This window comes from Halopseudomonas sp. L-58 (assembly GCF_056859475.1).
The window spans coordinates 1-55,511 of record NZ_JBSXON010000040.1; the positions used below are offsets into that span (position 1 = coordinate 1).

52 protein-coding genes, 2 pseudogenes and 1 riboswitch (1 of these 55 running past the window's edge) are annotated in these 55,511 nt (G+C 62.9%); of the genes and pseudogenes, 31 read left to right on the forward strand and 23 right to left on the reverse strand.

Annotated elements, in window-relative coordinates; translation table 11 throughout:
• The first annotated feature begins 350 nt into the window (after positions 1-350).
• Positions 351-2,297, forward strand: a complete 1,947-nt coding sequence (locus AC13EY_RS03750) for a methyl-accepting chemotaxis protein (RefSeq protein WP_482877181.1) — start codon at positions 351-353, stop codon at positions 2,295-2,297.
• 2 nt (positions 2,298-2,299) lie between these two features.
• Here the strand turns inward: AC13EY_RS03750 and uvrA are convergent, their stop codons facing one another.
• A complete protein-coding gene (gene uvrA, locus AC13EY_RS03755; protein WP_228246401.1) occupies positions 2,300-5,131 on the reverse strand; it encodes an excinuclease ABC subunit UvrA in 2,832 nt (943 codons plus the stop codon).
• 151 nt (positions 5,132-5,282) lie between these two features.
• On the opposite strand from uvrA, the gene AC13EY_RS03760 reads away from it, so the two are divergent.
• The 4 genes from AC13EY_RS03760 (at position 5,283) to AC13EY_RS03775 (ending at position 8,949) form a co-directional block, all read left to right on the forward strand.
• Positions 5,283-6,653, forward strand: a complete 1,371-nt coding sequence (locus AC13EY_RS03760) for an MFS transporter (protein WP_228246402.1) — start codon at positions 5,283-5,285, stop codon at positions 6,651-6,653.
• Positions 6,654-6,679: 26 nt separating this feature from the next.
• Entirely contained in the window at positions 6,680-7,165 is a 486-nt protein-coding gene (gene ssb / locus AC13EY_RS03765) for a single-stranded DNA-binding protein (protein WP_228246403.1), read from the forward strand.
• A gap of 144 nt (positions 7,166-7,309) precedes the next feature.
• Positions 7,310-7,987, forward strand: a complete 678-nt coding sequence (locus tag AC13EY_RS03770) for a histidine phosphatase family protein (protein ID WP_228246404.1) — start codon at positions 7,310-7,312, stop codon at positions 7,985-7,987.
• Positions 7,988-8,067: 80 nt separating this feature from the next.
• Positions 8,068-8,949 (forward strand): sugar nucleotide-binding protein, encoded by an 882-nt coding sequence (locus AC13EY_RS03775; protein WP_228246405.1) that lies wholly within the window; start codon positions 8,068-8,070, stop codon positions 8,947-8,949.
• 50 nt (positions 8,950-8,999) lie between these two features.
• Here the strand turns inward: AC13EY_RS03775 and AC13EY_RS03780 are convergent, their stop codons facing one another.
• Positions 9,000-9,668, reverse strand: a complete 669-nt coding sequence (locus AC13EY_RS03780) for an OmpW/AlkL family protein (RefSeq protein WP_088277395.1) — start codon at positions 9,666-9,668, stop codon at positions 9,000-9,002.
• A gap of 206 nt (positions 9,669-9,874) precedes the next feature.
• On the opposite strand from AC13EY_RS03780, the gene AC13EY_RS03785 reads away from it, so the two are divergent.
• Genes AC13EY_RS03785 through AC13EY_RS03810 form a run of 6 tightly spaced genes read left to right on the forward strand, consistent with a single transcriptional unit; the run spans position 9,875 to position 14,659 of the window.
• Positions 9,875-10,639: a DUF3450 domain-containing protein gene (locus AC13EY_RS03785; protein WP_228246406.1), complete on the forward strand. Its 765-nt coding sequence runs from the start codon at positions 9,875-9,877 to the stop codon at positions 10,637-10,639.
• The gene (locus AC13EY_RS03790) at positions 10,636-11,976 is read left to right on the forward strand and encodes a MotA/TolQ/ExbB proton channel family protein (RefSeq protein WP_228246407.1); all 1,341 of its coding nucleotides are present in this window, start codon (positions 10,636-10,638) and stop codon (positions 11,974-11,976) included. Before AC13EY_RS03785 ends, AC13EY_RS03790 begins: the two co-directional genes overlap by 4 nt.
• Positions 11,969-12,484: a MotA/TolQ/ExbB proton channel family protein gene (locus AC13EY_RS03795; RefSeq protein ID WP_228246408.1), complete on the forward strand. Its 516-nt coding sequence runs from the start codon at positions 11,969-11,971 to the stop codon at positions 12,482-12,484. The genes AC13EY_RS03790 and AC13EY_RS03795 overlap by 8 nt, the downstream gene beginning before the upstream one ends.
• 11 nt (positions 12,485-12,495) lie before the next feature.
• Positions 12,496-12,906: an ExbD/TolR family protein gene (locus AC13EY_RS03800; RefSeq protein ID WP_088277401.1), complete on the forward strand. Its 411-nt coding sequence runs from the start codon at positions 12,496-12,498 to the stop codon at positions 12,904-12,906.
• Complete coding sequence (locus AC13EY_RS03805; protein ID WP_228246409.1) at positions 12,906-13,592, forward strand: energy transducer TonB; 687 nt, start codon at positions 12,906-12,908, stop codon at positions 13,590-13,592. The genes AC13EY_RS03800 and AC13EY_RS03805 overlap by 1 nt, the downstream gene beginning before the upstream one ends.
• The gene (locus AC13EY_RS03810) at positions 13,592-14,659 is read left to right on the forward strand and encodes a tetratricopeptide repeat protein (RefSeq protein ID WP_228246410.1); all 1,068 of its coding nucleotides are present in this window, start codon (positions 13,592-13,594) and stop codon (positions 14,657-14,659) included. The genes AC13EY_RS03805 and AC13EY_RS03810 overlap by 1 nt, the downstream gene beginning before the upstream one ends.
• Here AC13EY_RS03810 and AC13EY_RS03815 read toward each other — a convergent pair.
• From AC13EY_RS03815 to AC13EY_RS03850, 8 genes are all read right to left on the reverse strand, one after another.
• Positions 14,653-15,156, reverse strand: a complete 504-nt coding sequence (locus AC13EY_RS03815) for a DUF3299 domain-containing protein (RefSeq protein ID WP_228246411.1) — start codon at positions 15,154-15,156, stop codon at positions 14,653-14,655. The genes AC13EY_RS03810 and AC13EY_RS03815 overlap by 7 nt on opposite strands.
• A 17-nt stretch (positions 15,157-15,173) precedes the next feature.
• Positions 15,174-16,436 (reverse strand): ABC transporter permease, encoded by a 1,263-nt coding sequence (locus tag AC13EY_RS03820; RefSeq protein WP_228246412.1) that lies wholly within the window; start codon positions 16,434-16,436, stop codon positions 15,174-15,176.
• Positions 16,436-17,146 carry an ABC transporter ATP-binding protein gene (locus AC13EY_RS03825; RefSeq protein WP_228246413.1) on the reverse strand — a complete coding sequence of 237 codons (711 nt, stop codon included), beginning with the start codon at positions 17,144-17,146 and terminating at the stop codon, positions 16,436-16,438. Before AC13EY_RS03825 ends, AC13EY_RS03820 begins: the two co-directional genes overlap by 1 nt.
• A gap of 7 nt (positions 17,147-17,153) precedes the next feature.
• Positions 17,154-17,756, reverse strand: a complete 603-nt coding sequence (locus tag AC13EY_RS03830; RefSeq protein ID WP_228246414.1) for a DUF2796 domain-containing protein — start codon at positions 17,754-17,756, stop codon at positions 17,154-17,156.
• Positions 17,757-17,869: 113 nt separating this feature from the next.
• Positions 17,870-18,748, reverse strand: coding sequence for a thioredoxin (trxA, locus tag AC13EY_RS03835; protein WP_228246415.1), 879 nt, complete (start codon positions 18,746-18,748; stop codon positions 17,870-17,872).
• 58 nt (positions 18,749-18,806) lie between these two features.
• On the reverse strand, positions 18,807-19,460 hold the full coding sequence (locus AC13EY_RS03840) for a class I SAM-dependent methyltransferase (protein ID WP_228246416.1): 654 nt from the start codon (positions 19,458-19,460) through the stop codon (positions 18,807-18,809).
• A 16-nt stretch (positions 19,461-19,476) separates the two neighbouring features.
• Complete coding sequence (locus tag AC13EY_RS03845) at positions 19,477-20,214, reverse strand: substrate binding domain-containing protein (RefSeq protein WP_482877199.1); 738 nt, start codon at positions 20,212-20,214, stop codon at positions 19,477-19,479.
• 15 nt (positions 20,215-20,229) lie between these two features.
• Positions 20,230-20,424 carry a LysR family transcriptional regulator gene (locus AC13EY_RS03850; RefSeq protein WP_482877186.1) on the reverse strand — a complete coding sequence of 65 codons (195 nt, stop codon included), beginning with the start codon at positions 20,422-20,424 and terminating at the stop codon, positions 20,230-20,232.
• Between the two features lie 103 nt (positions 20,425-20,527).
• Here AC13EY_RS03850 and AC13EY_RS03855 point away from each other — a divergent pair, with 103 nt between their 5' ends.
• The 16 genes from AC13EY_RS03855 to AC13EY_RS03930 all read left to right on the forward strand — a co-directional run bounded on the left by AC13EY_RS03855 (position 20,528) and on the right by AC13EY_RS03930 (position 33,921).
• Positions 20,528-21,517: an NAD(P)H-dependent flavin oxidoreductase gene (locus tag AC13EY_RS03855; RefSeq protein ID WP_228246418.1), complete on the forward strand. Its 990-nt coding sequence runs from the start codon at positions 20,528-20,530 to the stop codon at positions 21,515-21,517.
• Positions 21,514-22,998 (forward strand): AMP-binding protein, encoded by a 1,485-nt coding sequence (locus tag AC13EY_RS03860; protein ID WP_482877188.1) that lies wholly within the window; start codon positions 21,514-21,516, stop codon positions 22,996-22,998. The genes AC13EY_RS03855 and AC13EY_RS03860 overlap by 4 nt, the downstream gene beginning before the upstream one ends.
• A gap of 102 nt (positions 22,999-23,100) precedes the next feature.
• The gene (gene nrdR, locus AC13EY_RS03865) at positions 23,101-23,574 is read left to right on the forward strand and encodes a transcriptional regulator NrdR (protein WP_088277424.1); all 474 of its coding nucleotides are present in this window, start codon (positions 23,101-23,103) and stop codon (positions 23,572-23,574) included.
• Positions 23,567-24,697, forward strand: coding sequence for a bifunctional diaminohydroxyphosphoribosylaminopyrimidine deaminase/5-amino-6-(5-phosphoribosylamino)uracil reductase RibD (gene ribD / locus AC13EY_RS03870; RefSeq protein WP_233048475.1), 1,131 nt, complete (start codon positions 23,567-23,569; stop codon positions 24,695-24,697). The genes nrdR and ribD overlap by 8 nt, the downstream gene beginning before the upstream one ends.
• Before the next feature lie 12 nt (positions 24,698-24,709).
• The gene (nhaD, locus tag AC13EY_RS03875; RefSeq protein ID WP_228246421.1) at positions 24,710-25,966 is read left to right on the forward strand and encodes a sodium:proton antiporter NhaD; all 1,257 of its coding nucleotides are present in this window, start codon (positions 24,710-24,712) and stop codon (positions 25,964-25,966) included.
• A 27-nt stretch (positions 25,967-25,993) separates the two neighbouring features.
• Positions 25,994-26,656: a riboflavin synthase gene (locus AC13EY_RS03880; RefSeq protein WP_228246422.1), complete on the forward strand. Its 663-nt coding sequence runs from the start codon at positions 25,994-25,996 to the stop codon at positions 26,654-26,656.
• Positions 26,657-26,680: 24 nt separating this feature from the next.
• Positions 26,681-27,775, forward strand: coding sequence for a bifunctional 3,4-dihydroxy-2-butanone-4-phosphate synthase/GTP cyclohydrolase II (gene ribBA, locus AC13EY_RS03885; RefSeq protein WP_228246423.1), 1,095 nt, complete (start codon positions 26,681-26,683; stop codon positions 27,773-27,775).
• Positions 27,776-27,999: 224 nt separating this feature from the next.
• Complete coding sequence (gene ribH / locus AC13EY_RS03890) at positions 28,000-28,476, forward strand: 6,7-dimethyl-8-ribityllumazine synthase (RefSeq protein WP_228246424.1); 477 nt, start codon at positions 28,000-28,002, stop codon at positions 28,474-28,476.
• Positions 28,476-28,952 carry a transcription antitermination factor NusB gene (nusB, locus tag AC13EY_RS03895; RefSeq protein WP_088277435.1) on the forward strand — a complete coding sequence of 159 codons (477 nt, stop codon included), beginning with the start codon at positions 28,476-28,478 and terminating at the stop codon, positions 28,950-28,952. The genes ribH and nusB overlap by 1 nt, the downstream gene beginning before the upstream one ends.
• 16 nt (positions 28,953-28,968) lie before the next feature.
• Complete coding sequence (thiL, locus tag AC13EY_RS03900; protein WP_373315118.1) at positions 28,969-29,958, forward strand: thiamine-phosphate kinase; 990 nt, start codon at positions 28,969-28,971, stop codon at positions 29,956-29,958.
• Positions 29,951-30,445 (forward strand): phosphatidylglycerophosphatase A family protein, encoded by a 495-nt coding sequence (locus AC13EY_RS03905; RefSeq protein ID WP_228246426.1) that lies wholly within the window; start codon positions 29,951-29,953, stop codon positions 30,443-30,445. The genes thiL and AC13EY_RS03905 overlap by 8 nt, the downstream gene beginning before the upstream one ends.
• A gap of 33 nt (positions 30,446-30,478) precedes the next feature.
• The gene (locus tag AC13EY_RS03910; RefSeq protein WP_228246427.1) at positions 30,479-31,135 is read left to right on the forward strand and encodes a retropepsin-like aspartic protease family protein; all 657 of its coding nucleotides are present in this window, start codon (positions 30,479-30,481) and stop codon (positions 31,133-31,135) included.
• Between the two features lie 122 nt (positions 31,136-31,257).
• Complete coding sequence (gene ribA / locus AC13EY_RS03915) at positions 31,258-31,887, forward strand: GTP cyclohydrolase II (RefSeq protein ID WP_088277443.1); 630 nt, start codon at positions 31,258-31,260, stop codon at positions 31,885-31,887.
• Positions 31,877-32,305, forward strand: a complete 429-nt coding sequence (locus AC13EY_RS03920; RefSeq protein ID WP_088277445.1) for an MFS transporter — start codon at positions 31,877-31,879, stop codon at positions 32,303-32,305. The genes ribA and AC13EY_RS03920 overlap by 11 nt, the downstream gene beginning before the upstream one ends.
• Positions 32,306-33,118, forward strand: coding sequence for a cobalamin-binding protein (locus AC13EY_RS03925; RefSeq protein WP_228246428.1), 813 nt, complete (start codon positions 32,306-32,308; stop codon positions 33,116-33,118).
• Positions 33,119-33,183: 65 nt separating this feature from the next.
• Positions 33,184-33,921 (forward strand): NYN domain-containing protein, encoded by a 738-nt coding sequence (locus AC13EY_RS03930; RefSeq protein ID WP_228246429.1) that lies wholly within the window; start codon positions 33,184-33,186, stop codon positions 33,919-33,921.
• A 6-nt stretch (positions 33,922-33,927) separates the two neighbouring features.
• On the opposite strand, the gene AC13EY_RS03935 is transcribed toward AC13EY_RS03930, so the two are convergent.
• The 10 genes and pseudogenes from AC13EY_RS03935 to AC13EY_RS03980 form a co-directional block, all read right to left on the reverse strand.
• Complete coding sequence (locus tag AC13EY_RS03935; protein WP_228246430.1) at positions 33,928-34,602, reverse strand: DUF2931 family protein; 675 nt, start codon at positions 34,600-34,602, stop codon at positions 33,928-33,930.
• A complete protein-coding gene (locus AC13EY_RS03940) occupies positions 34,599-36,176 on the reverse strand; it encodes a phospholipase effector Tle1 domain-containing protein (protein WP_482877201.1) in 1,578 nt (525 codons plus the stop codon). Before AC13EY_RS03940 ends, AC13EY_RS03935 begins: the two co-directional genes overlap by 4 nt.
• 210 nt (positions 36,177-36,386) lie before the next feature.
• A pseudogene (locus AC13EY_RS03945) lies at positions 36,387-36,485 on the reverse strand (PAAR domain-containing protein); the annotation flags it as partial.
• A 146-nt stretch (positions 36,486-36,631) separates the two neighbouring features.
• Positions 36,632-40,267, reverse strand: coding sequence for an ATP-binding protein (locus tag AC13EY_RS03950; protein WP_228246432.1), 3,636 nt, complete (start codon positions 40,265-40,267; stop codon positions 36,632-36,634).
• Positions 40,267-40,941, reverse strand: coding sequence for a DUF4194 domain-containing protein (locus AC13EY_RS03955; protein ID WP_217350125.1), 675 nt, complete (start codon positions 40,939-40,941; stop codon positions 40,267-40,269). The genes AC13EY_RS03950 and AC13EY_RS03955 overlap by 1 nt, the downstream gene beginning before the upstream one ends.
• Positions 40,925-42,364 carry a Wadjet anti-phage system protein JetA family protein gene (locus AC13EY_RS03960; protein WP_228246433.1) on the reverse strand — a complete coding sequence of 480 codons (1,440 nt, stop codon included), beginning with the start codon at positions 42,362-42,364 and terminating at the stop codon, positions 40,925-40,927. Before AC13EY_RS03960 ends, AC13EY_RS03955 begins: the two co-directional genes overlap by 17 nt.
• A 233-nt stretch (positions 42,365-42,597) precedes the next feature.
• A complete protein-coding gene (locus tag AC13EY_RS03965; RefSeq protein ID WP_228246434.1) occupies positions 42,598-44,403 on the reverse strand; it encodes a TonB-dependent receptor domain-containing protein in 1,806 nt (601 codons plus the stop codon).
• A gap of 126 nt (positions 44,404-44,529) precedes the next feature.
• Positions 44,530-44,733: riboswitch (cobalamin riboswitch) on the reverse strand.
• Between the two features lie 53 nt (positions 44,734-44,786).
• A complete protein-coding gene (gene dxs / locus AC13EY_RS03970; protein ID WP_228246435.1) occupies positions 44,787-46,667 on the reverse strand; it encodes a 1-deoxy-D-xylulose-5-phosphate synthase in 1,881 nt (626 codons plus the stop codon).
• Between the two features lie 94 nt (positions 46,668-46,761).
• Positions 46,762-47,649 carry a polyprenyl synthetase family protein gene (locus AC13EY_RS03975; RefSeq protein WP_228246436.1) on the reverse strand — a complete coding sequence of 296 codons (888 nt, stop codon included), beginning with the start codon at positions 47,647-47,649 and terminating at the stop codon, positions 46,762-46,764.
• Positions 47,646-47,885 (reverse strand): exodeoxyribonuclease VII small subunit, encoded by a 240-nt coding sequence (locus tag AC13EY_RS03980; RefSeq protein ID WP_228246437.1) that lies wholly within the window; start codon positions 47,883-47,885, stop codon positions 47,646-47,648. Before AC13EY_RS03980 ends, AC13EY_RS03975 begins: the two co-directional genes overlap by 4 nt.
• Positions 47,886-48,086: 201 nt before the next feature.
• On the opposite strand from AC13EY_RS03980, the gene AC13EY_RS03985 reads away from it, so the two are divergent.
• The 3 genes and pseudogenes from AC13EY_RS03985 to AC13EY_RS03995 form a co-directional block, all read left to right on the forward strand.
• Complete coding sequence (locus tag AC13EY_RS03985) at positions 48,087-48,392, forward strand: hypothetical protein (RefSeq protein ID WP_228246438.1); 306 nt, start codon at positions 48,087-48,089, stop codon at positions 48,390-48,392.
• Positions 48,393-48,584: 192 nt separating this feature from the next.
• Complete coding sequence (locus AC13EY_RS03990) at positions 48,585-50,771, forward strand: EAL domain-containing protein (protein ID WP_228246439.1); 2,187 nt, start codon at positions 48,585-48,587, stop codon at positions 50,769-50,771.
• Between the two features lie 27 nt (positions 50,772-50,798).
• A pseudogene (locus AC13EY_RS03995) lies at positions 50,799-52,244 on the forward strand (methyl-accepting chemotaxis protein); the annotation flags it as partial.
• Between the two features lie 138 nt (positions 52,245-52,382).
• Here the strand turns inward: AC13EY_RS03995 and AC13EY_RS04000 are convergent.
• The 3 genes from AC13EY_RS04000 to crp all read right to left on the reverse strand — a co-directional run bounded on the left by AC13EY_RS04000 (position 52,383) and on the right by crp (position 55,231).
• Positions 52,383-53,105 (reverse strand): 16S rRNA (uracil(1498)-N(3))-methyltransferase, encoded by a 723-nt coding sequence (locus AC13EY_RS04000; protein ID WP_228246440.1) that lies wholly within the window; start codon positions 53,103-53,105, stop codon positions 52,383-52,385.
• A 4-nt stretch (positions 53,106-53,109) separates the two neighbouring features.
• Positions 53,110-54,462 (reverse strand): adenosylmethionine--8-amino-7-oxononanoate transaminase, encoded by a 1,353-nt coding sequence (locus AC13EY_RS04005; protein ID WP_228246441.1) that lies wholly within the window; start codon positions 54,460-54,462, stop codon positions 53,110-53,112.
• A gap of 124 nt (positions 54,463-54,586) precedes the next feature.
• Complete coding sequence (crp, locus tag AC13EY_RS04010) at positions 54,587-55,231, reverse strand: cAMP-activated global transcriptional regulator CRP (RefSeq protein ID WP_088277477.1); 645 nt, start codon at positions 55,229-55,231, stop codon at positions 54,587-54,589.
• A 180-nt stretch (positions 55,232-55,411) separates the two neighbouring features.
• On the opposite strand from crp, the gene AC13EY_RS04015 reads away from it, so the two are divergent.
• On the forward strand, positions 55,412-55,511 hold the start of the coding sequence (locus AC13EY_RS04015) for an OsmC family protein (protein WP_228246442.1). It continues 323 nt past the right edge of the window; the window shows 100 of its 423 coding nt (coding positions 1-100); the start codon lies at positions 55,412-55,414; its stop codon lies beyond the right edge, outside the window.

The following is a 55,511-nucleotide window of genomic DNA, read 5'->3' on the forward strand; positions in this document are numbered from 1 at the left end:
TTGGCTACGAAGCCAAAAGTGCAGCTACTCGGAGGGAATTGGGGCCTTCGCAGGCTGAATCAGTCAACACAGGGAAAATCATTGCAAGCGTCCCAGAAAAACGAAACCCCGCGAAAATGCGGGGTTCGTCAGCAGTCTGAACCGGCTCAGGCCGGTTTTTTTGTGCCTGCAGATCAGCCTGCTGCACTATGAGTGGCCTCGAATGCATGGCGCTGGTGCTCTGCGCAGGGCGGGGTCAACCATAGGCGTTTTCTCAGGCTGATGGTCGGCTATGTTTTACGCTGTGTAAATTAAGTTGCACGATTCTTGCTTGCCGTTCCGTGGAATTCATCTATGCGGAGCGGTGCCCCATGTCCTTGCGTTTCAAGTTGGCAATAACCTACCTGCTCGTTGGTCTGGTACCGGTGGCCGTAATGGCCGCTACCGTGTATTCGCAGGCGAGTAACGCGCTGCGAGACCAAACCCTCAACACGCTTCAGGCGGTTGCCAGCATCAAGCAGCGTCAGCTGCAGGATGGATGGGCGCAGCGGCGAAATCAGCTCGATACCCTGAGTCGTACGCTGAGCAACAGCTACCTTGGTCTGGATGCAGTCGCGCTGGTCAGCGCCAGCAGCTATGACAAGCCTACCTTTGAACATTTCATCGAAGCCTACGGGTATCGGGATCTGAAGCTGGTCAGCCCCGATGGGCTGGTGTTCTTCAGTGTTAACCGCGGTCCTGCCTATCAGGCTTTACTGACTGATTCCGAGTGGGCAGATACACCGCTGGGTGGCGCCGTCGCGCAGGGGTTGTCAGATCCACGAATTCACATTGGCGACCTGGTTTCCGACCCCTTGAGTGCAGACTCGGTACAGTACCTGGTCGCGCCAATTGGAGCTGATGGGCTGTTACAGGCGCTGTTGGTACTTGAGTTGCCGATAGGTCCGCTCAATGAACTGATGCACGAACGCCAGGGTCTGGGTGACAAGGGTGAGACCTATCTGGTGGGCAATGATCGACGTTTGCGTTCCGATTCGGTGCGCTTTCCGGACCGGCGCGCCGGGGAGGGGCAGTCGCTTGGTGGCCTTGCGATCGAACAGGCTATTGCCGGGCAGAGCGGACGCCTGAGCGAATCCGGCCTTGATGGGGCTACGGCGTTAAAAGCCTTTGCGCCTGTCGAGTTCGACGGTCAGCGCTGGGCGCTGATAGCCGAAGTGGATTCCGAGCAGGCTTTCGCGCCGGTGCGTGCACTGATGTGGCAGGTATTGCTGCTTGGGGGTTTTACCGTCGCAGCAGTATTGCTGGCGACGGTGCTGGTCAGTCGTAGTGTGATGCGCCCGCTTGGCGATGAGCCGCTGAACATGGTCAGCTTCGCAGAGAGCCTGGCGAGAGGTGAACTTCGCTCTGCGGGTAGGCAGGCGCACTCCGGAGGGCTGCTGCAGGCGTTACAGGAGATGGCGGCGGCCTGGCGCGGTGTGGTTCAGCAGTTGCGCGCTTCCAGCGAGGCGGTTGGTGGTGCCAGTGATGACATTCTTGATGCGGCGGGGCGTACCAGTGCCAGACTGGAGCAGCAGCAAGACGCCGTAGAAATGGTCGTCTCTGCTGTGGACGAGATGGCGGCAACCGTACAGGAAATCGCGAGCTCCGCATCCGCTAGTGCCGAGCGGATTGCCGGAGCGCGCAAGGCGTTTGGGGCGATGCAGAACACGCTGGAAGAGATGATCCGTCGTCAGGATCAGCTACTCGGCGGTCTGCGTAGCGCGGACACGGTGGTACAAACCCTTGCCGATGATAGTCGGCAGATTGGCGTTGTGCTGCAGGTGATCAACGGTATTGCGGAGCAGACCAACCTGCTCGCACTCAACGCAGCAATTGAGGCGGCTCGCGCCGGGGAGCAGGGGAGGGGATTTGCGGTGGTTGCCGATGAAGTGCGTCAGCTCGCGCTGCGTACCCGCACTGCTACCGAGGAGGTGGTCACTATAGTCGGCGCCCTGGATCAGTCCTCGTTGCAAGCGCTTGATCGCATGCAGGCCGCGTCATCGCAGGCACAGTCGCTGGAGCAGGAAACCCAGTTGGTGCTGGGCCGTCTCGGAGATCTGGACGGTGCGCTGCATGCGGTTCAGAGTCTGGCGTTTCAGATTGCCACCGCCGCGGAGCAGCAGGCCGCAACGACCGCGGACGTAAACCAGCATATGCACCGGTTGCAGGATATGACCGCTGAAAGTCGGGACACCGCAGTGCATACCCGCGATTGCGGCGAGCGGCTGCAGCGGCTGGCGGGCAGTCAGCTGCAGCTGGTCGCGCACTTTCAGCTGTAGGCTCAGGCGCGATCCCGTTCCAGTAGCGGGCCGAGGAAGCGGCCGGTATGGGATGCCGGTTCTGCTGCCACCTGTTCCGGGGTGCCGGTGGCAATGATCTGGCCTCCGCGTGAGCCGCCTTCCGGACCAAGGTCGACGATCCAGTCGGCGGTCTTGATCACATCCAGGTTGTGCTCGATAACCACCACGGTATTGCCGTGGTCACGCAGTCGGTGCAGCACGTCGAGCAATTGCTGGATATCGGCGAAGTGCAGGCCCGTGGTCGGCTCGTCGAGGATGTAGAGCGTCTTGCCGGTGTCGCGCTTGGACAGTTCGCGGGCCAGTTTGACCCGTTGCGCTTCACCACCTGACAGCGTGGTAGCGGACTGGCCAAGGCGGATATAGGACAGGCCTACATCAATCAGCGTTTGCAGCTTGCGGGCAATCGCCGGTACGGCATCGAAGAACTCGCGGGCTTCCTCGATGGTCATTTCCAGTACCTCGTGGATGCTTTTGCCCTTGTACTTGATCTCCAGGGTTTCGCGGTTATAGCGCTTGCTCTTGCACACGTCGCAGGGAACGTAGATGTCCGGCAGAAAGTGCATTTCGACCTTGATCAGGCCGTCGCCCTGGCAGGCCTCGCAGCGTCCGCCCTTGACGTTGAAGGAGAACCGCCCTGCCTTGTAGCCGCGCGAGCGGGCTTCCTGGGTGCCGGCAAACAGGTCGCGAATCGGCGTAAACAGTCCGGTATAGGTTGCCGGGTTGGAGCGTGGCGTGCGGCCGATCGGGCTCTGGTCGATATCCACTACCTTGTCCAGGTGCTGCAGGCCGTCGAAGCTGTCGTAGGGTGCAGTCTCCAGCGTGGTCGCGCCGTTCAGTGCGGTCGCGGTAATCGGGAACAGGGTATTGTTGATCAGTGTCGATTTGCCCGAGCCGGATACCCCGGTCACGCAGGTCAGCAGGCCGACCGGGATCTCCAGGTTGACCTTCTGCAGGTTATTGCCGCACGCGCCCTTGAGGCGCAGCCAGTCCTTGCGCAGCGGGGTGCGTTCAGCCGGCACGGCAATCTTGACCTTGCCGGACAGGTATTTGCCGGTCAGCGAGGCGGGGTCGTCCATCACTTGCTGCGGCGTGCCTTTTGATACGACCTGACCTCCGTGTACACCGGCGCCGGGGCCGATGTCGACGACGTAGTCGGCCAGCCGAATGGCGTCTTCATCGTGCTCGACCACAATCACCGTGTTGCCCAGATCGCGCAGGTGCACCAGGGTGGCGAGCAGGCGCTCGTTGTCGCGCTGGTGCAGCCCGATCGAGGGCTCGTCGAGGATGTACATCACGCCGACCAGGCCGGCGCCAATCTGGCTGGCCAGACGGATACGCTGGGCCTCGCCGCCGGACAGGGTGTCGGCGCTGCGGTCGAGGGTCAGATAGTCGAGGCCGACGTTGACCAGAAACATCAGACGGGCACGGATTTCCTTGAGAATCTTTTCGGCAATTTCGCCGCGGCTGCCCTCCAGCGTTAGTTGCTCGAAGTATTCTGCGGCGCTGCCAACCGGCAGGGTGGTGACGCCCGGCAGGTTGCGGCCGTCGATCATCACGTGGCGGGCCTCGCGGCGCAGACGGGTGCCGTGGCAATCGGGGCAAGGCTGGGTGCTCAGGTACTTGGCCAGTTCCTCGCGCACGCTCTGGGACTCGGTCTCCCGGTAGCGGCGTTCCAGGTTCGGCAGGATGCCCTCGAACGGATGCTCGCGGCGCACCACGTCGCCACGATCGTTGAGGTAGCGGAACGGTACGTTGTCCTTGCCGGTGCCGCTGAGGATCAGCTTGCGGTGTGGTTCCTGCAGCTTTTCAAACGGCTGGTCGAGATCGATGCCGTAGTGCTCCGCCAGTGAGCTGAGCATCTGGAAGTAATAGACGTTGCGGCGGTCCCAGCCGCGGATGGCGCCCTCGGCCAGCGTCAGCTCGCCATTGACCAGGCGACGGGCGTCGAAGAACTGTTTCACGCCCAGACCGTCACAGCCAGGGCAGGCGCCGGCCGGGTTGTTGAAGGAGAACAGGCGCGGTTCGAGTTCGCTGATCGAGTGGCCGCATTCCGGGCAGGCAAAGCGTGCGCTGAAGGTAACTTCCTCGCCGTCCTCGCCCTCCATCGGGGCGATGATGGCAATGCCGTCGGCCAGGCTGATTGCCGTCTCGAATGACTCGGCCAGACGCTGCTGCAGGTCTGCGCGGACCTTGAAGCGGTCAACCACGACCTCAATGGTGTGCTTGCGCTTCTTGTCCAGCGCCGGCGCCTCATCCAGTTCGTGGATGCGGCCATCGATGCGGGCGCGGACGAAGCCCTGCGCACGCAGCTCTTCAATCAGGGCCAGGTGTTCGCCCTTGCGTTCACGCATGACTGGTGCCAGCAGCATCAATTTGCTGCCTTCCGGCATGGCCAGCACCTGATCGACCATCTGGCTGATGGTCTGGGCGGCCAGCGGCAGGTTGTGGTCCGGGCACATCGGGGTGCCGACGCGGGCAAACAGCAGGCGCAGGTAGTCGTAGATCTCGGTGATGGTGCCGACGGTGGAGCGCGGGTTGTGCGAGGTGGACTTCTGCTCGATCGAGATGGCTGGCGATAGGCCTTCGATGTGGTCGACGTCCGGCTTCTCCATCATCGACAGGAACTGCCGGGCATAGGCCGATAGAGACTCGACGTAACGGCGCTGGCCCTCGGCGTAGAGCGTATCAAAGGCCAGCGACGACTTGCCCGAGCCTGACAGGCCGGTAATCACGATCAGCTTGTCGCGTGGCAGATCAAGGTCGACGTTCTTCAGGTTGTGTGTGCGTGCACCCCGTATCTGGATCGTATCCACAGTACTCTCACCTCGCAGCCGACAAAGCGGAGAAGTATACGGCCTGCGCCGGTGTGGCGGCAAAGTTCGGCCGTCTTCATGCGTCCACTTGCATGGCCGTCCCGGTCACCGGAAAGGCATGATAAAATCCGCGCTTTTACCCGGAGCTGTCATGCATCAGGTTGACTCGATGAGTCCGCAGGAACGCCGCGCCTCGATCTCGCTGGCGCTGGTTTTTGCATTTCGCATGCTGGGTCTGTTTATGGTGTTGCCGGTGCTGGCGACCTATGGCCAGCAACTTCAGGGGGCCACGCCGCTGCTGATTGGTATGGCTATCGGTGCCTACGGGCTGACCCAGGCTGTGCTGCAAATTCCCTTCGGCATGCTGTCCGATCGGATCGGGCGCAAACCGGTCATTATCTTCGGTCTCGTGCTGTTTGCGGCTGGGGGCCTGCTGGCGGCAGGGGCGGACAGCATTCAACAGGTTATAGCCGGGCGGATTCTGCAAGGGGCGGGTGCCATCGCAGCCGCCGTCATGGCGCTGGTTGCCGACTCGACCCGTGAACAGCACCGTACCAAGGCCATGGCGATGATCGGCATGAGTATCGGCCTGGCCTTTGCCGTCGCGATGGTGGCCGGGCCGGTCGTTGCAGGCATCGCCGGGCTGGGCGGCGTCTTTCTGTCGACCTCGATGTTGGCGATCGTTGGTATTGGCCTGGTGCTGCTGGTCGTGCCGACGCCGCAGCAGGTGCTTCTCCACCGCGATGCCGGGATTGTGCGCGGTGCCCTGCGACCGGCGCTCGCCAATTCTGAACTGTTGCGGCTGAATTACGGCATCGCCTGCCTTCACGCCATTCTGATGGCGACCTTTCTGGCGATTCCGCTGGCGCTTCAGCAGCAGGCCGGCTTGCCAAAGGAAGAGCACTGGTGGGTCTATCTGGCGGCCTTGCTGCTGTCGTTCTTCGGTATGGTGCCGTTCATTATTTACGCCGAAAGGCAGCGTCAGATGAAGAGAGTGCTGCTGGGTGCGGTGGCCTTGCTGGTGTTGGTCCAGCCGCTGTTCTGGCTGACCCAGGCTTCGCTGCCCTGGCTGGTCGCCTGCATCATCCTGTTCTTTGTCGGTTTTAACCTGCTGGAGGCGACCTTGCCGTCGTTGCTCAGCAAGATTGCCCCGGCAGGCGGCAAGGGCACTGCTATGGGCGTGTATTCCACCAGTCAGTTTGCCGGGGCGGCACTGGGTGGCATGTTTGGCGGCTGGCTGTTCGCCCATTTTGGTCTGGGCGGGGTATTCGTCGGATGCGCGCTGCTGGCGCTGTCGTGGCTGGCTATTGGTGTTACCATGCGCGAACCGCCTTACGTAACCAGTTACCGGTTGGCCGTGTCCTCTGATCGCATCAGAGACGCAGGCCTGGCCGCCAGCCTGCTTGCTGTCGCAGGTGTGACCGACGTCGTGATTGTTGCCGACGAATCGGCTGCCTACTTGAAAGTCGATAGCAAACTGCTGGATCGTGAAGCGTTGGACCGGGTCGCAGCACCCGTTTGATCACCCAGGCATATCAGGAGAATAGAATGGCCAGAGGCGTCAACAAGGTAATTTTGATCGGTAATGTCGGTGGTGATCCGGAAGTGCGCTACCTGCCCAATGGCAACGCAGTCGCCAACGTCACCCTGGCAACCACTGACAGCTGGAAGGACAAGCAGACTGGCCAGATGCAGGAACGTACCGAGTGGCACCGTGTGGTGTTCTTTGGCCGTATCGCCGAGGTGGTTGGCGAGTACGCGCGCAAGGGCTCCAAGCTCTACGTCGAAGGTCGTCTGCAGACCCGCGAGTGGGAGAAGGACGGCGTCAAGCGCTACACCACCGAGGTTGTGGTCGACATGGGCGGTCAGATGCAGCTGCTCGACAGCCGTCAGGGCGGTGGCGAACAGGGCATGAGCCAGTCCCGCCCGCAGCGTCCCGCGGCCCAGCCGCAGGCCGCCGCGCAGCCGCAGCAGGCCGCGCCGCAGCAGTCGGCACCGGATTACGACAGCTTTGATGATGACATTCCGTTCTAGAATGTAGCTGTCGCCGCAACCCGGCATGACCTAGGATCCTGTATCCCCGGTCTGCCGGGTTTTTTTATGGCTCGTGAAAGCTCCTGTGTCGCAGATGATGCCGGGCAGCGGGTTGCCCAATCACTCCAGCACAGAGAGAGCAACATGTCAGAGGTGTATTTCGTTCGTCACGGTCAGGCGTCGTTCGGCAGCGACAACTACGATCAGCTGTCACCAAAGGGGCATCAGCAGGCGCGGATGCTGGGCGAATACTTCGCGACCCAGCAGCTGCAGTTTGATCACATCCTGACGGGTGACATGGTGCGCCACCGCGAAACGGCCGAGGGCATCTGCGCCGGCATGGGAATTGAGGCCAGCGGCTTTCAGGTCTTTCCGGAGTTGAACGAGTTCGACTTTCACTCGATTCTGCACGCCTTTCTCGCTCAGCACCCCGAGCAGGCCTTGCCGGAAAAGCCGACCGTAGCCGATTTTTTCAAACGCCTGAAGCAGGGCATCGTGCTCTGGTCCGAAGGCGAATTGCAGGGGGAACTGCCGGAAACCTGGGCGAGCTTCGAGGATCGTATCCTTTCGGTGCGTGAGCACATCATGGCCAACTACAAGGGCAGCAAGGTGCTGGCTGTGAGCTCTGGCGGCGCTATTGCCATGCTGGTGCGACAACTGCTCGAGGCGCCCAGCCGGACCATGGTCGAGCTGAATCTGCAGACCCGCAACACCGCGATCATTCAGTGCGTATTCAATCAGCACAACATGCGCTTGAGCAGTTTCAACAGCGTTCCGCACCTGGATAACCTTCAGCACCGTGACCTGATTACCTATACCTGAGTTTCCACAGGTGACGTCGTTGGCCTGAGACTGCACAATACAGGCTGTCTCGGGTTATCAGGATCAAGGGTCAACAAAGCATGCGGATGCGGGTGTTGCTGCTGGGCAAGTCGTCACTCCTCGGGCGCGCACTGACGGTGCAGGCGGCAGCGGAAGACATTGAGTTTCTTACGCTGGACGAGGAGCCCGCCGATTGGCAACCGTCTGCTATCGCCGGGTGGCTGGATGCTTTGCAGCCGGATGCGGTTGTTGATCTGGCGTTCTACCACCAGCAGTTTCAGGTGCTGGCACCCACTGCCGAAGCGCTGGATCAGCATACGGCATTCGCCCGGCAACTGATTGCGGAATGCCGGCAGCGTGATCTGCTGTTGTGCATGCTCTCCAATACGCGTGTGTTTGACGGCAGCAAGGGGCAGCCCTACACCGAGAAGGATCCGTTGCAGCCAATTGGTCTGCACGGGGCACAGCAGGCTGCGCTGGACAGCTTGCTGGAGCAGTGCTGCTCCCGTCATCTGCTGCTGCGTTTCAGCTGGGTTCTGGATTCGTCCGAAGGCGGCCTGCTGCAGCGCCTTATCAGTCAGTTGTGCAGCGGTGAGACCGTCGTACTGGCCGAGGAGTGGCGGGGGAACCCGACTCCCGTGGCGGATATGGCGCGGGTAGTGTTGAGTGCGCTCAAGCAATTGGACTGCAACGCCCAGCTGTACGGGTGTTATCACTATGCAAGTGGAGAAATGGCCAGCTGGATCAGCTTCGCCCGGACATTGGCTCAGGAACTGGTTTCCTGCGGGCGAATCGAGCGCGAGCCGGGCATTGAGCCGGTTGCCTTCGAGACCCAGCCCGCCGCGGCAGTCGAACCGCGCAACGCGGTGCTCAGCGGTCGTCGCCTGCTGCATGTCTTTGGTATCAAGCCGCGCACCTGGCGCATCGGCCTGCCCGAATTGCTGGATAAAAAAATCCCCTGAGATCACAAGGATCCCAGGGGAAAGTGCAGCCGTGAGTGCGGGAGGAGGGCTTAGAACTTGTAGCCCAGGCTCACCATGTAGACCATCGGATCGATCTCGACGTCAACCTTGCCTTTATTGCCGTTCAGCTCGAAAGAGGCTTCGGTATCGATGTCGGCGTACCAGATGGCGCCGTTCAGAATCAGGCGTTCGCCAATCTGATAGTCAACGCCGGCTTCCAGGGCAAGACCGATAGAGTCATCCAGGTCCAGGTTGCTGAAACCGGCGGCCTTGTTGGCGCTGGTAAACTCTTCACTGAAGAAGGTGGTGTAGTTCAGACCGGCACCGACGTAAGGCTGCAGCTTGGAAGCACTGTGCATCGGGAAGTACTGCAAGGTGACGGTCGGTGGCAGGTGCTTGATGTCAGCCAGTTTGCCCACGCCGTTCAGGTTGATGCTGTGTTCGAACGGCGTAGCGCCCAGGATGCCGATGCCCACATGCTCGGTCAGCATGTATGTGCCGGTGATACCCAGCTGGACGTTACTGTCGACGCCGACATCGGTGCCGATATCAGCGCCATTGAGAGTCACGTTGCTGCTGTCTTCCTGCGGGTCAACGGCAACCGCGCCAACGCGAACGATGGCGTCGCCTGCCTGGTAGGCCTGAGCGGTTACCGAAACGGCCAGCAGTGCAGGGGCGAAAAGGGCTGCAAGGCCGAGGCGGGATGCGAAAGCTGACATGTTCTGTCTCCTAGTGTGTTGGACAGGTGCAACTGTACGAGCAAGCGCAGTAACGACTATTGATCTGGAGCAAGTTGCTGGCAGAGTTGAGTGCGGCAGGCTGCCGCAGGCTGTGACTGAGGTCACGGTTGCCCGCACTGCCAACAAAACTGACAATGGCTGTCTTTGGCCGTCTTCAGGTGGCCGGTGAGTTCGAGGAACGCTGGATGAAACCATTATGGCTGACGGTGGTGCTGCTGACATTGCCGTTGACGCTGCAGGCTCAGCAGTCTCTTGAGCAGGCGCAGCAGCAGAGTCAGGCGCTTGTTGATGATGCGGTCGCGGCGCAGCAGCGTATCAATGAGCTGGATCAGGCAACCCGCGCCGCGCTGGAGGCTTATCGCCACGCCGTGACCCAGGCCGATGCCCTGATCGATTACAGCGAGCGAATGCAACAGTTGGTCGCGAGCCAGGCAGACGAGATCGCCAGCCTGCAACAGCAGATCGACAGCGTCGCCGACACCCAGCGGGAAATGCTGCCGCTGATCCGGCGCATGATCGAATCGCTGGATGCCTTTATTGCTCTGGATCTGCCCTTCCTGCTGGACGAACGGGAGGAGCGGGTCGCCCGTTTGCAGGCCCTGCTGGTTGACCCCGATGTCAGCATCGCGGAGTTGTACCGTCGGGTGCTGGAGGCCTATCAGATCGAGAGTGAATACGGCCGCACGCTGGAGGCCTGGCGTGGCCCGCTCAATGATGGGGATCAGCAGCGGGTTGTCGAGTTTTTGCGGGTTGGTCGGCTGATGCTGTTCTTCCAGAGTCTGGATGGTCGGCAGCAGGGCTACTGGGACGCCGCCCATGGGCAATGGCAGGCGCTGCCGTCCAGCTATCGGCGTGCGCTGGATCAGGGGATGGCGATTGCCCGCAACGAGCAGACGCCGCAGATGTTGCGTCTGCCGATGCCGCAGGTCAGTGTGGAGGTGGCGCCATGAAGTGGCTTGCTTTCCTGTTTGTCTGTTTACTCGCGCCGCTGGTGCAGGCACAAACACTGGACAAGGACGCCCTGCTGCAAAGCATCCGTGATACCCGCAGCGCCGAGCAGGCAGCGATGCAGGCGCGGGAGCAGCAGTTTCTGCGCGAGCGTGATCAGCAGCAACAGCGGCTGGCGCAGGCGCGTGCGCGGCTGGCTCAGGCCCAGGCCCGGGCCGATCAGCTGGATGCGCAGTTCAAGGCCCAGGGTGAGCAGCTGGCTGCACTGAGAGAAGAGCTGACCCAGCGCAGCGGCAATCTCGGCGAGCTGTTCGGGGTTGTTCGCCAGAGCGCCGGGGATACCCTCGGGCAGTGGCAGGGCTCGCAGCTCAACAGCCGTTTTCCCGAACGGCGCGACGAGCTGGAGGCGCTGGCGCAAAGCAGCAGAATCCCCAGTGTCGAGGCGCTCGAGCAGTTCTGGTATCGGTTGCAGCAGGATATGACCGCCAGTGGCGAGGTCGCCCGGATCAGCGCATCGGTGGTTGATCGCCAGGGCCGCAGCGCGGCGACTCCGGTGGTGCTGGTCGGCCCGTTTGTTGCCCTCTCCGAACCGGGTTATCTGCTGTATCAGCCCGAGTCCAACAGCCTGCAGCTGGCCGCCCGTCAGCCGGGTGGCAGCGGGCTGGTTGCCGACTTTCTCGCGCCCCGTGAGGTGCCTGGCGATATTCTGATCGATCCCGCCCGAGGTCAGGTCATCGCCCAGCTGCAACGCACGCCGGACCTGCTGACGCGCGTGTCGCAGGGTGGCATCGTGGGGTATGTGATTGTGGCGCTGGGGGGGCTGGGCGTGCTGCTGGCGCTGGCGCGGCTGATCTGGCTGCAGCGGGTGCAGCGCGGCGTGGATCGGCAGATTGATGACCTGGACGCGCTGCGCAGTGACAATCCGCTGGGGCGCGTGTTGAGCGTGATCGGCAGCAAGCCGCGACTGGAGGCGCTGGACACCCTTGAGCTCAAGCTGGATGAGGCCATTCTGCGCGAGACGCCGGCGCTGGAACGCTGGCAGGGGCTGATCAAACTGCTCGCTGCGGTGGCACCGTTGCTGGGTCTGCTGGGTACCGTGACCGGTATGATCGTCACCTTCCAGGCTATTACCCAGTACGGCAGTGGTGACCCGAAACTCATGGCAGACGGCATTTCCCAGGCGCTGGTAACCACCGTTCTGGGCTTGCTGGCGGCCATTCCGCTGCTGTTTCTGCATACCCTGGTGGTGGCGCGCAGCAAAGCGCTGGTGCAGCTGCTGGAGCAGCAGAGTGCCGGTCTGATCGCGCTGCATCTGGGTGGTGGAGAGTCGCGTGACTGATCTGCTCTGGCGCCTGCTGGCGTTCCTCGACAGCGGTGGCTGGGTGCTGTGGACCATTTTGGTCGCCACCCTAATGCTGTGGACGCTGATGCTGGAGCGGCTGTGGTATCTGGCGCGGGTGTTTCCGCAGCAGGCGCGGGCGTTGCAGCAACGCTGGCTGGCGCGCGGTGAGCGGCGCAGCGCGGCGGCGCGGCATATTCGCACCGCCTGGCTGGCGCAGGCGCAGGCACAACTGAGCCGGTTTCTGCCGCTGGTGCGGGTGCTGATCGCGCTGTGTCCGCTGCTCGGGCTGCTGGGCACGGTCAGCGGCATGATTCAGGTATTTGACGTGATGGCGCTCAGTGGCAATGGCAACCCCCGGGCGATGGCCGCCGGTGTGTCGCGTGCGACGGTGCCGACCATGGCCGGAATGGTGATCGCGATCAGCGGTCTGTTTTGTCTGGCACGGCTGGACCAGCAGTCGCGGCGTGCGCTGCAGCGTCTGTCCGACCGCCTGCAGCAGGATTAGGAGAGCAGCTGATGCGCATGCGCAGACATCACGCCGGTAGCGAAGACGAAGCGGGTATCGACCTGACACCGATGCTCGACATTGTTTTTATCATGCTGATTTTCTTTATTGTCACCAGCTCCTTTGTGCGCGAAGCGGGCATTGATGTGTTGCGCCCGAGTGCAGACAGCGCGGTGAGCAAACCGCGCGCCAGCATCCTGGTCGCTGTGAGCGCCGATGGCGAGATCTGGATGGACGGCAAGCCGGTCGATATTCGTGCGGTGCGTGCCGGGGTTGAGCGCATGCGCGTCGATCAGCCGGACAGCACGGTGGTCGTTCAGGCTGATCGCGATGCCCGTACCGGCCTCGTGGTGCGGGTGATGGATCAGATCAGGCTGGCAGGCGTCAGTGACGTGGCGCTCGCCGCTACGGCAGGACAGTGATGCGGCTGATCGGCAGCTTTTTGCTGGCGCTGCTGGTCGCCCTGGCGCTGTTTGGCCTGATGCTGGCGCTGGTGACGCCACCTGAACGGGCGCAGATGCCGGAGCGCGAACTGGTGCGCATCGGCGTCACCCGCAGCGTTGCCGACAGCCGCAATGAGCATCAGCCGCAGCAAGCGGTGCCGGAGCGCCCAACGCCACCCCAGCGTCCACCATTGCAGCCGCCTGCCGTTGAGGCGCCGCCATTGCCAGCCCCTGAACTGAAAATTGAAATTCCACAGTTGCAGGCGGACCTGCGCCTCAGCGCTGCCCCGGTGTTACCTCCGCTGGAGGCGGCTGCCGTCGGGCCCTCGGCTGCGGTCAGTGCACCAGCAGCGGCGGCGCCTGCCCATGGCGCTGTGGCGGGCAGTGCCGAGGAACTGGTGCCGCTCAGTGAAGTGCCTCCGGACTACCCGATGCGGGCGGCGGCGGCCGGAATCGAGGGTTCTGTGACCTTGCGGTTCACGGTCAATGCCGAAGGCCGGGTGGAGGATATCGAGGTGATCGCCTCGGAGCCGCCCGGTGTGTTTGATCGTGCGGCTCGGCGAGCAATCAGTCGCAGTCGCTTTGTACCCCGGCAGGAGAACGGCGTACCGGTCGCACGGGAGGCTACCAAGGTGTTCAACTTTGTCCTTGAGGGCAAGCACTGATGCGTGGCTGGCTGTTTGGCTGGTTGCTGCTGGCAACGCCACTGTCGGCTGCGCAGATTGATCCTGCCGTTTACAAGGCACTGGACGACGCAAGGGCCGCCGAGCAGCGTGGTGATACGACCGGCGCCCGGCTGCAGTTGCAGGCCGCTCTGCCGGCGAGCGCGGAGGGAAGTCTTGAGCGGGCGTTGCTGCAGCAGCGGCTGGCTTACCTGGCGATTGATGCTAACGACCCCGAGCACGCGATTCATTGGCTGAGCGAGACTCTCAAGCAGGATGCTCTGGGTGCCGAAGCGCAGGCGCAGGATCGTGCCAATCTGGCGCGGCTGTTGCTGCAGCAGGAGCGCTATCAGCAGGCGGCGGTTGAGCTGGCGCTGTTGCCACCGAGTGATGCTATCCGTCAGTTGCAGGTGCAGGCGTATCGCCAGCTTGGGCAGTTCGACAAGGCACTGCCGCTGGCAGAGCAGGTGGTACGCGAGCGCCCGGCGGCGGACGACAGCTGGTATCAGTTGCTGGTTGGCATGAATTACGAACTCAAGCGCTACGCAGCGGCGGCGCGCTGGCAACAGGTGCTCCTGCAGCGTGCCCCCGGAAACGCCGCCAGCTGGCGCCAACTGGCGAGTCTGCAGAGTCTGGCCGGTGAACAGGGCAAGGCGGCGGCGACCATGCGGCTCGCGCAGCTGGCCGGCGTCGGTCTGCAGGCGTCTGACATGGAGAGCCTGATTGCCCTGCACGCCCGTGCGGGCGCGCCATGGCAGGCAGCGCGATTACTCGAACAGCTACTCCGTGAGCGCCTGCTGCAAACGACGCTGGAGCGACAGCGCCAGTTGGCGCAGTTGTGGCAGGCAGCGCGGGATTACCCGCAGGCGCTGAAGGTCTGGCAACAGGTAGCTGGCGCCTCCGGGCAAACAGCGGATCGGCTGCAGGTGGCCTGGTTGCACTACCAGCAGGCGCAGTGGCAGGACGTGCTTGCTATGGTTCAGGGGATTCAGCCCGCCAGTGCCGCCCAGCGTCGTCAGCTTGCCAGCCTGAGGGCAGCGGCGCAGCAGGCGCTGGGTATGGATCAGTAGACAAACTCTTCGATCGCACTGGCCTCCAGCCGGTAACCGGCGCTGGCCAGTTCGCTTTCGCTCTGCTCAACCCGCAGCTTGCCGGTAATCCAGTACGGTACCCAGGTGGCGTCCAGCGCAATACCGATTTCGCTGTGGACCAGCACGATCTGGTTCGACGGCGGAGGCGGTACGTGGATGCAGGCACCGAAGTAGGGTACCAGCAGAAACTCGGTAACGCGCTGGCTGGGGTCTACATTCAATGGCACAACATAGCCCGGCAGCTTGACCTCCTGGCCGTCCAGCTCGGCGACGGTCGGTGCGTTCGCCATGCTTTGAGTCAGCGGATTGGCTGGAGCCTGATCTTCCGACTGCAAACCGTTGTGCTGTGCCGGCGGCATGCCGTACAGGTGGCCGGTACCGGCGGGTACCAGGTCATCCCAGCTGAGCTCTCGGGCGGCTTCGGCCGGCAGTATCAGCAGGCTGAGGGTCAGGGCAAACAAGCGTGTCAGGCGCATCAGGCTTCCTGCAGAAATCAAAGACGAATGGACAGGCCATCGAGCAGTGCCTGACGGTAGGCGCGCCAGGCCGGAATGCAGCCCATCAGCACGCTGGCAGCGACGATGCAGGCCAGTAACGTCAGTTCGCTGCGGGTCGGCCAGCTCAGGGGCATAAACAGGCCGTATTGTTGTTCCAGCCAGGGGGCGGTAACGGCGATGCCAGCGTACAGCAGTCCCAGCCCGAGGGCGATGCCGGCAAGGGTAAGGCTCACCGCTTCCAGTAACAGTAGGCTGAAAATGTGCAGCGGTCTGGCACCGACCGAGCGCAGCACGGCCATCTCGCGTCGGCGCTCGTTCAGGCCGCTGAGGATGGCGGTGAGCATACCGACCAGCCCGGTCAGCACGACGAACACCGAGACTAGCAGCAGCGCCTTTTCGGCCACGCTGAGCAGGCTCCAGAGCTCCTGCAGGGCAACGCCCGGCAGAATAGCCAGCAGCGGTTCGCCGCTGAACTCGTTGATCTGGCGTTGCAGCGCAAAGGTGTCGATGCGGCGGTTGAGCCCGAGCATGAAGGCGGTGATGGCGTGTGGTGTCAGGTCCAGTTCACGCGCCTGCTCGGCACTGATCTGACCGGCTCCGCGGGCCGGCATGCCCTGCTGCCAGTCGACGTGCAGCGCCTCGATACCGTGCAGACTGACGTGGATGGTGCGGTCGACCGGTGTCCCGGTTTTGGCCAGGATGCCAACAACCTTGAAGGGCTTGTCGGCATGGTTGACGAAGCTGACGGCACCGGCGCCGTGGGCCAGCACCATCTCGGTACCCAGCTGGTATCCAAGTTCGCGTGCCACGTCCGCGCCGAGCACGGCGTCGTAGAGATCGGCAAATGGCTGCCCCTGACTGAAACTCAGGCTGCGGTCGCGACCAAACTGGTAATGGTCGAAGTAGGCCTGGCTGGTACCCAGCACGCGAAAGCCGCGGTGCGAGTCGCCGAGCGACAGTGGGATTGCCCATTTGACCTGCGGCTGCTGGCTGATCTGCTGAAAGCTGTCCCAGCGGATATTGTTGGTGGCGTTGCCGATGCGAAATACCGAGTACAGCAGCAACTGCACCGAGCCCGAGCGGGCTCCAACGATCAGGTCTGTGCCGCTGACGGTGCTGGCAAAACTGCTGCGAGCCTCGGTGCGAACCCGCTCAACGGCCAGCAGCAGGGTGACGCTCAGGGCGATGGCAATGACGGTGAGCAGCGCGGAAAAACGGCGGTTGGCCAGACTCTGGATGGCAAGGCGCAGCAGATACATCAGAACGTCTCCGGCTGGCTGGCGCGGTTCAACTCGGCCAGTGACAGGGCGCGATCAAAGCGCGTGGCGAGGCTGGTGTCATGACTGACAAACAGCAGGCTGCTGCCCATCTGCGCGCATTCGTCGAACAGCAGCTTGAGAAAGGCGTCGCGGCTGTTGGCGTCCAGCGCCGAGGTCGGCTCGTCGGCGATCACCAGCTCGGGGCTACCGATCAGGGCGCGGGCGGCGGCCACGCGCTGCTGCTGGCCGATCGACAGGGCATTGGCACTGCGTTGCTGCAGCGTGATGTCACTCAAGCCAAGCTCGCGTAACAGGTGCCCGGCAGCGGTATTCAAATCGGGTTGCTGACGCAGCGCGCGTTCACGGCGCAGGCTGGAGAAGCGACAGGGCAGGGTGACGTTGTCGAGTACCGAGAGATACGGCAGCAGGTTGAATTGCTGGAACAGGTAACCGGTGTGGTCCGCGCGAAAGCGGTCTCTGCGCAGGGCGGAGAGTTGACCCAGTGACTGGCCCAGCAGGTTGATCTCGCCCCTCTGCGGCTGGTGCACTCCACCGAGCAGTCCGAGCAGCGTGGTCTTGCCGCTGCCGGACGGGCCCTTGAGAAACAGCCGCTCGCCCGCTTGCAGGCTGAACGCCGGGATATCCAGCAAGGTTGGCTGGCCCGGCCAGGCGAACTGCAGGTCAGTGACTTGCAGCAGAGGTTTGCTCATGGCGGCTTCAGTCCAGTGACAGCGTGGGTTGGTCGGCGGTCAGCACGGCGCCACGCTGGCCGCTGGTGGTGATGGCCTGCACCTGAATGCGCTGCATCGCCGGGAAGCTATTGAACAACGGCAGGGTCAGCGCTTCAAGTCGCTCGGGGGACGAGCAGTTGAAGTCAAAGCGGCCCTCGATATCGGCATGTGCGCTGTGTTCGTGGTCGTGATGATCGTCGTGGTCATCATGGTGCTCATGTTCGCCATGTGCGTGCTCGTCATGATGCTCGTGCTCGTCGGCGGCAAACAGCGGACTTTCCAGCTCGACCTGCTGCAGTGTGCAGCCGGCAGCCGGGGAGAAGCTGAACAGTGTGTCGGCCTGCTCGAGAGCCGCTTTGACGCGGGCGACGGTGGCGCGATCCTCGTCAGTGCCTGGCGCGTGCTCGAAGCCAACCAGATTGGTCGCGGGGCTGTCGAGCTCCAGACTCACCAGATTGCCATCCACCACGAGATTGAGACTGGCAACGCCGTGCTCGTGGGCGCCGAGGCTGGCGTGCTGGTGGTCTTCGGCAAAGGCGCCTTGGCTGGAAAACAGGGCGATGCTGAGGGCAAGCAGGGTGCGGCGCATGGTTGGACTCCGGCTTTAAATAAAACGTTATCTTATTTCATTTTTTCGCCAAGGCAACCCTGAATTGAGGCTCCCGGCCGCGTGGCTGCGACGACTCGGGAGCCTGCGGTCGATCAGTACAGGGCCTGATAGAGCTTGCGGCGGTACTGCACGGTGAGCGGATGCTCGCCACCGAGCAGATCAAACACCTGCAACAGAGTCTTCTGCGCGGCGCCGTCGTTCCAGCTGCGGTCACGCTGCAGCAGCTCAAGCAGGGCCGACAGCGCGTTGTCGCTGTGGCCGGCGGTGAGATCGAGCAGGGCCAGCTGGTAGCGGGCTTCGCTGTCGGCGGCATCGGCGTCGAGGCGGGCCTGCAGCTCGGCGCGGGGCGCGAAGCCGGCGCTTTGACGGGCGAAGCTGAGCTGGGCCTTGAGCGCGCTCAGGGCTTGTTTGTGGCTGTCCTTGTTCTGGACGGCGTTGATCACCTTGTCGGCGTCATCCAGTTGGCCATCGGCCAGCAGCGCGCGGGCCAGGACCAGCAGCAGCGCATCGTCGGCTTCGGCCTGCAGCGCGGCTTGCAGCAGGGCAATGGCCTGTTGCGGCTGACCGGCGTCGATCAGCGCCTGTGCCTGAGCGGCCAGATCCTCTTCCGGCGCTTCGGCTGCGGCAGCGGGCTCGTTGACGTGCGGCGCGAGCAAGTCGCGAATCGCACCCTCGGGCTGCACACCGGCGAAGCCTTCGACCGGCTGACCGTCCTTGAACAGCACCACGGTCGGCAGGCTGCGAATGCCGAAGCGTTCGGTCAGGCCGGGCTCGGCATCGCAGTTGACCTTGGCCAGCAGCAGTTCCCCCTCGTAGCTGTCGACAATTTTCTCCAACACCGGAAACAGCGCCTTGCAGGGCGCACACCAGTCGGCCCAGAAGTCGACCAGCACGGGTTTATGGAAGGAGTTTTCGAGTACATAGCGATCGAAGGTATCGGTGGTGGCGTCGAACAGGTAAGGCGATGACATGGGCTATTCCGCTGCGGTGATGTCGAGTCTGGCTTATATGGTGGCGCTGGCGCCAAGGTCAAGGGTTGAGCTGATACAGGCTGACGTCGCGAAACTCCAGCGGCTCACCCAGGTCGGGCCAGGTGCGGCCCGGCAGGATGGCGCTGCGCCGGTAACGCGGGTGGCTCAGGTTGCGTACCCGGGAGTCGGCGATCAGCACCTTGTCGGCACGCTCGGCGAAGTGGTCGAGCAGTGGGCGGTTGTCGACGTCGTAGAGCACGTCGGCGGCGATCAGCAGATCGATCTCGCCTTCGACGGCGAAGTAGTCATTGGACAGCACGATCTGCATGTCGTTGAGTCGGGCGTTGAGGGCGCAGGCCAGCAGCGCGGGCCGGTCCAGATCGCAGGCGATGGCCTGTTCGGCACCGGCCATGCGGCAGGCCAGCGCGACCACGCCGGAGCCGGCACCGAAGTCCAGTACCCGCTTGCCACGCACCTGTTCGGGGTTGTCCAGTACCCAGCGCGCCAGCGCCAGGCCGCTGCCCCAGCAGAAGCCCCAGTAGGGCGGGTGCTCCAGCAGCCGGCGGGTTTCGTCAGTGGCGAAGGCGCGGTCCAGATTACTCGGATCGAGCAGCCACAACTCCAGTTCCGGCAGACCCGGCAGGCGGCTCGGCACAAGCGCGGCGTCGGGCAGAACCTTGTGCAGTTCGGCGGTAAGGGCTTCGAGGGTCATGGTCGGCTTCCTGAAATCAGACGGGTATTGTAGCGACTTCACCCGCTGCCGGATGCTGCGGCGTCAGCGGAATGTCGGCCAGCCGGGTGCGCAGGAACTCGATCAGCGCCCGGGTGGCCAGGGTCGGATAGAGGTTGGGCGCGGTCAGCAGATACAGGTGATCGCCCCAGGCATCGACCCGGGCGCGGTAGTCGGGCAGCACGGCTGTCAGGCTGCCGGCATTCAGCTCCTCGCGCACTGCGTAGTAGGGCAGCAGCGCGCAACCCAGCCCCTGCAGCGCGGCGCGGCGCAGGAACAGCATGTCTTCGGTCTGCAGGCGTGGACGCAGGGTCAGCTGCTGGCTGTGCCTGCCATCGGACAGCTCCAGCGGCAGGCGCAGATCCGGCACCTTGACGCTCACCACGTCACAGCGCAGCAGGTCTTCCGGGTTCTGTGGCCTGCCGACACGTTGCAGGTAGCCGGGGCTGGCGCACAGCACCCAGTCGATGGGACCCAGATCACGAGCCACCAGCGTATCCGGCGGGGTGTTGGTGACGCGAATGGCAACGTCAATTTCCTCGGCGACCAGATCGAAGATGCGGTTGCTGAAGGTCAGTTGCAGGGTTACATCCGGATAGGTGTCGGCGAATTCCAGCAGCAGCGGGCCGATGATCTGCTGGCCCAGCGCGGAGGGCACGCTCAGACGCAGGTGACCGCGCAGGTTGCGGCCGAGGTTGTCGACCGTTGATTGCAGGGCGCTCAGTTCCTGGCTGATGCGGGCGGCGTGCTCTTACAGTGCCCAGCCAATCTGGGTCGGCTCGACCCGCCGGGTGGTGCGGCGCAGCAACTGCACCTGCAGATCCTGCTCCAGTGCCTTCAGACGTCGGCTGATATGCGAGCGCGAGGTACCAAGCCGGCGGGCGGCACCGCTCATGCCGCCGGCTTCGACGATGGCACTGAAGTACTGCAGGGTTTTGATATCCATGATTGTTGCCGATTGGTAAACAGTTTGGGCATTGTGTGTGCGCATTGTAGATCAAAGTAGAGGCTTCTATAGTCGTCCAATCACAACTACAAGGAATCGAACCATGAGTCTGCCCACCGTGCTGCAAGGTAATCTGAGCCTGCCGGTCATCTGCTCGCCGCTGTTTATCATCTCCAACCCCGACCTGGTCATTGCCCAGTGCAAGGCCGGTGTTGTCGGCTCGTTTCCGGCCCTCAACGCGCGCCCGGCCGAAGTGCTGGACGAGTGGCTGCAGCGCATTACCAGCGAGCTGGCGGACTACAAGGCGGCGAACCCGGATGCGGTGGTAGCGCCCTTTGCGGTCAACCAGATCGTGCACGGCAGCAACGACCGCCTGCAGCACGACGTCGAGCTGTGCGTGAAGTACAAGGTGCCGATCATCATCACCAGCCTGCGCGCACCCAATGAAGTGGTTGGCCCGATTCACAGCTACGGCGGTCTGGTGTTCCACGATGTCATCAACGTCAAGCACGCCAAAAAGGCGATTGAAGCGGGTGTGGATGGTCTGATTCTGGTGTGTGCCGGCGCCGGTGGCCATGCCGGTCAGCTCAGCCCGTTCGCGCTGGTGTCGGAAATCCGAGCCTTCTACGATGGCCCGATCATTCTGTCCGGCTCGATTACCAAGGGTGAGCAGATTCTCGCGGCGCAGGCGATGGGCGCGGACCTGGCCTATATGGGCACCCGCTTTATCGCCACCCATGAAGCCAATGCCGATGCGGCCTACAAGCAGATGCTGGTCGATACCACGGCTGACGATATCGTTTACAGCAACCTGTTTACCGGCGTGCACGGCAACTATCTGAAGCCCAGTATCGTCAATGCCGGCATGGACCCGGACAATCTGCCTGAAGGTGACAAGAGCAGCATGAAGTTCGGTTCCGGTGGCAGCAGCAAGAGCAAGGCCTGGCGCGATATCTGGGGCGCAGGGCAGGGTGTTGGCAGCATTGCTGCAGTCACTTCGACAGCCGAGGCGGTCAGCCAGCTGGAGCGCGAGTATCACGATGCGCAGGCGCGCCTGGCGCGTATTACCCAGCCGTTTGGCAGCAAGGCATGACTGCTGCACTGGTTTGCGGCGAGCTGCGCCGCGACGGGGAGCAGGTTGCGCAGCGGGGGCTGCGGCTGGCCGGTGGGCTGGCCCGAATGGGTATCGAGGATGGCGATGTCATCGCCGTGATGCTGCGTAACGGCCCGGCGTTTATTGATGCGATCCTGAGCTGTCAGACTGCGGGCTGCTTCTACTGCCCGATCAACTGGCACTTCAAGGGCGATGAGGTGGCCTACCTGCTGAACGACTCGGCGGCCAAGGTGTTGATTGTCGAGGCTGATCTGCTGGCCACGCTGGATGGCGCGATTCCGGCGGGCGTGCAGGTGCTGGTGGTCGGTGCCGGCGCTGAGGATGCGCGTGACTACGAAGGCTGGCTGGCGCAGCAAGCGCCTTACGACGGTCCCGAGCGCACGCCGCGGGCGCACATTGCCTACACCTCGGGTACCACCGGGCGCCCGAAGGGGGTAGTACGGCTGGCGCCACCGCCGGAGGCGCGCGCTCAGATGGCCGAGCATATGCGTGAGCTGTGCCGGATTGCCTGGGGCATTACCCCGGGCACCCGCGCGCTGGTGACCGCGCCGCTGTATCACAGCGCGCCCACGTCCTATGCCCAGCAGGCGATCCAGCAGGCCGAAACACTGGTGGTCATGCCGCGCTTCGACGCCGAGCAGACGCTGGCGCTGATCGAACAGCACCGGATCGAAACCGTTTATCTGGTGCCGATCATGTACGTCCGCCTGCTGCGTCTGCCGGCCGAGGTGCGGGCCAAGTACGATATTTCGTCCGTGCGCTTTGTTGCCTCGACCGGCGCGCCCTGCGCTCCGGACGTTAAACAGGCGATGCTTGACTGGTGGGGCGACGTGATCTTTGAAACCTACGCCTCCAGTGAGACCGGCATGATCACCCTGCAGGACCCCCAGTCGGCGCGGCGCAAGCCGGGCAGCGTCGGTCGGCCCATCGGTGACACGCGGATTCGCATCGTCAGCGAAGACGGTCGCGAGTGCGGCGTGGGTGAGCCGGGCGTGATCTATGTGCGTCAGCCGATGGTGCCGGACTTCACCTACCTGAACAATGAAGCGGCTCGCGCCAAGGCCGGATTGGACGATCTGGCAACCGTGGGTGATATCGGCTACCTCGATGCCGACGGGTACCTGTATGTCTGCGACCGCCAGTCCGACATGGTGATCTCCGGTGGCGTGAACATCTATCCGGCGGAAATCGAGCATGTGCTGATCACCCTGCCCGGTGTGCGCGACTGTGCGGTATTCGGTATCCCGGACGCGGAGTACGGTGAGTCTCTGATGGCCGTGGTGGCTGTCTCTGACCCGGCGCTGAATGAAGCTGCCATTCAGGCGTTTATCCGCAGCAACATGGCCGGGTACAAGGTGCCCGGGCGGGTCGAGCTGGTCGATGTGCTGCCTCGGGATGACAACGGCAAGGTGGCCAAGCGCAGGCTGCGTGACAGTTACCTGACGGCTCCCGTGCCCTGACGGGTGCGACAATCTGGTAGTTGAAATGTAATGACACATTTCATCCGCGGCCTACAAAGAGGTAAGATGTAGGCCGTTTTTTATCCACCTGGGAAAACCTGCATGCATTGTCCATTCTGTGGCGCCCATGACACCAAGGTGATCGACTCCCGCCTTGTGGCCGAGGGTGATCAGGTGCGCCGGCGACGCGAATGTCTGGCCTGTCAGGAGCGTTTTACCACCTTCGAGACCGCCGAGCTGGTGTTGCCGCGGGTCATCAAGCAGGACGGCCGGCGTCAGCCCTTCGACGAGGACAAGTTGCGCGCCGGTCTTCAGCGTGCGCTGGAGAAACGCCCGGTCAGCGTCGAGCAGATCGAAGCGGCCATTGGTCATATCAAGCACCGTTTGCGGGCGACCGGTGAGCGCGAGGTCAAGGCGCTGGCTGTCGGCGAGATGGTCATGCGCGAGCTGAAACAGCTCGACGAAGTCGCCTATATCCGCTTCGCGTCCGTTTATCGCCGTTTCCAGGATCTCAATCAGTTCCGTGAAGAGATCGAGCGTCTGGCTCGGCGCGATCAGGACGAATCCGATGCCTGAGTGGAGCGCGGCTGACCGGGAGTGGATGAGCCGGGCATTGATGCTCGCCGAGCGGGGTGTCTACACCACCGAACCCAACCCGCGGGTCGGCTGCGTGCTGGTTGCTGATGGCCGGATCGTCGGCGAAGGCTGGCATGTGCGGGCCGGTGAAGGCCATGCCGAAGTAAATGCGCTGGCGCAGGCCGGCGATCTGGCCCGCGGCGCAACCGCCTACGTTACCCTTGAACCCTGCAGCCATTTCGGTCGCACTCCGCCGTGCGCCGATGCGCTGGTCAAGGCCGGCGTCAGCCGCGTGGTGGCCGCCATGCAGGACCCCAATCCGCAGGTTGCCGGCAACGGCCTGAACCGGCTGCGCGAAGCCGGTATCGAGGTCAGTTGCGGGCTGCTGGAAGCGCAGGCGCAGGCACTCAATCCCGGTTTTATCAAACGCATGCAGCAGGGGCTGCCCTGGGTGCGGGTCAAGCTGGCGATGAGCCTCGATGGCCGTACCGCGATGGCCAGCGGTGAAAGCAAATGGATTACCGGCCCGGCGGCGCGCGCCGATGTGCAGCGCCTGCGGGCGCGCAGCGGAGCAGTGGTCAGCGGTGCCGACAGCGTGTTGCTGGATGATTCTGCGCTGACCGTGCGGGCCGCTGAACTCGGCTTGCCGGCCGACGAGGCGGCGGCCGCCGCCGAGCGCCAGCCACTGCGCGTGCTGATCGACAGCCTGCGCCGGGTTCCGCTCGATCAGCGCTTTTTCCGTGAAACGGGGCCAACGCTGGTTATCAGCACCAGTGCAGAGCAGGCGGCCGACGATTATCGAGCTGCCGGCAGCGAACTGCTGGCGGTCCCCGGTGCAGATGGCAAGGTCGATCTGCACGCGGTGCTGCAGACCCTCGCCGAGCGAGGCTGCAACGAGGTGCTGGTGGAAGCCGGCGCCGGCCTGTCCGGTGCCTTCTGGCGTGCCGGGCTGGTGGATGAACTGATTGTGTATATGGCGCCGCGCCTGCTCGGAAGTCAGGCGCGGCCGTTGATGCAGTTGCCCTTCGAAAGCATGAGTGAGGCGATGGATGTTGCCATCGTCGACATGCGCGCAATTGGCCAGGACTGGCGCATCACGGCACGACCGATTTTCCCTTCCTGAGAGTGTAAGACAATGCAAAGTAGTGTGCAGATACTGCTGTGGATCATGGCGGTAGTGGCCTTTTTGGGGGTCGTGCTGGAAGAAGTCATCCACGTCAACAAGGCCAAGGTGGTGCTGCTGTTCGGGGCGCTTTCCTGGCTGGTGCTGTTTATCGCGGCGCCAAGCGATGCGGTACGGGAGCATGTGCAGGAGGCTCTCAACGAGAACATCACCGATATCGCCAGCCTCTGGCTGTTCCTGCTGGCAACCATGACCTTCGTCGCCTATCTCAACAAGAAGGGGCTGATCGAAAACGTCATCTATCGCATCCTCCCCGGACGCATTACCGAGCGCAAGCTGCTGTTTCTGACCGGCGCATTCTGTTTTGTCTTTTCCTCCATCGCCGACAATATCACTGCCACCCTGGTGTCGGTGGCGCTGGTGCTGAGTCTCAATCTGGAGCTGCGCAAGATGCTGCGCTTCGCCACGCTGGTGGTGTTCGCGGTGAACTCCGGCGGTGTCGCGATGATCACCGGCGACGTCACCACGCTGATGATCTTTATGGCCGACAAGGTCGAGATCACCAACCTGCTGCTGCTCAGTGCCCCGGCGCTGCTGGCCGTGCTGCTGCTGGCCGCTTTGCTGTCGATCGGCATGGGCAACGAGGTCGTTATCGAAAAGAGCCAGCTGCACGAACTGCGTGGCGTTGATCAGGTAATCGGTGCGCTGTTCCTGCTGACCATCCTCGCAACCATCCTGCTCAGCCTGTTCTTTGCGATCCCGCCAGTGCTGACGTTCCTCACCGGTCTGGCGCTGATGTTTTTGATTGCACGGTTTTTCAATGAAGACATTGATGCAGATCCGATTCTGGAATACATCCGGGTTATCGAGTTTGAGACGCTGCTGTTCTTCCTCGGCGTGCTGCTGCTGGTTGGCATGCTCCAGTACATCGGTACGCTGCAGAACCTGACCGCCCTCTACGACGTTATGCCGACCCTGCTGGCCAACTTCCTGATGGGCATGCTCTCTGCTCTGATCGATAACGTGCCGCTGACCGCTGCACTGCTCAAAGCCGACCTGCAGATGAGCGTCGCCGAGTGGATGGGCCTGACCTACGCTGTCGGTGTGGGCGGTTCCCTGCTTATAATTGGCTCCGCTGCCGGCATCGTTGCCATGAGCAAGATGCCCGGCCTGACATTCATTACCTACCTGCGCAGCTTTGGACTGTTGCTGATGGCCTTTGCCTTCGGTTTCATTGCTGTCTACGGTCTGGGTCTGCTGGTCTCCTGACCGGCAACGGCGAAAGCGAGGCAATTCATGTTTACCGGCATTATCGAAGCGGTTGGTCAGATCCAGAGCATGCAGCCCAAGGGCGGCGATGTGCGTCTGTATGTGCGCACCGGCAAGCTGGATCTCGGGGACGTCAAATTGGGCGACAGCATCGCGGTCAACGGCGTTTGCCTGACCGCCGTTGAGTTGCCCGGTGATGGTTTCTGGGCTGACGTCAGCCAGGAAACCATCCGCCGTACCGCGCTCTCTAGCCTGAAGCCGGGCAGCCGCGTCAACCTGGAAAAGGCGCTGACGCCGACCACACGTCTGGGTGGTCATCTGGTCAGTGGCCATGTTGACGGGGTGGGCAAGGTATTGTCCCTGCATCAGGACGCCCGCTCCTGGCATTTCCGGGTTGAGGCGCCGGCCGAGCTGGCCAAATATATTGCCCATAAAGGCTCTATTACCGTCGACGGCACCAGCCTGACCGTCAACGCGGTGGAAGGTGCGGTCTTCCACCTTAACATCGTTCCGCACACCCTGCAGGAAACCGTCATGGGCGATTACCAGCCCGGCACCATCGTCAACCTGGAAGTGGATCTGATCGCCCGTTATCTGGAACGTCTGCTGCTGGGCGAAAAAGCCGCCGAGCCGACCTCCTCCGGCATCAGCATGGCGTTTCTGGCCGAAAACGGTTTCCTCAAGTCCTGATATAACCTGCCCCCGGAGGGCCGGATGAAACTGAACAGCATCGAAGAACTGATCGAAGATATTCGCGCCGGCAAGATGGTCATCCTGATGGATGACGAAGACCGCGAGAACGAAGGCGACCTGATCATGGCCGCCGAGGCCTGCCAGGCCGAGCACATCAACTTCATGGCTCGCTACGGCCGTGGCCTGATCTGCATGCCGATGAGTCTGGAGCGCTGCGAGCGGTTGAAGCTGCCGCTGATGGTGCAGCGCAACGGCTCCGGTTTTGGCACCAAGTTTACCGTCTCCATCGAGGCCGCCGTCGGCGTCAGCACCGGTATTTCTGCCGCTGACCGCGCGCGCACCGTGCAGGCTGCTGCCGCGCCGGATGCGACCGCCGATGACATCGTCAGCCCCGGCCACATCTTTCCGCTGATGGCGCAGCCTGGCGGCGTGCTGGCGCGTGCCGGGCATACCGAGGCGTCCTGCGATCTGGCCCGCATGGCCGGGTTTGGCGAGTCGGCGGTGATCTGCGAGATCATGAACGACGACGGCAGCATGTCGCGTCGCCCGGAGCTGGAAGAGTTTGCCAAGCAGCATGACATCAAGATCGGCACCATCGCCGACCTGATTCACTACCGTCTGCTCAACGAGCGCACGGTTGAACGTGTCGACGAGCAGGTGCTGAGCAGCGAGCTGGGCCAGTTCAACCTGGTCGCCTATCGTGATCGTACCGAAGACCTGGTGCACCTTGCGCTGACGCTCGGCACCATTGAGCCGGAAGAGCCGACGCTGGTTCGCGTGCACAACGTGGATCCGCTGCGCGATCTGTTCCTGGTACCCGAGGCCGGGCGCTGGAGCCTGCAGGAAGCGATGCGCCGGGTGGCGGCTGAAGGCCGTGGTGTGGTGCTGATGCTGGGCAATCAGGTCGATTCGGCTGCGCTGCTGGAGCACGTCAGCAACCTGGGGACCGGCAACGCGGCGGCACGCCGCCCCTCGACCTATAATACCGTCGGGGCCGGTTCGCAGATCCTGCGCGATCTGGGTGTGCGCAAGATGCGTCTGCTTTCCAGCCCGATGAAGTTCAACGCCATATCCGGCTTTGACCTGGAAGTAGTAGAATACCTGCCCTGCGATTGACCAACTGTTTAGAAAACGTAGGCGAGGCAGCCAGCGCAAGGCAAAAACAGGCGAAGAAGTGATCGGAGTCGCGCTCGACTTTACGAGTTGTAAATGAGCATTCTGAGACGCCGCGTCCCGGCCTGTTTTTAACGCAGCGATGGCAACGCAGGTAGTTTTCTTCACCCATTTGATTCACGGCAGCGCCCAGAGCCCTGCCGGTTCTTTATACAGAGAGATTGTTCATGACTGCTATCCGTACCATCGAAGGTGATTTTGTAACTGGCCAAGGCCGCTATGCACTGGTCGTTGGCCGGTTCAACAGCTTTGTGGTGGAAAGCCTGGTAGAGGGCGCGGTAGACGCGCTCAAGCGCCACGGTGTCAAGGAGTCAGACATCACCATCGTGCGTGTTCCCGGCGCCTTTGAAATTCCGCTGATGGTCAAGAAAATCGCTGACCTCAAGCAGTACGTCGCCATTGTTACTCTCGGCGCGGTCATCCGTGGCGGTACCCCGCACTTCGAATACGTTGCCGGCGAGTGCGTCAAGGGCGTGGGTGCGGTATCTCTGGAGTACGGCATTCCGGTTGCCTTCGGCGTGCTGACAGTCGACAGCATTGAGCAGGCCATCGAGCGTTCCGGCACCAAGGCTGGTAACAAAGGCGCTGAAGCGGCTATGTCTGCGTATGAAATGGTCAGCGTCATCAAGCAGCTGGAGGCCTGATGGACGATCAGCAGAGTTCCCCCGCAGCTGGCCGACCCAAGGCGTCGGCCCGTCGCAAGGCACGCAGTCTGGCGATGCAGGCGCTGTACTCCTGGCACATGGCTGATTTGCCGGTGTTTGATATCGAGGCGCAGTTTCGCACCGACAACGACTTCAGCAAGGTGGATAGTGCGTATTTCCACGAGCTGCTGACCGGTGTGCCGCGCAATCTCGGTGACATCGACGATGAGCTGAGTCGTGTGCTGGATCGGGACATCAAGGATGTTGATCCGGTTGAGCTGAGCGTACTGCGCATCGGCGTCTACGAGCTGCTCAAGCGCATCGATGTGCCGTATCGCGTGGTCATTAACGAAGCCATCGAGATGGCCAAGTCGTTCGGTGCTACCGACGGTCACAAGTACGTCAACGGCATCCTCGACAAGCTGGCTCCGCGCCTGCGCAAGGCCGAAGTCGGTGCCGCCCGCAAGGGACGCTGATCCACCGGCCATGGCGCTGGACGAGTTTGATCTGATCGCCCGTTACTTTCGCACTGAGCGTCTGGAACGGGCTGTCGATGCCGGCGCCACTGTCCTCGGCATCGGCGACGATGCCGCAGTGCTGCAGCCCGCTGCCGGGCAGCAACTGGTCATTTCTACCGACACCCTGGTTGAGGGTGTGCATTTCCCCAAAGACTGTCCCGCCGCCGAACTGGGGTATCGCGCCCTGGCGGTAGCGGTCAGTGACCTGGCGGCGATGGCCGCATCCCCCCTTGGGTTTACCCTCGCGCTGAGCCTGCCGCAGGCAACGCCCGGCTGGCTGCAGGCGTTTTCCAGTGGTCTGGCCGACGCCGCACGTGACGCGGGGATCAACCTGATTGGTGGCGACACCACCCGTGGCCCGCTCAATATTGGCGTCACCGTGCTCGGTCAGGTGCCTGCCGGGCAGGCGCTGACCCGCTCCGGCGCTCGTCCCGGTGACTTGCTCTGCGTCGGCGGCAGTCTGGGTGATGGCGCTGCCGGGCTGGAGGTCGTGCTTGGCAAGCCGCTGCCGACGGGTCTGCCGATGGCAGCCCAGGATTACTTGCATCGCCGGTTCTGGCGGCCTCTGCCTCAGCTCGCGTTGGGGCAGTTGCTGCGCGGGGTCGCTACTGCCGGTCTGGACATCTCCGATGGCCTGCTGGCCGATGCCGGGCATATCGCCAGTGCCAGTGGTGTGCGTTTGCTGATCAACGGTCCGCAACTGCCGATGTCCGATGCCCTGCGCAGCTGGTCCGAGCGTCAGCAGCTCGACTGGATGCTGCGTGGTGGCGACGACTACGTGCTGCTGTTTACCCTGCCGCGTGCCGCCCGGTCGCAGCTGGAGCGCTGGCGTGCGGCGGGTCATGCGGTCTGCGTTATTGGCGAGGTACAGGGCGGGCAGGGAGTTCAGCTGGACCTCGGGCTGGGGCCGAAACCCATCGATGGCCCGGGCGGCTATCAACATTTCAGGAGCACGGATGACTGACGCGCACGAAACGACGCCAGCCTCGGTATGGCGCAACCCGATCCACTTTCTGGCCTTTGGCTTTGGCAGCGGTGCGATCCGCCCGGCGCCGGGGACCTGGGGCACGTTGGCGGCGCTGCCGTTTGTGCTGGTCTGGCAGCATCTGCCGGTTGCCGGCTACGGTCTGGTGATCGTGCTGTCGACCCTGCTCGGCATCTGGCTGTGTCACCGCACCGCTGCGGATCTGGGCGTGCACGACCACGGTGGCATCGTCTGGGACGAGTTCGTCGGACTGTGGATTGCGCTCTGGCTGGCACCAACCGGCTGGCCCTGGTTGCTGGCCGGCTTCGCCCTGTTCCGGCTGTTCGATATCTGGAAGCCCTGGCCAATCCGCTGGGTTGATCGTCAGGTTGGCGGCGGCTTCGGCATCATGCTGGATGACATTATCGCCGGGTTCATGGCGCTGCTGGTGCTGTTGCTGGCCGAGACCCTGTTGGCTATGGTGTAAGCCTCGTCCGTCATCGCGCAAGGGAAACACCGCATGGCTCGTATCGCTTCTCTCTCTGCTCTGCTGCTCGGCGCCGGGCTGGCCGTGGCCTCGCTGGCTTCGGCAGCGACCGAGGTGCGTGTGGTTGGGCTGTTCGCCAATGCGGCGGTAGTCAATATCGACGGCCAGCGCCACATGCTGCGGGTTGGCAAGCCGCCAGTGAACGGAGTCGAGCTGATCGCCGCCGACAGCCAGACGGCAACCCTGAGAGTGGACGGCCAGACTCGGCAGTTTGGTCTGCAGCGTGAATACACCGAAGGCTTTGCCCAGTCTGAGCGCCAGCAGGTCAGTATTCCGCGGGGCGAAGGCGGTCATTTCCGGGTTGCCGGTTCAATCAATGGTCAGACCGTCAGTTTTATGGTCGATACCGGCGCAACCAGTGTCTCGATGAGTTCGGTGCAGGCGCGTCGTCTCGGTATCGATTACGCGCTCAGCGGCACACCGGTTCGCGCCGCCACAGCTTCCAGTGCCGTGGATGGTTACCAGGTGACGCTGGCGCGGGTAAAGGTTGGCGACATCGAGCTGTCCAACGTGCAGGCGCTGGTGCTGGAAGGCCGTTTTCCGCTCGAAGTGCTGCTCGGCATGAGCTGGCTTAGCCGGGTGCGGATGGACGAACAGGACAACCTGCTGCTGCTCGAGCGCAAGTACTGACCCTCTGCACCACAGGCCTGCGCATTCAGCAGACCTATCCGGGCGTCTTGCAGATCGCCCGAGCGTCCGTCACCTGCTAATATAAGCGCCCCTTTTTTGCAAAGGTCGTACAGGAGACCGGCGTGACAGTCACCTTTATTGCGTCATCCCAGCTGCCCACCAAGTGGGGCACATTCACTATGCACGGCTTCCTGGAAGAAGCGACCGGCAAGGAGCATGTGGTGCTGACGATGGGCGATGTGTCCGATGGCGCGCCCGTACTAGGCCGTCTGCACTCCGAATGTCTGACCGGCGATGCCCTGTTCAGCCTGCGTTGCGACTGCGGCTTTCAGCTCGAAGCCGCGCTCAAGGCCATCGCTGAGGAAGGCCGCGGCGCACTGCTGTACCTGCGTCAGGAAGGTCGCGGCATTGGCCTCATGAACAAGATCCGCGCCTATCACCTGCAGGACGGCGGTGCCGATACCGTAGAAGCCAACGAACTGCTCGGCTTTGGCGCCGACCAGCGCGATTACGGCATCTGCAAACCGATGCTCGATCATCTGGGCATCAAGAGCCTCAAGCTGCTGACCAACAACCCGCGCAAGGTAAAGGCCATGCAAGGCTTCGGCGTGCTGGTAGCCGAGCGACTGCCGCTGCAGTTCGGCAAGAACCCGCACAACACCAAGTATCTGGAAACCAAGGCCGGCAAGCTGGGCCACATGCTGGGCCAGCTGCACCAGGCCGAAGCCGAGGCTGAGTCCGATGACCTTTGATCCCAAACCCCACTGGCGTGCATTGCGCAGCGTCTGGCGCATGCTCAGCCTGACTGTCCTGCTGTTGCCGATCCTGCTGGTGGTGGTGCTGGGTGACTGGACCGGCCTGTTCGATCAGGCCGCAGTGCCGCTGTTCACCGTTGGTATGGCTAGCCTGATGCTGACCCTATGGCGCTTCCGGCTGTACAAACGCACACTGATTCGCGCCGAAGGCCTGGGTGACAGCGCAGAAGCTGCCAGTGCATGGGCCGTATTGCACCGTAATCAGAGTCTGGGGCTGGCCGCCGCCGCGCTGCCGGCGCTGATCGCGCTGGTGCATTACTTCTGCGTGGGTGAAGCCATCCCGCTGGTGCTGCTGGTAATTGTCAGCCTCGGCGCCATGCTGCTGTACCGTCCGCCTGCTGCCTGGGTCAACTGAGTGCGTCAGCTGCTGGCGCTGCTGCTGGCGCTGTCACTCAACCTGCTTCCTGTTCAGGCTGCCGAGCGCATTGTCAGCCTGGCTCCCTTTCTGACCGACATGGCCCTTCAGCTGGGCGCTGGTGCCCGGCTGGTCGGTGTTCTGGACGACGGTCAACTGCCCGCCGAACTGAGCGATCGGCAAACCGTCGGCAGCTATCAGACCCTCTCTGCCGAACGGATCGTGTCCGTCCAGCCTGATCTGATCCTCGCCTGGACCTCTGGCAATCCCCCCGACCTGCTGGAGCGCCTGCGTGGCTGGGGCATTCGCGTCGAACAGTTTGACCCGCAACGGCTTGACGATATCGCCAGCATGACCCTTCAGCTCGGTGAGCTGCTCGACCAGCCAGCCGAAGCGCAGGCGCTGGAGGCCGACTTCCGCGCCCAGCTCGACCGGCTCCGTGCGCCGCCGTCGTCAACCCGGCCCAAGGTCTTCCTGCAGCTCTGGGATAACCCGCTCTACACGGCCGCTGGCGATCAGTTGCTGTCCGATGCACTCAGTCTGTGCGGCGCTGACAACGTCTTCGCCGATCTTGCCGGCCTCGCTCCGCAAGTGGGCCGCGAGGGCGTGCTGGCCGCCAACCCCGACATCATCATCGCGCTCGCGGATCAGGGCGTTACTGCAGAAGCTTGGCTGGACGACTGGCGCCGCTTCCCCAAACTGGCCGCCGTAAAGCATAACCGCCTGCACGTGCTTGACAGCGACCTGCTGGTGCGTCCGACGCCCGCGATTATTGTTGGAGTAGAGCAGTTGTGCGGGTTGGTGCGTTTCTAGACGGGGTTGTTAGCCAGCCCCATTGCCTGCCAAGATGATCGCTACCTGCACAGGAGAGTGAGGCTATGGCAGCACAGATGGAGCCGACACGGTTGGCCGTTTTGATTGATGCCGACAACGCCAATCCGGCGATTGTTGAAGGGCTGCTGGCTGAGGTAGCCAAGTTGGGTGTGGCGAGCGTCAAGCGTATTTATGGCGACTGGACCACGCCGAGTCTGGGCAAGTGGAAAGCCTCGCTACTGGAACACTCGATTCAGCCGATTCAGCAATTCGCCTACACCTCCGGCAAGAACGCGACCGACAGCGCGATGATCATCGACGCCATGGACTTGCTGTATTCGGCAGGCCTTGGCGGCTTTTGCATTGTTTCCAGCGACAGCGATTTCACCCGGCTGGCGGCGCGTCTGCGTGAGTCGGGCAAGGTGGTGTATGGGTTTGGCGAGAAGAAAACGCCCAAGCCTTTTGTCGCCGCCTGCGACCGCTTTATCTACACCGAAATCTTTACTCAGCACCCCGAGAACGCGGAGACGGTTATTCAGCGTCGCTCGGCGCAGGAGCTGCGTCAGGACACCAAGCTGTGCAATCTGCTGCGCCAGGCTATTGAGGCGGCGTCTGACGATGAAGGCTGGGCCAACCTTGGCCCGGTGGGCAGTCAGCTGGCCAAGCAAATGCCCGAGTTTGACCCGCGCAACTACGGCTACAGCAAGTTCAGCGGCTTGGTGGAAGGGATTGGCCTGTTTACCTTGCGACGGGAAAACAACCTGCTGCTGGTCAAGGACCAGCGCCCGGGCAAGAAGGGCTGAGCGCGCCTACCAGCTGCCAAACGGGATGCCGTGGGTATCGATGTAGTGCTGAGCGTTGGGGCTGGGTGGGCGGTAGAACTCGCCGTTGGATTCGCCGTTGTAGGGGCCGACGGGGTTGATTTCGCCTTGGACGTGGGCGATTTCCACTGCGTCCAGACAGGGGCCCACCAGCCAGGCCTTCACTACTCCGCCAGGGGCAACGCCTATAGCGATGGTATCCAAGTATTGGATTTCATGTTCGTCTCGCCATGCGCAGTAGGCGTTTCGCGGTTTGACCATTTCTGCTCTCGTGGCCTGGGACAGGTTAAAACTAGCGCGATACGCCTGCGGCTCTGCCAGAGATTGCCAACGAACGGTCACCTTTGCGGGTAGGTCGATTCCGGTCATGGGGAAGCTTGAGCCCGGCCCTGGGTTCTCAGGCCAGCCGCGTGCGTCACCTCGATTGTCGGCAGGTGTTCTTGTTGAGGCGACTCCGCCAAACACATCTTCATACATCAAATCGTTTACATCGGTCAGGTCGATCTGCTCGACCCAGGCTTCCATATAGTCGGGGGCTCCGAGGCCCACGTACCAGGCGCGGTATGGGAGATCCGGTTTGGGTGGGAAAGGCGGCAAGCTTGTGTGGCTGGAGCAGCTGCTCAGCCACAGGACAGTCAGCCACACCCCTAGATGCTTGATCATACGGGGTATCCTTTTTGTTTTTTGTCGGGATAAATGGCGCGAGTGAAGCCATCGCGTGGCTTGTTGGCCATAAAGGTTTTCACAGGGTTCCAGTTGGCTGAGCAGTGAATATAGCGACTGTGCAGGAACCTCTGTTCGTCTCTACTTAGCGCAGGGCTGATGCCGATCATAGCGGCGGCATACACCTTGTCTGCGATAGGCTTTAAGTCTGCGGGTATGGTGAAGCGGGCGTCATGCTCGTTAATTGTGTCGAACGGCACTCCGTAGGCGAGGCCTTTGGCGTGCATCACTTTCAGTGATACGCGGGACAGCTCACCCCTGACGGTACGTTCGATTGAAAGGCCGAGCAAAATACGGGCTTTTGGCATACGCCGTAAAGCCCGTTCGTGAAGGATAAGGCGTCCGTCGCCTGGCAGCCCTCGCTCGCGGAAAAGGGCTTCTTCGTGCTGTCTGGTCAGCCACGCTCTGGAGCGAACTAGCTTTTGTCGTGCCGGGCCGTCCAGGGGGTAGTCATCACTAAGGAAAAATACCGGGCTACCCAGCAGTAGTCGCTCATAGGTAAGCGTTGGATAGCCGCCACCCAGGTTTGAATGGACGCCGGGTAGCACCAGTTCTTCATGGGCTTTGTCTACCCGGTTCAGGCTGAAGTTGTGCCGGTGTTCATCGGCAGCGGTCAGGTGCACCACCTTGCGGGCGCAGCGGGGCGGCAGGTGCAGATTGACGCCCGGGTTGTAGTCGTCGCCCACGCTGAGGTGGCCTTGAGTAGGGGCGCCTATTGCCGCTACGGTATCGAACAGGCCGATAAAATTGATGCTTATGCTGTCTTTGATGGAGAAGTCTGGAGCGAACGCGGGGGGTTGGGTATCCAGGTTGGTGGCGAGAATTCCGTTATCCGTTTTCAGCACCTCGTTGGCGAAGTGGCGAGCTGATGCAGCTCCCCGGCTGAAACCGAAGATATCGAACTCGATGTTTTCAATCACAAGTTCCGGATTCCGATAGCGCAGGTTGTCGATCATTCTCTTTAGGAGAACAGGGCTCTGCTCAACCCGCTCAACAACGCCAGTCTCACCTTGCCCAAACGCCATGCCCATGGTGGCGTCCTCTTCGCCAGCCTTGCTGCCGGCACCTTCGACATAGACCTTTACGCAGGCTTGCGTGGTGGCTGGTTCTATCTGTCTCTGTGAGTCGTCACGGTACAAACGAAACAACAACGCCACATTGCTCAACTCGTTTCCATAGCTGTTATCCGGCCGCTGATCAAAAAAAGCATCGCTATCGCTGTCTTTATAGCCTTGGCTTTCGCAGAAGCGGGTGACGGCTTCGAGTCCATCGGGGCCGAGTTGGGCTAGGTCTTCGCGTCGGCATTGGGCGGTGAGGGCGGCGTTGGGCAGGTTGTTGAGGGTGCCGTCGAAGAACATGCCGACGCGCAGGGTGATGCGTTGTTTCTGCGGCAGCTCGGTTTCTTCTTCCTCCTCTTCTTCCTCGCGCTCCAGTGGCACTGCGTTGCTGGCGCCGGGTTTTACCGGAGCGTCGAACAGCGCCTGCAGGGCGCGCACCAGGCCGGTGAGGATCATGGCTTGCGCGGTAGCACTTTCAACACTGCCGGGTTGATTGCCAATAAGAACGGTCGGGGAGCCGGCGGTAACGCGGTCGCCGTGGGCGCCGGTGCTGTCGAGTACGGCGGCGGGGCGGCCGTTGATCAGGACGTTGCCGATGAGTTGACTGGTGAGCGGGCTACCGCAGCTGCTGGTGTCGCCCAGGCGGGCTGCGGGCTTGTCGTCAAAAAGTACGTCCGTGGCGCCGCTGACGAGGCGCTGGCTGGCGTGGCCGGTCTGCGGGCATTGTGTGGGGTCGCCGAGTCGGGCGGCGGGTTTGCCGGACATGCCATTTCCCTTTGGCTGCAGGTGTTCCTGCGCTGATCCTGCGGGGCGATGGCGGGTCGGACAATCGACTATTCGGATGAATGTGCGGCGTTTGGCATCTGCCGCTGCAATGCGTTGCCGGGGTGGCCGGCAACGCACTCAAGGGGTCAGATCACATCTTCCATAAACTCCAGCGCGCCCTGCTGGCGGATCACCCGGCGGTGTTGGGCCCAGAGTTCGGCCACGCGTTCGCGGTTGAGCTGCTGTCGGTCGAGCAGCACGCGGGTGTTCAGCTCGCCTACCGGCTGGCTGCTGGGCACCTTGCTGAACACGAACTGGTTGCTGACCAGCTCCAGGAAGGGGCCGGCCTTGCTGGTCGGCATGATGAAGATCAGCTGCAGGCCGAGGGTTTCGGTCAGGTAGGCGATGACTTCACGCGAACGGATTTCATCCATGTGCATAAAGGCTTCATCGACGATTACCATGCGCAGGTGGCTGTCGCCCTCGTTAAAGCGGAAGGCGCTGGTCACGGCGGCGGCGCGGATGATGTAGGCCGGGGTTTCCAGCTGACCACCGGAGCCGGTGCCGTATTCGCTCAGGCGGATCGGTGACTTGCCTTCCGGGTGCTTGAGGATGTCGTAGCGGCGGTAGCGGCGGTAGTCGCTGATGCGCTCCAGCTCGCGCAGGGCCTGCTGTTCGTCGCCATCAAGCAGCAACGCCAGCAGTTGATCGCGCACTGCGGCCGAGCGCTCGGACAGGGCATCGTCGAACAGACTGGTGCCGTCGCCCAGGTTCGGCATCTGAATCAGTTCGCGGAAGAATTCCCAGTAGGCCTTGTACTCGGGCAGCCAGTCCCAGTCGAACTGGAAGCGTTCGCGGTCGGCGCCGAAGCGGTGGTGCTCCAGCTCCTTGTTCAGTTGCTCCAGCGTGCGACGGCCGTCGTTGATGGCCTGATGAATCTCGTGACACAGGTCGCTGACGAAGGTGGTGTTGAAGCTGTCGCGCAGGCTGGCGAGCTGTTCCTGCTTGGCCAGCAGCACGTTATTGCGCAGGCGGTTGTGCAGGTTGTCGAGCTGTTGATGCAGCGCGCCGACGTGGCGGAAGAAGGCCAGGCTGTGCAGCTCGGCCGGCGTGTCGGCGAGTACCTGGTCGGCGGGCTGGGCCTGTTCGTTGTAGTGCTCGATGGCGCGCTGCAGGTCGGCCACCTGGCGGTGCAGGCTGCTGGTCAGCGCCTGGGCGTCGGCGATAAAGTCGAACTGGCCGCCGCGCTGCTCCAGCATGGTGTCGAGCTGCTCCAGCCGTGCCTGCGGGTCGAGCCCCGGCACTTGGGCGGCTGCATCCAGCAGGTACTGCTCGGCCTTGTCGCGGGCGTCGAGCAGGGCATCACTCTGGTCGGCGAAGTGGGTAATGCGCTGGCCGATGCTGACCTGCTTCTCCTGCAGACGGCCGAGTTGGACGTCCAGTTCCTTGCCGTGCAGTTCCAGCTCGCGGTGGCGCAGGGTCACGCGCTGTTGTTCGGATTCCAGATTGTGGTGCGCGCCCAGATCAAGCGCTTCCAGTTGCTGTTCGACTTCGCGTAGCTGGCGCTGGCTGTCGAGCAGCTCGCTGGCGCGGGCGGCGTAGTCGAGCTGCGCGATCTGACCTAGCTGACGGGCCAGTTCGCGCAGCGCTTCCAGTTCGCGGCGCAGCTGGTGTTGCTGCAGATCCAGATCGTGCAGACGCTGCTCCTGCGCGCGCAGGTTGCGCTCGCGGGCGGCGGCGCCGAATACCAGCTGGCTGTCGTCGATATCGCAGCGGAACAGCGCGTAGTTGCCCGAGCCCATGCCGTCGCGGGTGATGCCGCGGCGGGTCTGGCGCAGGGCACCGGCGTCTTCCACTCGTGCCACGGTGGCGTAGGACGCCTGCAGGTAGTATTCGGCGACGCGATGGCTGAAGCGCATGACCTGCAGGATCGAATCGTTCGGCAGGCTGATGCGTTCGGCGTCCTGCCTGGCCTTGCTGCCTTGAATGACCCGCGCGCGGTTGCGTTCGCGGCTGTTCATCTGGCGCACGATGCGGATGGCTTCGGCTTCATATTCGGGCTCGACCAGAATGGCGTAGCGGCTGCCGCCGATGTAGCCCTCGATCGCCATTTGCCAATCCGGGTCGAGTACCTCGACGTGGTCGCAGAGTACCCGCGGGTCGGCCTGCGGGCATTGCTTGCGGATCGCCAACAGCGCTTCCTCGACATACGCGGGGTAGGTCACGCGGTTGCTCTGAAGGGTGCTGATCTGGTGGCGAATCTGGCTGACCTGACGATCCAGCGTGTTCAGCGCGCTGGTGCGTTCCTGCACCAGCCGGTCGACGCGCTGCAGCAGGCTGGCGCCTTCACTGTCCTGCTCGCGCAGGCGCTCGGCCAGCTGGTTGTGCGCACGCTGCTGGCTGCGAATGGCATCTAGGCCGGCGTCCAGCGGGGTCAGGTCGATCCAGTCGCGGGCCAGCAGTTGATTGAGGTCGGCAACCGGTTCGCGCTCGGCGGCCAGCACTGCCGCGCTGGCCTCGCGCCAGCCGCGGCTGGCCAGCTGCGGAAGCGCCTGACTCAGGCTGTGCTGGGCCAGCAGCGCACCGGCCGATTGCAGCGCCACCAGGTTGCGGTCGCGCTGATGGGCCTGGGTCAGCAGGCCGGGTACGGCGCTGCGCAGCTGCTCGCTCAGCTGGCGCTGGCGCTGCTCCAGTTGGTCCTTGTTCTGCAGCGCCGGAATGCCTTGACGGCGGGCTTCCAGTTGCACCAGTTCGTGGTGGGCCTGGGCCAGGCGCTCGGTGGTCAGGCGCTGGTCTTCCTGCAGCGCTTCGAGCTGACTGGCGAGCTGCTGCTGTTCCTGTTTGGCGGCCAGATAGCCCTGCTGGTTGTTCTGCCAGGCTTGCGCGGCGGCAGCGTACTCCAGCCCGGTGCGCTCCAGCCAGCTGTCCAGATACTGGGTGGTCTGGCTGGTGGTCAGCGACAGCAGTTCCACCGCCTGACGTACCCGCGCCGCTTCCTGCTCCATGCCGTGCACGGTGCGCAGCAGGTCGCGGATGCGTTTGATGGTGTCGCCAAACTCGCGCGGCTCCAGCACTTCCTCGGCGACAAACTGGTCGATGGATTTGACCGGTTTGTAGGCCATGAAGTTGGCAAAGGTGCGCGCGGCGTTCTTGGCCTCGCGGGTCGACAGCGCATCGCGGCGGCCGCGCAGGGCGGCGTACAGGCGGGCCAGATAGGCGCTCTTGCGGTCGTAGACTTCGACCTGTTGGGCGCTGAACTGCTTGCGCAGCAGGCCCGGCAGCTCGGTCACGGCGATGACGTGGCGGCCATCGTCCTGCTCGCGCAGAAAGTGCGACAGCGACAGCATTTCGCCGGGGATGATCATCAGCAGCAGTTCGTCCTGCCGCGCCTGGCGGCTGCTGCCGGCGGCGTCGAGATGGGCACGCACGCCGATCACCGCGGTAAAGGGTTCGGCGGTCTCGCCATGGGTCGGATGGAACACCCCGGCGATATAGCCGTCGGTATCCCAGGGGCGGGCGTAGGCGCCGTCGTCACAGCCGAGCACGTAGGAGGCGAGGGTACGCACCTGCTTGCCGCCGCGGCCGCGCTGAGTGGTCTCGTCCTGCCCCGGGTTGTAGTTGAACAGGTTGTCGTGGGCGGCGGTCATCAGCGTCTGCAGGGCGTCCGCTGCGGTGGTCTTGCCGGAGCCGTTGCCGCCGGAGAACAGGTTGACCGGGCCGTATTCCAGTTCTTCGACCGGCAGGTTGCCCCAGTTGACGGTAATCGAACGCTTCAGATACATCAGTTGCTCTCCTCGGCGGACGGCTGGTCTTCGCTATTTTCAATCTCGGGGCTGGCGAGCTGGGCCAGCGCGCTGTCGGTCACCAGGCTGATGATGCCCGGGCGAATCGTCAGCCAGGCTTCGCCGCTGTCCAGTTCGGCATCGCTGGGGCTGCGGATCAGCCGCAGCTGGCGCAGGCGGCGCAGCAGGTTGCGGCGTTCGCTCTGCTGTTCCGGCAGTGAACGGCCGAGCAGGTTGCGACTGCTCAGGTTGAGCGCCTCGAGCGACAGCATGACCTGACCAAACTCGTCGACCTGACCTTCGCGCAGGGCCTTGTCGTACTCGGCGCGCAGCACCAGAATCAGCGCCACTTCCTGCTGGTTCAGGCGCTCGCGCAGGCCGCTGCCGAAGCTGTCGTCGGCGTCGACCAGGCCGGGCACTTCCGCGCCCGGCGGGAACACCCGGACCAGATTGAAGCGCGGCTCGTGCAGCACTCGGATGCGCAGCACCGAGAGATAGTCCTCGACCAGCTCGGCGGCCTGCAGGTAGCGGTCGTAGAGCTCGGCCTCGCGGTTGCTTTCGTCGCGGCAGAGCACGCCGCGGTCGAGCAGGCGGATCATCAGCTCGGAAAAGTCCTCGGCACTCAGGCCGCGTTCGTTGAGGTGGTGGTCCAGCGCGTCACGCATGTTCGTCATGTTCCAGATCGATGATGAAGCCGTCACGGCGATCAAAATAGGTTTCGTTGCTGATGGTCTCGCCGCTCGGCTCGATGCGCACGCGCAGGCCGCTGGCAGCGTGTTCGGCGCTGGCCAGCGCGATCACGTGGCTGAGCGCGAGCAGGTCGCTGGCGCTGTTGACCGGCAGGTCGCGGGTGTTGAGCTGATTGCCGCTGCCGAGGGCGGCGCGCAGGTAGCTGCGCAGGCCACTGGCGTTGACGTTGAAGGCCTTGTCGAGCAGTTGATTGACCGCCAGCGCCCGCAGGGTGTCGTCTTCCGGCGCGTCGAGGGTTTCCATCAGGCTGTGCACCGGAGGGCGCTCGCGGCGCTCGCGCAGCTTCACCTGGCCCGGGTCGACCAGCGCCAGATTGACCACTGCCATTTCCTCGCCTGCGGCGCTCAGGCGCTTGGCCTGCTCTTCGGCGGGCAGGGCGGACAGCTCGCGGCACAGGCCGACGATATCGCTGTGCTTCTGGCTGTGCAGGTAGCTGAGCTGACGGATGATTATGTCGGCGCGTTGGGTGAAGCTCTGCAGGGTGCGGCGCAGCGCCGGCAGCATGATGTCGGCAGCGTTGCGCAGGCAGCCTTCGATACCGTCCAGCAGCTGCCAGAGAATCGAGCTGCGCTCGTCAACGAGAAGGTCAGGTGCCAGGCGGCGCAGCTCGCGCTCGGCCTCGGCTTTCCACTCGCGTGGCTTGCGGCGAATACGGGCAATCACATCCTGAATGCGCTCGCGGTGTTTTTCGACGCTGTCGGCCGACAGGCGCACCGCCAAGTCTGGCTGGAAGCGGCGCTCCATAAAGTCGAAGAACTGATCGCTGGCCTGCTGCACGAGTTGCTGCGCCTCTACCTCACGCACCAGCTGGCGCTTGCGCTCTTCCAGCTCGGCGATGATATCGGTGAAGTCGGCGATGATGCGTTCGGCGTATTCGTGGGCGTCGAGCAGGTCATACACCTCGCCGTGCTCGGCAAAGGCCGACAGCGCGTTTAGGGTGTTGCGCGTATTGCGGTGGCGGGTACGGGTGTTGTGCCCGTCGGCCTCGGCCAGCGACTGGGCAAACAAACGCCCCATGCGGCTGAACGGGTAGGTCGACTGGAAGGTCGCCTGATCCACCTGACGTTCCAGCCAGCCGTTTTCGATCAGGCTGGTGAGAATCCAGCTGGCCTGCTCGCGGTTGCTCTTGAAGCGGCTGGCGTCTTCATCGTCGCCTTCCAGCAGCGGCGCGCGTTCCAGCGCTTCGCTGAAGATATCCAGTACTTGTTCGCGCTTGAGTGATTCGCCGTAGTCGGCGCGGGCGCTGTACAGCCGCTCGTGCAGCAGGCGCAGGCACTCGACAATCTGTTCGCGGTATTTGCTGGTGAGCGGGCGGAAGAACTGCAGTCGCTCGTTGGTAAAAAACATAGGGCGTCGAATTCCGGTTCGGACAAGGACGCATTATGCCTGATCAGCGGTGCCGGGCGGCAAGTTGGGGCGACGGGCTGTGCTGGAGTTCATGCGGGAAGCCGGGAGGGTCGAGTTCCAACTCGACCAAAGGCGATGCCTGCGTCCCCAGGCCGAGTTGGAGCTCGACCTTCCCAAAAACAAACCCCGCACGGGGCGGGGCTGGTCGGTACGGCATTGTCTGCAGGTGACGCTTACAGCTGCGGGGTCCAGGTCAGCGACAGGCGCGCGTTCAGCTCTTCGTTCTGGTACGGGTTGCCGGCAAAGTCGTTGGACAGCGCGTATTCCTTCTCCAGCACGTTGCTGACGCTGAGATCCCAGCGGGTGGTGTCGCTCATCAGCCAGTTGCCGCGTACTTCCAGGGTGCCGAAACCGGACAGCTTCTGGGTATTGGCTGCGTCGTTGTAGCGGGTGCTGTTGGCCACCAGGCTGAAGCCGATGCCGAAGTCGCCGAACTGGCGATCGCTGTCGATGCTCAGCAGGCGCTTGGGACGGCGTGGCAGCAGCTGACCGGTGCTGCGGTCGCGCGGGTCCAGCCAGGTAGCGGATGCGACGGTGTACCAGCCGAGGATGTCGCGCTCGGCAGACAGTTCCAGGCCGTTGATGCGTGCTTCGCTGATATTTTGTGGAATCCAGAAACTGTCCAGCAGGATCAGGTCGTCGATATCCATACGGTAGGCAGACGCCTGAAGCGTGGTGGTGTCAAACTGGCCGCGCCATTGCAGCTCGTAGCTCTTTGAGCTTTCCGGACGCAGGTTCGGATTGGAGCCCCAGGCGTTGTAAAGGTCGTTGAAAGTCGGCGCGCGGAAGCCCTCGCTGTACGACGCAACCAGTTGCTGGTTGTTGCTCAGGGCAAAGATCAGCGCGCCGTTGAAGGTGTTTTCGCTGCCGAACTGTTCATTGTCGTCATGACGCATACCCAGTTCGGCGCTGACCTGCTCACCGTTGAAACGGTATTGGGCAAACGCAGCCTGGTTGTAGCGCTCATCGTCGGTGAAGGCACCGTCAGTGCGCATGCGATCCTCGTACCAGTCCAGCCCCAGCTGCAGGTTATGGGCATCATTTATGCTCAGGTTGTTGAGCCAGCTGGCGGAGTCGCGGTAGGTGTCGTATGACGAGGGGAATACGCTGGAGCGGGTGTCACGGCGGTCTTCGGCGTGGCCGACTTCCAGGCGGGTACGCCACAGGCTGCTGACCTGCCATTGAACGTGTGCTGCCGCGGTGCTCAGGCTGAAGTCATCTTCCGGGTCGCCGAGCAGGTCGTACTCGGTGCTGCCAGTCTGCTCCAGCAGGCGGATGCCGGCTTCAACATCGTCGGTGAAGTTGTGGGTCAGGCTAGCGTTGAACGCGCGATTGCGATAACCGTCTTCGTCGCGATCACCACCGACGCTATTGGTCGTACGATTGATGCCGTCGGTTTCGTTCAGACTGGCGCCCAGCGCAAAGCGGGTCTGGCCGTTGCCGCCGGAAAGTGCCAGATCGCGGGTAAAGGTCTGGTTGCTGCCGACGCCGAGCTTGACGCGCGCATCAAGCCCGTCACGGCCCTGGCGGGTGAAAATCTGTACCACGCCGCCGATGGCGTCGGAGCCGTAGATGGCTGAGCGTGGGCCGCGGATCACCTCAATTCGCTCGATTTGATCGACGCTGATGAATTCCAGACTGGCTTGGCCTGCGCTGGCGCTGGCGATCCGCTGACCGTCGATCAGAACCAGCGTTTGAGTGACGTTGGTGCCGCGCAGGGAAATGCCGCTCAAGCTGCCGAGGCCGCCGTTGGTGGTGATCGACAGGCCGGGCACACGACGCAGCAGGTCGGTCACGCTGTTGGGCTGCAGACGGTCGATATCTGCCCGGGTAAAGACGGTGCTGGCCGCGCTGCTTTCGCTGCGACTTTCGACCTGGCGGGAGGCGGTAACGACGGTATCGGCGAGTGACAGCGCGTCGTTGGCCTGGGCAACGGCACAGGCCAGCAGGCCCGGAATGATCAGCAGTGACTTGTACATAGATTCCTCAAAAGTTCGGCTTTTGAGGAGGGCGGGAAGTCAGAAGGCAGGCCACCGCGCGGCGGCTGCACGCTGACCGGTGACGCCCTCCGCGACACCTCAGCAGACAGTCGCACGGCATTGCCGTGGCTGTACTCGCGCTGGGCCGGTCTCCGGACTTGGAATCAACACATCATCGCCTTCCCATGCAGAGCACAGTGGCATTTTCGATGATGCTGGCAGGGCTGGCCTGCGACTCCTTACCGTTGCGGGGGCAGTGTCGGATTCTCACCGACTTCCCGTTTCACCCGGACTGCACTGCAGGCCGGACACCCAGGCGACTGGAAGTGAGGCGGACTCTAGGCTTTTCGGCGGGGTGGGTCAAGCCTGCCAGAGGCAGGCTCTTACAAACGGTCGAGGCGGGCGCGAATGGCCGCTTCGATACCGGCAGCGTCCAGACCGCACTCAGCCAGCATTTCAGCGGGCTTGGCGTGTTCGACGTAGATATCGGGCAGGCCGAGGTTGAGCACCGGCAGGCTGATATCCTGGGCCAGCAGCCATTCGTTGACCGCGCTGCCGGCGCCGCCCATGACGGCGTTCTCCTCGACGGTCACCAGCAGCTCATGGCTGTCGCTCAGCTCCGCAATCAACTGGGTGTCCAGCGGCTTGACGAAGCGCATGTTGGCAACGGTCGCATTCAGTGCCTCGGCAGCCTTGCTGGCCTGCTGGTGCAGGGTGCCGAAGCAGAGGATGGCAACCTTTTCGCCCCGGCGGGTAAGTACGCCCTTGCCGATCGGCAGCGGCTCCAGCGTCGGATCGATGGGCACGCCCGGGCCGGTACCACGCGGATAGCGCACAGCCGCCGGGCCTTCGTGCAGGTAGCCGGTGGTCAGCATCTGGCGGGTCTCGTTCTCGTCGGCCGGCGCCATGATCAGCATGTTCGGCAGGCAGCGCAGGTACGACAGGTCGAAGCTGCCGGCGTGGGTCGGGCCGTCCTCGCCAACCAGGCCGGCGCGGTCGATGGCAAACAGCACGTCCAGATTCTGCACCGCAACGTCGTGGATCAACTGATCGTAGCCGCGCTGCAGGAAGGTCGAATAGATGGCAACCACCGGCTTGGCGCCTTCACAGGCCATGCCCGCAGCGAGGGTGACGGCATGCTGCTCTGCGATGGCGACGTCGAAGTAGCGCCTGGGGAAACGCTCGGAGAAGGCAATCAGGTCCGAGCCTTCCTTCATGGCCGGGGTAATGCCGATCAGGCGCTCGTCCTGCTCGGCCATGTCGCACAGCCACTGGCCGAAGATGTTCGAGAATTTCGGTTTGCTGACGCCGTTGCTCGGGGCCTTGGGCTCCAGCTTGGTGATGGCGTGGTAGCCGATCGGGTCGGCCTCGGCGGGGGAAAACCCCTTGCCCTTCTGGGTGATCACGTGGAGGAACTGCGGGCCCTTGAGCTCGCGCATGTTCTTCAGGGTGCGTACCAGCGTAGGCAGGTCGTGCCCGTCGATCGGGCCGATGTAGTTCCAGCCCAGCTCCTCGAACAGGGTGCCCGGCACCAGCATGCCCTTGGCGTGTTCTTCGGTCTTGCGTGCCAGCTCCCAGGCCGGCGGAATCTTGGACAGGACCTTCTTGCTGCCCTCGCGCATGTGCGAGTAGGTGCGACTGGACAGGATCTTGGCCAGGTAGTTGGACAGCCCACCGACATTGCGCGAGATCGACATGTCGTTGTCGTTCAGCACAACCAGCATGTTGGCTTCGACTTCCGAGGCGTGGTTGAGCGCTTCAAAGGCCATGCCCGCGGTCAGCGCGCCGTCGCCGATCACGGCAACGGTGCGGCGATCCAGGCCCTGCAGCCCGGCAGCGATGGCCATGCCCAGGCCGGCGCTGATCGAGGTGCTGGAATGGCCGACGCCAAAGGTGTCGTAGGGGCTTTCGCTGCGCCGCGGGAAGGCGGCCAGGCCGTTCTTCTGGCGCAGGCTGGCCATCTGTTCGCGGCGGCCGGTGAGAATCTTGTGCGGGTAGGCCTGATGGCCAACGTCCCACAGCAGGCGGTCGTCCGGCGTGTGATAGACGTAGTGCAGGGCGATGGTCAGTTCGATGACGCCCAGCCCCGCGCCGAAATGCCCGCCGGTCTGGCCGACACTCCAGAGCAGAAATGCCCGCAGCTCATCGGCCAGCTCGGGCAGCTGGCTTTCGTCAAGCGCACGCAGCGACTCGGTATCGTCGATACGGTCCAGCAGCGGCGTGCTGGGGCGATGGAGCGGGATTTCGTGGAAAGTGCTGGGCATCAAACAAGGCTCTGGGTGCCAACGTCGGTGGCGGGAAAACAAGGGCGCAGTTTAACCGATGCAGGCCGATAGCCCAACTGCACGCAGGGCTATCTCAGAAGCGGCGCTGAACGGTGTAGTCAGCCAGCTGGCGCAAGCGCTCTGCTGCGGGGCCGAAGCCTGCGACTGCGCTGAGCGCCTGGTCGCGCAGCTCGGCAGCCAGACGGTGGGCACCGTCCAGCCCGAGCAGTGCCGGGTAGGTCGGCTTGTCGCGGGCCAGGTCGGCGCCCTGCTGTTTGCCGAGCACGCTGGTATCGCTTTCGATATCGAGAATGTCGTCCTGCACCTGGAACGCCAGGCCGACGTGATCGGCGTAGCTGCCAAGGGCTGCCAACTGCTCGTTATCTAGACGCTCGCTGGCCAGTGCGCCCAGTTGCACGCTGGCGCGAATCAGGGCGCCGGTCTTGTGTCGATGCATGGTTTCCAGGGTGGTCTGGTCGAGTTTCTCGCCGACCGCACCAAGATCAATCGCCTGTCCGCCGACCATGCCCTGCGGTCCGGCGGCGTGGCCCAGCAGGCTGACCATCTGCAGACGGGTATCCGGGCGGCAGTCCGGCGCGCTGGCGAGCAGTTCGAAGGCCAGCGCCTGCAAGCCGTCACCGGCGAGGATCGCGGTCGCCTCGTCGAAGGCGCGGTGGCAGGTAGGCTGGCCGCGGCGCAGGTCATCGTTGTCCATGGCCGGCAGGTCGTCGTGAATCAGCGAGTAGGCATGGATCAGCTCCACCGCTGCTGCCGCGTGATCTGCCCGGGCCAACTCGCCACCGGCAGCCTCGCAGCTGGCATAGGCCAGTAGCGGGCGCATGCGCTTGCCGCCGATGACCACGCTGTAGCGCATGGCACTGTAGAGTCGATCAAGACGGGGTTGCGGGGTATGCAGCTGATTGCTCAGGAAGGCGTTGATGCGTTGCTGACACTGCTCAAGATACTGACCGAATGGGCTCATTCGCTGGTGCCGTCAAAGGGTTCTGTCTTCAGCTCTCCATTGCTTTCGATCAGTTGCTGGACCTTCTGTTCCGCCTGGGCGAGCGCCTGCTGGCATTCGCGGGTCAGGGCGACGCCTTGCTCGAAGGCACTCAATGACTCTTCCAGACTGAGGTCAGCGCTTTCCAGCCGCTCGACCAGTGCCTGCAGCGAGCCCAGTGACTGCTCGAAGTCTGCGGCGGTTTTCTTCCGGGCCATGCGTTACCTCATCCGGGATGGTTCAAACGGCTGAACATTACCCAAGGGGGCGGGGGCGGTCAATCGGCGTGTGTGTAATGGCGGAAGCGTGACGGCATTGATTCAGATCAGCAAAGGCGGCGATTTTTTGACTCTTGTGGTGTCTTTGGGACGGTGCTTGATTACAATTTGACATCAAATTCATCATTTATCTGATCTGCCATGACCGACGAATCGAAGGTGGTTGTTGCTGCACCTACGGCGCAGCGTGACCCGATTATCAAGGCGCTTAAGCAGGCCGGGCTTGACTGTGAGCTGATCTGTCAGCCACAGGATTGCAGTGACGCGCCATTGTGCCGCTGGCTCGCTCCCGAGCAGTTGAACGAGCGCAGCCGCGTGCGTTTTGCCCTGGAGGATGCCATCGACACCCTGGAGCAGACGCGCCATGCCTTCCGTTCGCGGCAGCTGGCGGGGTTGCGTCATCGCCTGGAAGGGCTATTGCAAAGCTTGTCAGAGGATGATCTCTAGGGTAGCGTGGTCCCTGACCAACGAGACGGCTTTGCCGGTCAGGACGCAAGGGCCTGAAAGACAAGGCGCTGGACTCCCGAGCTTTTACAGCTCGGGAGTCCAGCGCCTTTTTTGTTGCCCGCGCAAAAACGAATAACAACAGTCGGCGGCCCTTTGGAGCGCTGCCTTATTACCGCCATGGACGTGATAACCGTGCTTAAACCGGTATTCGACAAACTGGGGCTTGATGCCAGCGGCCTGCAACAGCGTTTGCATTTTCTCGACTGGAGCAACGCGGATGGGGAGCGATTGCGGCGTATCGCCAGTTTCGGTGAGCAGGCCAGCCACGAATTTGTTGAAGCGCTGTACGAGCGTTTGAAGCAGTATCCTGAAACACGGGGGATTCTGCGTGGCGAGGGGCTGGTTGATCGCCTCAAGCATAGTCAGCGGGGCTATTACAGTCGCCTGTTCTGTGGCGAGATTGACCAGCGCTATCTGGAAGAGCGTGTGCGCATCGGGCACATACACGAACAGGTCGGTGTCGAACTGAAGTGGTATCTGGGTGCGTATCGGATGTACCTGAGTCGCATGCTCGGTAACTGGTTCGACGATCTCAGTGTCGAGCAGCGGTCAAGGCTGGCTGATTTCGACAGTCTGCTGAAGATTGTCTTTTTTGACATGAGCCTGGCCGCTGACGCCTACATCGATGCCGAGCATCGTGCCCTGGAAGCCAGCGAAGCCCGGTATGCCCATGCCTTGCGCGGCGCCAACGATGGCATCTGGGACTGGGATCTGCAGCAGGATCAGCTCTATGTCTCCGAGCGCTGGGCCAGCATGCTTGGCTTGACCCAGGCCCAGGTCGGACAGCGCTCCATGCACTGGTTCGAGCGCGTTCACCCGGACGATCAGGCCGGCTTGCAGGCTGCTATCCAGCAGCATTTGCAGGGCGGCTCGCCGTGGATTCGACATGAATACCGCCTGCGTCGCAGTGACGGCAGCTACCTGTGGGTGCTGACCCGGGGCGTGGTTGAGGTCGACTTGTCCGGGCGCCGGCGGCTGGCCGGTTCGCAGACCGATATCAGCGAGCGCCAGCGCTTTCAGCGCGAACTGGAGCATGCCGCCCGGCATGACCCGTTGACCGGACTGATCAATCGCCACCAACTCAATATCCAGTTGCAGCGCACGGCCTCACAACTGAGCCGGCCCGGCGCGCGCCATGCGGCCTTGCTGTTCATCGATCTGGATCGTTTCAAACTGATCAATGACAGCCTCGGGCATGCCGCCGGTGATCGGGTTCTGCTGCTGGTGGCCGAGCGGCTGCGCAGCTGCCTGCGGCCCGGGGACCAACTGGCCCGTTTTGGCGGCGACGAGTTTGTCATGTTGCTGGATGATCTGGCCTGCGCCGAGGATGCAGAAACGGTCGCAACCCGGGCACTTGCCGCGTTGCGCGAACCGCTGTGTTTCGGTGAGCGTTGCCTGGTGGTCAGCGCCAGTATTGGTGTTGCGCCGCTGCTGCCCGGGCAGGGGCTGGAGGATGCCCTGCAGGCCGCCGACCTGGCGCTTTACAGTGCCAAGGAGTCGGGCAAGGCGCGCTTCGAGCGATTCGATCAGTCGATGCAGCAGCGGGCACGTCAGCGCCTCAAGCTGGAAAGCAACGTGCTGCAGGCGCTGCAGCGTGACGAGTTTACGCTTCATTACCAGCCGATTTTCGATCTGAACGCCCCAAACCAGCCGCCGGTGGCGGTCGAAGTGTTGTTGCGCTGGTCCCATGACGGTGAATCGGTCTCACCTGCCGCCTTTATTCCGGTGCTCGAGGAGTCGGGGGAGATTGTCTCGGTCGGCTACTGGGTGTTGGAGCAGGCGTGCAGACAGGCTCAACGCTGGCAGCAAGAAGGAGCCGGGCCATTGCATTGCTCGGTCAACCTGTCGGGTCGGCAGCTGCAGGAAGCGGACTTCGTCCAGCGCCTGCGTGAGATCCTCCAGGACACGGGTTATGCGCCCGACAGTCTGGTACTGGAAATTACCGAAAGCCTGCTGATCGATCACGATCCATGGGTGCTGGCCAGCCTGCGCGAGCTTGCCGATATGGGCGTGCGTATTGCCCTGGATGACTTCGGGACCGGCTACTGCTCGCTTGGTTACCTCAATCGTTTTCCGCTTCACATCATCAAGCTGGACCGCAGCTTTCTGCACGAGACCCACGAAAACACCCGGCAATTCACTATCTGCAGGGCGATCATCGCGCTCAGCCGCAGTCTTGGATTGGCGGTGGTTGCCGAGGGCATTGAGCACCTCAGCCAGGTTGATCTGATGCTGCAGGAAGGGTGCACCCTGGGGCAGGGTTTCAAGCTGGGCTTTCCCATGTGTGCCGATGACCTGAGAGGTCTGCTTTTTCCCTGATGTTCACCACTGCGCCGCGAGGGGTATATGAAGGTAAATTTACCGATCACCGACAGCGAGGTCTGTTTGCAGGATGGCGATAACCTGCTGACAACGACCGATCTCAAGGGTGCCGTCACCTACGCCAACGCAACATTCGAGCGCATAAGCGGCTATTCGCAAGCCGAGCTCGTGGGGCGAAACCACAACATCATCCGTCATCCGCATATGCCGCCCGAGGCGTTCAAGCAGTTGTGGGACTGCCTGAAGGCAGGTAAAAGCTGGATGGGACTGGTGAAAAATCGCTGTAAAAATGGTGATTACTACTGGGTCAGTGCCTATGTGACACCGGTGCGTGAGAACGGCCGGGTGGTTGAGTATCAATCGGTTCGCACGCGTGCGTCGGATGAGCGAGTAGCCGCTGCCGAGCGCTGTTATGCCGCTTTGCTGCAGGGCAAGGTGCCGCGTGCGTTGCGGCGTCCGGCGCTTTCACTGTTTGCCCGATTGGCATTGGGCAGTGCCGCAATGCTCTGTGCGGCGGGTGTCATCCTCGCCTCGTCTGGCGCGTCTCTGCCGGAACTGGCGCTGACCCTGTCCGGCGGCTATGCGCTGTTGTTGACCGGCCTCTGGCACCAGTTGGGGCCGCTGCGTGCGCTGACACGTCGGGCACGGGCGATCGCTGACAACCCCCTGGGTCAGCTGCTTTATACCGGGCGCCGGGACGAGCTGGGTCAGATTGCCTTTGCCTTTGACATGCAGGAGGCTGAGGCCTCTGCGCTGGTTGGGCGCATGAGCGATGCGGCGCAGCGACTGGCCCAGCAAAGCCGGGATATGGTCGGCGCGGTGAAACGCAGCAGTCAGGCCAGCAGCGAGTTGCAGGCGGAGACTGAGCAGGTTGCTGCCGCGGTCGAGCAGATGGCGGTCAGTGTTCAGGAGGTGGCACGTAACGCCCAGCAGGCGGCCGAGGATGCCAGAGGGGTAGAGCGCAGTGCCAGCGATGGTCATCGGGTAGCCAGCTCCACCAGTGAACGAATGGCCATGCTGACCGCCTCGATTACCGAATCCGGCGATCGGCTGAAGGCGCTGGCCAGCCAGAGCGAACAGATCTCGGCCGTGCTGGAGGTCATCAACGGTATTGCCGAGCAAACCAACCTGCTGGCGCTGAACGCGGCAATCGAGGCGGCGCGGGCCGGTGAGCAGGGGCGCGGGTTTGCAGTGGTCGCCGATGAGGTGCGTGCGCTGGCGGCGCGTACCCAGCAATCGACCGCCACCATTAGGCAGTCGATTGAGGGGTTGCAGCAGGGTAGTCAGGCCGCGGTCAGTGCAATGCAGGAGAGTCTGCAGCAGGTTGATCTGTGCGCCGCGGGTGTCAGTGATGCCACCGAGGCGCTGGATGGCATCGACGGGCTGGTCAGCGGTATCAGTCAGGCCAGCGCTCAGATTGCCGCGGCGGTGGAGCAGCAAAGCAGTGTCAGTGACGAAATCAGCCGCAGTTTGCAGCGTATCCGGCTAGGCAGCGTGACCAACCTGGAGGCAATGGCCGAAAACGACGAGCATGCTGCCGAGCTGATGACGCTGGTGCAGCGACTGGAAGGGCTGGCCGGCGAGTTCTGGCAGGCGCACCGCGCCCGCTCAGACATCTCCCCAGAGGTGCTGAAGCATGGTCAGCGCAACCACCGGCGCGGTCTCGGTGCGCAGCACCCGCGGGCCGAAACGGGCAGCGTGGAACCCCGCCTGCTCAGCCTGCGCGATCTCGCCAGCGCTGAGACCGCCCTCCGGGCCGATCAGCAGGGCGGCTGACTCTGGCGCCGGCAGGCTTTGCAGGTCCTGCTCGGTGCGGTGGTGCAGGACCAGCCTGACGTCGACCTGCAGCGCGGACAGCCAGTCATGCAATGCCATTGGCGGATGGATCACTGGAACGCTGCTGCGGCCGCACTGCTCGCAGGCACTGACGGCGATCTGCTGCCAATGAGCCTGGCGCTTGTCGGCGCGCTCGCCCTGCAGCTTGACTTCGCAGCGCTCGGTAAACAGCGGAGTGATTTCGCTGACGCCCAGCTCGACCGCCTTCTGAATGGCCCAGTCCATGCGCTCGCCACGGGACAACGCTTGCCCGAGGTGGGTGTGCAGCGGCGACTCGGGTGTACCGGCCACCGGTTGCTGCAGGGTTATGGTCACGTCGCGCTTGCTCACCGCGCTGACTTCGCCCGGCCATTCCTGACCGCTGCCGTTGAAGATCTGCACGGGCGCGCCGGGCGCCAGACGCAGCACCCGGCCGATATAGTGGGCAACGTCGCCGTCGAGAATGACCTCGCCTGCGGCCAGCGGGCGATCCAGATAAAAGCGGGATACGCGCATGGGATCAGTCCCGGGTGGCCAGCTGGATACCTTCCCAGGCGACACTGGCAAGGTGGTCGATCTGGTCCGGCGTGATCACATAGGGCGGCATGAAGTACACCACGCTGCCGAGCGGGCGCAGCATCGCCTGGTTCTTCAGCGCATGCTGATAGACGCGGATGCCGCGGCGCTCCTGCCAGGGGTAGGCTTCGCGGGTTGCCTTGTCCTTGACCATCTCGATGGCCAGCACCATGCCGGTCTGGCGGACTTCGGCTACGTGCGGATGGTCGACGAAGTGGGCGGTGGCCTTGGCCATGTGCGCCGACAGCGCCTTGTTGGTCTCGATCACGTTACCCTGTTCCAGCAGGTCCAGCGTCGCCAGCGCCGCAGCGCAGGCCAGCGGGTTGCCGGTATAACTGTGCGAGTGCAGGAAGGCGCGCATGCTCTCGTAGTCGTCGTAGAACGCCTGATAGATGGTGTCGTTGGTCATGCACACGGCCATTGGCAGATAGCCGCCGGTCAGCGCCTTGGACAGGCAGAGAAAGTCCGGGACGATATCGGCCTGTTCACAGGCGAACAGGCTGCCGGTGCGGCCGAAGCCGACTGCGATTTCGTCGTGGATCAGGTGCACTCCGTAGCGGTCGCAGGCCTCGCGCAGCAGCTTGAGGTAGACCGGGTGATACATGCGCATGCCGCCGGCGCACTGGATCAGCGGCTCGACGATAACCGCGGCAATCTCCTCGTGTTGCTCGGCCAGGGTCTGTTCCATGTGGGTGAACATCTGCCGGCTGTGTTCCTCCCAGCTGACGCCTTCGGCGCGGTAGTAGCAGTCGGGTGAGGGCACGGTAATCACGTCCATCAGCAGCGGCTGATAGGTTTCCTTGTACAGCGCAACATCACCGACCGCCAGCGCCGCCAGGGTTTCGCCATGGTAGCTGTTGGTGAGGGTGACGAAGCGCTTCTTCTGCGGTTTGCCGATGTTGAGCCAGTAGTGAAAGCTCATTTTCAGCGCCACTTCGATGCAGGAGGAACCGTTGTCGGCATAGAAACAGCGGGTCAGCGGATCTGGCGTCATTTTTACCAGCCGCTCGGACAGTTCGATCACCGGGGTGTGGCTGAACCCGGCGAGAATCACGTGCTCAAGCGAGTCGAGCTGATCCTTTACGCGCTGGTTGATATAAGGGTTGGCGTGACCAAAGATGTTGACCCACCACGAGCTGACGGCATCCATGTAGCGGTTGCCTTCGAAATCATGCAGCCAGATGCCTTCGCCCCGTTGAATCGGGATGACCGGCATGTGCTCGTGGTCTTTCATCTGGGTGCAGGGATGCCAGAGCACCGAAATGTCGCGTTGCATCCACTCGTTGTTCAAGCCCATGTTCACCTCGTGTTGGAATAGCCTGGTGAGCGATTGTACATGAGCAAGGGGCGAGGTGCAGGGGCGGCCGGGAACAGACTGCCCGGCCCGTCGCAGGGTGTTTGAGGTTGGCTGCAGGCGCTGCTCAGCGGGTGCCGAACACCACCATCGTCTTGCCTTTGACGTCGATCAGCCCTTGCTCTTCAAGGCTTTTGAGAACGCGCCCGACCATTTCCCTGGAGCAGCCGACGATACGGCCGATTTCCTGGCGGGTAATCTTGATCTGCATGCCGTCGGGATGAGTCATGGCATCGGGCTGTTTGCACAGCTCAAGCAGGGTGCCGGCGACCCGTCCGGTGACGTCGAGAAACGCCAGGTCACCAACCTTGCGCGTGGTTTTGCGCAGGCGCTCGGCCATCTGTCGACCGACGGCGTAGAGCAGCTCGGGGTCGCGCTGGGTCAGTTCACGGAACTTGCTGTAGCTGATTTCCGCTACTTCACATTCGGTCTTGGCGCGAACCCAGGCACTGCGGTCATGCTGGGCCGGTGACAGGTCGAACAGGCCCATTTCACCGAAGAAATCACCCTGGTTCAGGTAGGCAATAATCATTTCACGGCCATGTTCGTCTTCGATCAGGATCGTGACCGACCCTTTGACGATATAGAACAGACTGTCCGACTGGTCGCCCGCATGAATCAGCGTGCTGCGGGCGGCGAACCTCCTGCGATGGCAGTGGGCGAGAAAAGCATCCAGATTTTTTATTTTAGTAGTCAGGTTGATTGAAACCATTAAAAGCGTGTCCTGGCCGTAGTCGCGCGTACCGAAGATGCGTGGCATCCGTGTCAGCCTCAGCGTGAGACTGAAACGGATTATGTCCAGTTTTTATCCGTATGACCAGTGCGGACATATGCCGCAGGTTGCTGTGGTATTCTCCCGGCCCTGTGAGCGATTTTCCTGCGGGAGTCTGTGATGAAAGCAACGATCAAGTGGGTTGACGGGGTCATGTTTCTGGGTGAGTCCGGCAGTGGCCACACGGTGGTAATGGACGGTCCGCCGGAGGCGGGTGGGC

Excerpts from the sequence above, each read along its gene's own strand:
- AC13EY_RS03940 (WP_482877201.1), bottom strand. The coding sequence starts at position 36,176 with ATGATCCTCACCGGCCTGGTGCGCGCCCTGCAGGCGCTGTTCGACGCT.
- AC13EY_RS03980 (WP_228246437.1), bottom strand. The coding sequence starts at position 47,885 with ATGGCCCGGAAGAAAACCGCCGCAGACTTCGAGCAGTCACTGGGCTCG.
- nusB (WP_088277435.1), top strand. The coding sequence starts at position 28,476 with ATGGACGATCAGCAGAGTTCCCCCGCAGCTGGCCGACCCAAGGCGTCG.
- AC13EY_RS03800 (WP_088277401.1), top strand. The coding sequence starts at position 12,496 with ATGCGCATGCGCAGACATCACGCCGGTAGCGAAGACGAAGCGGGTATC.
- ribBA (WP_228246423.1), top strand. The coding sequence starts at position 26,681 with ATGAAACTGAACAGCATCGAAGAACTGATCGAAGATATTCGCGCCGGC.
- AC13EY_RS03905 (WP_228246426.1), top strand. The coding sequence starts at position 29,951 with ATGACTGACGCGCACGAAACGACGCCAGCCTCGGTATGGCGCAACCCG.
- AC13EY_RS03850 (WP_482877186.1), bottom strand. The coding sequence starts at position 20,424 with ATGGATATCAAAACCCTGCAGTACTTCAGTGCCATCGTCGAAGCCGGC.
- AC13EY_RS03965 (WP_228246434.1), bottom strand. The coding sequence starts at position 44,403 with ATGTACAAGTCACTGCTGATCATTCCGGGCCTGCTGGCCTGTGCCGTT.
- AC13EY_RS04000 (WP_228246440.1), bottom strand. The coding sequence starts at position 53,105 with ATGCGCGTATCCCGCTTTTATCTGGATCGCCCGCTGGCCGCAGGCGAG.
- ssb (WP_228246403.1), top strand. The coding sequence starts at position 6,680 with ATGGCCAGAGGCGTCAACAAGGTAATTTTGATCGGTAATGTCGGTGGT.
- crp (WP_088277477.1), bottom strand. The coding sequence starts at position 55,231 with ATGGTTTCAATCAACCTGACTACTAAAATAAAAAATCTGGATGCTTTT.
- nrdR (WP_088277424.1), top strand. The coding sequence starts at position 23,101 with ATGCATTGTCCATTCTGTGGCGCCCATGACACCAAGGTGATCGACTCC.
- AC13EY_RS04005 (WP_228246441.1), bottom strand. The coding sequence starts at position 54,462 with ATGGGCTTGAACAACGAGTGGATGCAACGCGACATTTCGGTGCTCTGG.
- nhaD (WP_228246421.1), top strand. The coding sequence starts at position 24,710 with ATGCAAAGTAGTGTGCAGATACTGCTGTGGATCATGGCGGTAGTGGCC.
- AC13EY_RS03950 (WP_228246432.1), bottom strand. The coding sequence starts at position 40,267 with ATGTATCTGAAGCGTTCGATTACCGTCAACTGGGGCAACCTGCCGGTC.
- AC13EY_RS03770 (WP_228246404.1), top strand. The coding sequence starts at position 7,310 with ATGTCAGAGGTGTATTTCGTTCGTCACGGTCAGGCGTCGTTCGGCAGC.
- AC13EY_RS03750 (WP_482877181.1), top strand. The coding sequence starts at position 351 with ATGTCCTTGCGTTTCAAGTTGGCAATAACCTACCTGCTCGTTGGTCTG.
- AC13EY_RS03790 (WP_228246407.1), top strand. The coding sequence starts at position 10,636 with ATGAAGTGGCTTGCTTTCCTGTTTGTCTGTTTACTCGCGCCGCTGGTG.
- AC13EY_RS03920 (WP_088277445.1), top strand. The coding sequence starts at position 31,877 with ATGACCTTTGATCCCAAACCCCACTGGCGTGCATTGCGCAGCGTCTGG.
- AC13EY_RS03960 (WP_228246433.1), bottom strand. The coding sequence starts at position 42,364 with ATGTTTTTTACCAACGAGCGACTGCAGTTCTTCCGCCCGCTCACCAGC.
- AC13EY_RS03855 (WP_228246418.1), top strand. The coding sequence starts at position 20,528 with ATGAGTCTGCCCACCGTGCTGCAAGGTAATCTGAGCCTGCCGGTCATC.
- AC13EY_RS03955 (WP_217350125.1), bottom strand. The coding sequence starts at position 40,941 with ATGACGAACATGCGTGACGCGCTGGACCACCACCTCAACGAACGCGGC.
- AC13EY_RS03840 (WP_228246416.1), bottom strand. The coding sequence starts at position 19,460 with ATGACCCTCGAAGCCCTTACCGCCGAACTGCACAAGGTTCTGCCCGAC.
- AC13EY_RS03820 (WP_228246412.1), bottom strand. The coding sequence starts at position 16,436 with ATGTATCTGCTGCGCCTTGCCATCCAGAGTCTGGCCAACCGCCGTTTT.
- ribD (WP_233048475.1), top strand. The coding sequence starts at position 23,567 with ATGCCTGAGTGGAGCGCGGCTGACCGGGAGTGGATGAGCCGGGCATTG.
- AC13EY_RS03935 (WP_228246430.1), bottom strand. The coding sequence starts at position 34,602 with ATGATCAAGCATCTAGGGGTGTGGCTGACTGTCCTGTGGCTGAGCAGC.
- AC13EY_RS03985 (WP_228246438.1), top strand. The coding sequence starts at position 48,087 with ATGACCGACGAATCGAAGGTGGTTGTTGCTGCACCTACGGCGCAGCGT.
- AC13EY_RS03910 (WP_228246427.1), top strand. The coding sequence starts at position 30,479 with ATGGCTCGTATCGCTTCTCTCTCTGCTCTGCTGCTCGGCGCCGGGCTG.
- trxA (WP_228246415.1), bottom strand. The coding sequence starts at position 18,748 with ATGTCATCGCCTTACCTGTTCGACGCCACCACCGATACCTTCGATCGC.
- AC13EY_RS03830 (WP_228246414.1), bottom strand. The coding sequence starts at position 17,756 with ATGCGCCGCACCCTGCTTGCCCTCAGCATCGCCCTGTTTTCCAGCCAA.
- dxs (WP_228246435.1), bottom strand. The coding sequence starts at position 46,667 with ATGCCCAGCACTTTCCACGAAATCCCGCTCCATCGCCCCAGCACGCCG.
- AC13EY_RS03805 (WP_228246409.1), top strand. The coding sequence starts at position 12,906 with ATGCGGCTGATCGGCAGCTTTTTGCTGGCGCTGCTGGTCGCCCTGGCG.
- AC13EY_RS03815 (WP_228246411.1), bottom strand. The coding sequence starts at position 15,156 with ATGCGCCTGACACGCTTGTTTGCCCTGACCCTCAGCCTGCTGATACTG.
- ribH (WP_228246424.1), top strand. The coding sequence starts at position 28,000 with ATGACTGCTATCCGTACCATCGAAGGTGATTTTGTAACTGGCCAAGGC.
- AC13EY_RS03780 (WP_088277395.1), bottom strand. The coding sequence starts at position 9,668 with ATGTCAGCTTTCGCATCCCGCCTCGGCCTTGCAGCCCTTTTCGCCCCT.
- AC13EY_RS03860 (WP_482877188.1), top strand. The coding sequence starts at position 21,514 with ATGACTGCTGCACTGGTTTGCGGCGAGCTGCGCCGCGACGGGGAGCAG.
- AC13EY_RS03810 (WP_228246410.1), top strand. The coding sequence starts at position 13,592 with ATGCGTGGCTGGCTGTTTGGCTGGTTGCTGCTGGCAACGCCACTGTCG.
- AC13EY_RS03760 (WP_228246402.1), top strand. The coding sequence starts at position 5,283 with ATGCATCAGGTTGACTCGATGAGTCCGCAGGAACGCCGCGCCTCGATC.
- AC13EY_RS03785 (WP_228246406.1), top strand. The coding sequence starts at position 9,875 with ATGAAACCATTATGGCTGACGGTGGTGCTGCTGACATTGCCGTTGACG.
- AC13EY_RS03930 (WP_228246429.1), top strand. The coding sequence starts at position 33,184 with ATGGCAGCACAGATGGAGCCGACACGGTTGGCCGTTTTGATTGATGCC.
- AC13EY_RS03775 (WP_228246405.1), top strand. The coding sequence starts at position 8,068 with ATGCGGATGCGGGTGTTGCTGCTGGGCAAGTCGTCACTCCTCGGGCGC.
- AC13EY_RS03825 (WP_228246413.1), bottom strand. The coding sequence starts at position 17,146 with ATGAGCAAACCTCTGCTGCAAGTCACTGACCTGCAGTTCGCCTGGCCG.
- AC13EY_RS03975 (WP_228246436.1), bottom strand. The coding sequence starts at position 47,649 with ATGAGCCCATTCGGTCAGTATCTTGAGCAGTGTCAGCAACGCATCAAC.
- AC13EY_RS03880 (WP_228246422.1), top strand. The coding sequence starts at position 25,994 with ATGTTTACCGGCATTATCGAAGCGGTTGGTCAGATCCAGAGCATGCAG.